41 protein-coding genes are annotated in these 46,369 nt (G+C 54.9%); 34 read left to right on the top strand and 7 right to left on the bottom strand.

Annotated elements, in window-relative coordinates:
* Nucleotides 1–536 (top strand): malic enzyme-like NAD(P)-binding protein (locus tag ACTHYN_RS10970; protein WP_441812494.1); only part of this gene is annotated, 536 nt, incomplete at its 5' end.
* A gap of 60 nt (nt 537–596) precedes the next feature.
* Here the strand turns inward: ACTHYN_RS10970 and ACTHYN_RS10965 are convergent.
* Nucleotides 597–3,110: a penicillin-binding protein 1A gene (locus ACTHYN_RS10965; protein ID WP_441812493.1), complete on the bottom strand. Its 2,514-nt coding sequence runs from the start codon at nt 3,108–3,110 to the stop codon at nt 597–599.
* A gap of 194 nt (nt 3,111–3,304) precedes the next feature.
* On the opposite strand from ACTHYN_RS10965, the gene ACTHYN_RS10960 reads away from it, so the two are divergent.
* The 12 genes from ACTHYN_RS10960 to ACTHYN_RS10905 all read left to right on the top strand — a co-directional run bounded on the left by ACTHYN_RS10960 (nt 3,305) and on the right by ACTHYN_RS10905 (nt 19,419).
* The gene (locus tag ACTHYN_RS10960; RefSeq protein WP_441812492.1) at nt 3,305–4,369 is read left to right on the top strand and encodes a pilus assembly protein PilM; all 1,065 of its coding nucleotides are present in this window, start codon (nt 3,305–3,307) and stop codon (nt 4,367–4,369) included.
* Nucleotides 4,369–4,932, top strand: coding sequence for a PilN domain-containing protein (locus tag ACTHYN_RS10955; protein ID WP_441812491.1), 564 nt, complete (start codon nt 4,369–4,371; stop codon nt 4,930–4,932). Before ACTHYN_RS10960 ends, ACTHYN_RS10955 begins: the two co-directional genes overlap by 1 nt.
* Nucleotides 4,932–5,543, top strand: a complete 612-nt coding sequence (locus ACTHYN_RS10950; RefSeq protein ID WP_441812490.1) for a type 4a pilus biogenesis protein PilO — start codon at nt 4,932–4,934, stop codon at nt 5,541–5,543. Before ACTHYN_RS10955 ends, ACTHYN_RS10950 begins: the two co-directional genes overlap by 1 nt.
* 2 nt (nt 5,544–5,545) lie before the next feature.
* Nucleotides 5,546–6,094: a pilus assembly protein PilP gene (locus ACTHYN_RS10945; RefSeq protein ID WP_441812489.1), complete on the top strand. Its 549-nt coding sequence runs from the start codon at nt 5,546–5,548 to the stop codon at nt 6,092–6,094.
* 65 nt (nt 6,095–6,159) lie between these two features.
* Nucleotides 6,160–8,223: a type IV pilus secretin PilQ gene (pilQ, locus tag ACTHYN_RS10940; RefSeq protein ID WP_441812488.1), complete on the top strand. Its 2,064-nt coding sequence runs from the start codon at nt 6,160–6,162 to the stop codon at nt 8,221–8,223.
* Between the two features lie 138 nt (nt 8,224–8,361).
* Nucleotides 8,362–8,928, top strand: a complete 567-nt coding sequence (gene aroK, locus ACTHYN_RS10935) for a shikimate kinase AroK (protein ID WP_441812487.1) — start codon at nt 8,362–8,364, stop codon at nt 8,926–8,928.
* Complete coding sequence (gene aroB / locus ACTHYN_RS10930; protein ID WP_441812486.1) at nt 8,921–10,018, top strand: 3-dehydroquinate synthase; 1,098 nt, start codon at nt 8,921–8,923, stop codon at nt 10,016–10,018. The genes aroK and aroB overlap by 8 nt, the downstream gene beginning before the upstream one ends.
* Before the next feature lie 34 nt (nt 10,019–10,052).
* The gene (locus ACTHYN_RS10925; RefSeq protein WP_441812485.1) at nt 10,053–11,411 is read left to right on the top strand and encodes an SPOR domain-containing protein; all 1,359 of its coding nucleotides are present in this window, start codon (nt 10,053–10,055) and stop codon (nt 11,409–11,411) included.
* A 221-nt stretch (nt 11,412–11,632) separates the two neighbouring features.
* Nucleotides 11,633–16,081: a glutamate synthase large subunit gene (gltB, locus tag ACTHYN_RS10920; RefSeq protein WP_441812484.1), complete on the top strand. Its 4,449-nt coding sequence runs from the start codon at nt 11,633–11,635 to the stop codon at nt 16,079–16,081.
* 90 nt (nt 16,082–16,171) lie between these two features.
* Nucleotides 16,172–17,590 (top strand): FAD-dependent oxidoreductase, encoded by a 1,419-nt coding sequence (locus ACTHYN_RS10915; protein WP_441812483.1) that lies wholly within the window; start codon nt 16,172–16,174, stop codon nt 17,588–17,590.
* Nucleotides 17,591–17,718: 128 nt separating this feature from the next.
* Complete coding sequence (gene hemE / locus ACTHYN_RS10910; protein ID WP_441812482.1) at nt 17,719–18,783, top strand: uroporphyrinogen decarboxylase; 1,065 nt, start codon at nt 17,719–17,721, stop codon at nt 18,781–18,783.
* Between the two features lie 267 nt (nt 18,784–19,050).
* Nucleotides 19,051–19,419, top strand: a complete 369-nt coding sequence (locus tag ACTHYN_RS10905) for a PilZ domain-containing protein (protein WP_441812481.1) — start codon at nt 19,051–19,053, stop codon at nt 19,417–19,419.
* 186 nt (nt 19,420–19,605) lie between these two features.
* On the opposite strand, the gene radA is transcribed toward ACTHYN_RS10905, so the two are convergent.
* On the bottom strand, nt 19,606–20,982 hold the full coding sequence (gene radA, locus ACTHYN_RS10900; protein WP_441812480.1) for a DNA repair protein RadA: 1,377 nt from the start codon (nt 20,980–20,982) through the stop codon (nt 19,606–19,608).
* A gap of 223 nt (nt 20,983–21,205) precedes the next feature.
* Nucleotides 21,206–22,867 (bottom strand): energy-dependent translational throttle protein EttA, encoded by a 1,662-nt coding sequence (gene ettA / locus ACTHYN_RS10895; protein ID WP_441812479.1) that lies wholly within the window; start codon nt 22,865–22,867, stop codon nt 21,206–21,208.
* 283 nt (nt 22,868–23,150) lie between these two features.
* Here ettA and glyA point away from each other — a divergent pair, with 283 nt between their 5' ends.
* The 8 genes from glyA to ACTHYN_RS10855 all read left to right on the top strand — a co-directional run bounded on the left by glyA (nt 23,151) and on the right by ACTHYN_RS10855 (nt 29,770).
* Complete coding sequence (gene glyA / locus ACTHYN_RS10890) at nt 23,151–24,404, top strand: serine hydroxymethyltransferase (protein ID WP_441812478.1); 1,254 nt, start codon at nt 23,151–23,153, stop codon at nt 24,402–24,404.
* 24 nt (nt 24,405–24,428) lie between these two features.
* Entirely contained in the window at nt 24,429–24,947 is a 519-nt protein-coding gene (gene nrdR, locus ACTHYN_RS10885) for a transcriptional regulator NrdR (protein ID WP_441812477.1), read from the top strand.
* Complete coding sequence (gene ribD, locus ACTHYN_RS10880) at nt 24,944–26,059, top strand: bifunctional diaminohydroxyphosphoribosylaminopyrimidine deaminase/5-amino-6-(5-phosphoribosylamino)uracil reductase RibD (RefSeq protein ID WP_441812476.1); 1,116 nt, start codon at nt 24,944–24,946, stop codon at nt 26,057–26,059. Before nrdR ends, ribD begins: the two co-directional genes overlap by 4 nt.
* Before the next feature lie 75 nt (nt 26,060–26,134).
* Complete coding sequence (ribBA, locus tag ACTHYN_RS10875; protein WP_441812475.1) at nt 26,135–27,250, top strand: bifunctional 3,4-dihydroxy-2-butanone-4-phosphate synthase/GTP cyclohydrolase II; 1,116 nt, start codon at nt 26,135–26,137, stop codon at nt 27,248–27,250.
* 47 nt (nt 27,251–27,297) lie between these two features.
* Entirely contained in the window at nt 27,298–27,774 is a 477-nt protein-coding gene (gene ribH / locus ACTHYN_RS10870; RefSeq protein ID WP_441812474.1) for a 6,7-dimethyl-8-ribityllumazine synthase, read from the top strand.
* Nucleotides 27,774–28,250 (top strand): transcription antitermination factor NusB, encoded by a 477-nt coding sequence (gene nusB, locus ACTHYN_RS10865; RefSeq protein WP_441812473.1) that lies wholly within the window; start codon nt 27,774–27,776, stop codon nt 28,248–28,250. The genes ribH and nusB overlap by 1 nt, the downstream gene beginning before the upstream one ends.
* Before the next feature lie 3 nt (nt 28,251–28,253).
* Nucleotides 28,254–29,246, top strand: coding sequence for a thiamine-phosphate kinase (gene thiL / locus ACTHYN_RS10860; protein WP_441812472.1), 993 nt, complete (start codon nt 28,254–28,256; stop codon nt 29,244–29,246).
* Nucleotides 29,243–29,770, top strand: a complete 528-nt coding sequence (locus ACTHYN_RS10855) for a phosphatidylglycerophosphatase A family protein (RefSeq protein WP_441812471.1) — start codon at nt 29,243–29,245, stop codon at nt 29,768–29,770. The genes thiL and ACTHYN_RS10855 overlap by 4 nt, the downstream gene beginning before the upstream one ends.
* Before the next feature lie 6 nt (nt 29,771–29,776).
* Here the strand turns inward: ACTHYN_RS10855 and ACTHYN_RS10850 are convergent, their stop codons facing one another.
* The gene (locus ACTHYN_RS10850) at nt 29,777–29,980 is read right to left on the bottom strand and encodes a DUF6316 family protein (RefSeq protein WP_441812470.1); all 204 of its coding nucleotides are present in this window, start codon (nt 29,978–29,980) and stop codon (nt 29,777–29,779) included.
* Nucleotides 29,981–30,232: 252 nt separating this feature from the next.
* On the opposite strand from ACTHYN_RS10850, the gene ACTHYN_RS10845 reads away from it, so the two are divergent.
* Complete coding sequence (locus tag ACTHYN_RS10845; protein ID WP_441812469.1) at nt 30,233–30,946, top strand: DUF2057 family protein; 714 nt, start codon at nt 30,233–30,235, stop codon at nt 30,944–30,946.
* A 21-nt stretch (nt 30,947–30,967) separates the two neighbouring features.
* Here ACTHYN_RS10845 and ACTHYN_RS10840 read toward each other — a convergent pair whose 3' ends face one another.
* Nucleotides 30,968–32,497 (bottom strand): wax ester/triacylglycerol synthase family O-acyltransferase, encoded by a 1,530-nt coding sequence (locus ACTHYN_RS10840; protein ID WP_441812468.1) that lies wholly within the window; start codon nt 32,495–32,497, stop codon nt 30,968–30,970.
* A gap of 82 nt (nt 32,498–32,579) precedes the next feature.
* On the bottom strand, nt 32,580–33,548 hold the full coding sequence (gene ispB / locus ACTHYN_RS10835; protein ID WP_441812495.1) for an octaprenyl diphosphate synthase: 969 nt from the start codon (nt 33,546–33,548) through the stop codon (nt 32,580–32,582).
* A gap of 240 nt (nt 33,549–33,788) precedes the next feature.
* On the opposite strand from ispB, the gene rplU reads away from it, so the two are divergent.
* From rplU to proB, 4 genes are all read left to right on the top strand, one after another.
* A complete protein-coding gene (rplU, locus tag ACTHYN_RS10830; RefSeq protein WP_441812467.1) occupies nt 33,789–34,100 on the top strand; it encodes a 50S ribosomal protein L21 in 312 nt (103 codons plus the stop codon).
* Between the two features lie 34 nt (nt 34,101–34,134).
* Nucleotides 34,135–34,398 (top strand): 50S ribosomal protein L27, encoded by a 264-nt coding sequence (gene rpmA / locus ACTHYN_RS10825; RefSeq protein WP_441812466.1) that lies wholly within the window; start codon nt 34,135–34,137, stop codon nt 34,396–34,398.
* Nucleotides 34,399–34,545: 147 nt separating this feature from the next.
* The gene (cgtA, locus tag ACTHYN_RS10820) at nt 34,546–35,742 is read left to right on the top strand and encodes an Obg family GTPase CgtA (protein WP_441812465.1); all 1,197 of its coding nucleotides are present in this window, start codon (nt 34,546–34,548) and stop codon (nt 35,740–35,742) included.
* A 14-nt stretch (nt 35,743–35,756) separates the two neighbouring features.
* The gene (gene proB / locus ACTHYN_RS10815) at nt 35,757–36,881 is read left to right on the top strand and encodes a glutamate 5-kinase (RefSeq protein ID WP_441812464.1); all 1,125 of its coding nucleotides are present in this window, start codon (nt 35,757–35,759) and stop codon (nt 36,879–36,881) included.
* An 86-nt stretch (nt 36,882–36,967) separates the two neighbouring features.
* Here the strand turns inward: proB and rpsT are convergent, their stop codons facing one another.
* Nucleotides 36,968–37,237: a 30S ribosomal protein S20 gene (gene rpsT / locus ACTHYN_RS10810; RefSeq protein ID WP_441812463.1), complete on the bottom strand. Its 270-nt coding sequence runs from the start codon at nt 37,235–37,237 to the stop codon at nt 36,968–36,970.
* A gap of 298 nt (nt 37,238–37,535) precedes the next feature.
* Between rpsT and murJ the strand changes: the two genes are divergently transcribed.
* From murJ to pilV, 8 genes are all read left to right on the top strand, one after another.
* Nucleotides 37,536–39,116 (top strand): murein biosynthesis integral membrane protein MurJ, encoded by a 1,581-nt coding sequence (murJ, locus tag ACTHYN_RS10805; protein WP_441812462.1) that lies wholly within the window; start codon nt 37,536–37,538, stop codon nt 39,114–39,116.
* Nucleotides 39,117–39,199: 83 nt separating this feature from the next.
* Nucleotides 39,200–40,198, top strand: coding sequence for a bifunctional riboflavin kinase/FAD synthetase (gene ribF, locus ACTHYN_RS10800; protein ID WP_441812461.1), 999 nt, complete (start codon nt 39,200–39,202; stop codon nt 40,196–40,198).
* 28 nt (nt 40,199–40,226) lie between these two features.
* On the top strand, nt 40,227–43,046 hold the full coding sequence (gene ileS, locus ACTHYN_RS10795; protein WP_441812460.1) for an isoleucine--tRNA ligase: 2,820 nt from the start codon (nt 40,227–40,229) through the stop codon (nt 43,044–43,046).
* A complete protein-coding gene (gene lspA, locus ACTHYN_RS10790) occupies nt 43,046–43,573 on the top strand; it encodes a signal peptidase II (protein ID WP_441812459.1) in 528 nt (175 codons plus the stop codon). Before ileS ends, lspA begins: the two co-directional genes overlap by 1 nt.
* Nucleotides 43,574–43,578: 5 nt before the next feature.
* On the top strand, nt 43,579–44,031 hold the full coding sequence (gene fkpB, locus ACTHYN_RS10785; RefSeq protein ID WP_441812458.1) for an FKBP-type peptidyl-prolyl cis-trans isomerase: 453 nt from the start codon (nt 43,579–43,581) through the stop codon (nt 44,029–44,031).
* Between the two features lie 2 nt (nt 44,032–44,033).
* Entirely contained in the window at nt 44,034–44,987 is a 954-nt protein-coding gene (gene ispH, locus ACTHYN_RS10780; RefSeq protein WP_441812457.1) for a 4-hydroxy-3-methylbut-2-enyl diphosphate reductase, read from the top strand.
* Nucleotides 44,988–45,185: 198 nt separating this feature from the next.
* The gene (locus tag ACTHYN_RS10775; protein WP_441812456.1) at nt 45,186–45,752 is read left to right on the top strand and encodes a pilus assembly FimT family protein; all 567 of its coding nucleotides are present in this window, start codon (nt 45,186–45,188) and stop codon (nt 45,750–45,752) included.
* Entirely contained in the window at nt 45,724–46,293 is a 570-nt protein-coding gene (gene pilV / locus ACTHYN_RS10770; protein ID WP_441812455.1) for a type IV pilus modification protein PilV, read from the top strand. The genes ACTHYN_RS10775 and pilV overlap by 29 nt, the downstream gene beginning before the upstream one ends.
* The last annotated feature ends 76 nt before the right edge of the window (nt 46,294–46,369 follow it).

Genomic DNA, 46,369 nt, shown 5'->3' with positions numbered 1-46,369 from the left:
ATAAGCGCACTCTGGATGAGGCAATGGACGGAGCCGATGTATTCCTCGGTTTGTCTGGGCCGGATCTGTTGAGCGGCGATCAGCTTGCGAAGATGGCGCCAAACCCGGTTGTCTTTGCGTGCTCCAACCCGGATCCGGAAATTGATCCGGCGCTGGCTCACTCAGTTCGTGATGATCTGATTATGGCGACTGGCCGTTCAGATTACCCGAACCAGGTAAACAACGTGCTTGGCTTCCCATTCATCTTCCGTGGTGCTCTCGATGTTCGCGCAAGCTGCATTAACGAAGAGATGAAAGTGGCTGCAGTAACGGCCATTCGCGAATTGGCGAAAGAGCCGGTTCCGAAGGAAATCTGTGAGGCTTACGGCGCTGACAGCTTTGAGTTTGGTAAAGATTACATCATTCCCAAGCCCATGGATGTTCGCTTGCTGGAAGTGGTTCCAGCGGCTGTGGCTCGTGCTGCTGTGGATTCTGGCGTTGCTCGTAATGAGTACCCGGCGCATTATCCGCTGAAAAGCATGGACGACATTATCTGATCGATAGTGTTGGGTTATTAAAAAAACCGGCGGTGATCCCGCCGGTTTTTTTGTGGCTGGTTAAAAGATCTGGCGTGAAAGATCGTCTCCGTTCCCGCCGTTACCCCTGGGACCTTCATCGTCTGGTGCCAGTGGGGCAGGTGCGTCTTCTTCTTTGAAAATCTCGAAGGTGCCGTCTTCGCCAGGCCTTGCGCGCTTACCCGTTTCCGGGTTGATGCGAATATTAACAATGCCGTTTGGCCGTGGCATGAATGCAGAGGGTGCTTCGTCCAGCGCTACCTTCATGTAGTCGATCCAGATGGGCAGGGCGGTGCTTGCGCCGTACTCTCTGCGGCCCAGTGGTTTCGGCTGGTCAAAGCCTACCCACACGGTTGTGGCAAGATTGTGGTTAAATCCGGCAAACCAGGTATCCCGCTGCTCGTTGGTTGTGCCTGTTTTGCCGGCTATGTCGTCGCGGCCGAGTGCCAGTGCCCGGCGTCCTGTTCCGCGCTTGACCACGTCCCGTAGCATTGAGTGCAGGATGTAAACCGAGCGCTCGTCTGCAAGTCGCCGCATAACTCGTGTTTCGGGGACGGCCTCTTCCGTCAGTGCTGGCGCATTTTCGGCGTCTGTATCCGGGGGTGCGGAGGTTGTTTCCTTTGTGTCGCAGTTTGTGTCACACAGGATGACTTCCGGAGCCTCGTATATGGCTTCGCCATTCACGTCTGTGATTCTTTGGATCAGGAAGGGCTCTACGTCGTAGCCGCCGTTGGCAATAACAGCCAGGCCTCTGGCCAGTTCCATGGGTGATAGCTGACCGCTGCCCAGGGACAGGGACAAGTTGTCGGGCATATTCTCCGTGGGAACTTTGAGCTGCTTAAGGTAGTCCAGTGTGTGCTGGATGCCAAGGTCTCTTAAAAGCCGGATGGAAACCAGATTCCGCGAGCGGTATAGGGCTTCGCGAAGCGGGGTGGGGCCGTAGAACTGCCCCGAGGAGTTCTGTGGCCGCCAGGCGGTTTCGAGCTCTGAGTCATCAAAAACAATGGGGGCGTCATTGTAGATGGTTGCGGGTGTCATGCCGCTTTCAAGCGCCGTCAGGTACAGGAATGGCTTGAAGGTAGAGCCGGGTTGCCGTTTGGCTTGCATGGCGCGGTTGTACTTGCTCTGGCCAAAGCTGTAGCCGCCGGCAAGGGCTTCAATGGCCCCGGTTTTTGCCTTCAGGGAAATAAGCGCGCCTTCAACATTAGGGATTTGCATCAGGGAGACCCTGACCGGCTCGGCAATGCCCGAGGCTGCCTTCTCTGAGTCGTTGCCTTCATCGGGAGCGGTGGGAGCTTTGGGCAGTTCATCGACCCGAACGTAAACCACATCACCGACGCTAACCACATCGGAGGGTGTTTTCGGTTCAGGGCCGGTCAGGTTTTCCGTTTTAAAGCGCTTGGCCCAGAGCATGGATTTGAATGGCATTACAGCCGGGCCAAATTGACGCACGTGTGCCCGTACTTCGTTCTTACCGTCATTAACAGCGGTAATAACAGCAGGCATCAGGGATTCAACTCTGGGGTAATTCTGCATGGCGCCTGAAAGGTCTTCACTGGCCAGGGCGTTGGCATCCAGTTGGTCGACAGGCCCCCGGTACCCGTGCCGACGGTCGTAGGCCTCAAGTCCGTTTCTGAGGGCGTCTGTTGCTGTTTGCTGTTTCTGGCTGTCTACAGTCAACGTAACCGTGTAGCCATCTGTATAAGCTTCGTCGCCAAAGCGTCTAACCATTTCTGCGCGAGCCATCTCTGCCACATAATCGGCATCTACCTCCGCCTCTGTGGCGTTGTAGGTTGCGGTAAGCGGGGCCCGGATGGCGAGCTCGTAAGCGTCGGGGCTGATGTAGTCGAGTTCTTTCATTCGGCCAAGAATCCAGTCCCTGCGCTGCATTGCGCGCTGTGGGTTGGCAAGCGGATTGTAAGCGGACGGTGCTTTGGGCAGGCCTGCCAGCATGGCCATCTGTGCAAGCGAGAGTTCGTTTACCGACATGTTGTAATAAACCCGGGCGGCAGCAGCAATACCGTAGGCCCGATTGCCGAGATAGATTTTGTTCAGGTACAGCTCAAGGATCCGGTTTTTATCGAGTTCACGCTCTATTTGAATTGCCAGAAGTATCTCGTTGAACTTCCGAATAAAGGTCCGATCACGTGACAAAAAGTAATTTTTTGCAACCTGCATGGTGATGGTACTGCCGCCAGATTGGATTGAGCCAGTAGAAACCAGTTCGATGGCAGCCCGCGCCAGCCCTTTGATGTCGACCCCGTGGTGGTCGTAAAAACGCGAGTCTTCCGCGGCCATAAAGGCTTGTAACTGAATTGTAGGGATCTGTTCGATTGTGATAGGTGCCCTTCTCTTTTCACCGAATTCTGCTATTAATCTGTTGTCTTTGCTATACACCCGCAGCGGCGTCTGGAGTTTTATATCCAGAAGTTGATCCACAGGGGGAAGGCCGGGACGAAGGTAAAGATAGAAGCCTGAGCCTACGATTATGGTGACACTCAGTCCGGTGAGAAATAACCAGGCAAAAAGGCGGGATGTACGCATCAAATGGGGCATTTTTTTCTGACAACTGTTGGATATAGGTCTATCATTTGAGAAATTGCTTTAGGTAGGGTGAGTCGCTTCACCGTCGCAAATGTTCTCAGCTAAAAAGAGCGAACAGTGTAAACGGAATAATGAAGAAATTCTCTTAAATAAAAAACACATAAGTCATATAGCCGGGTGCATCTAGCCAGGTATAGGGTGAGCGCGTGTTCGGATTGTTCGGAAAGAAATCCAGTGCAGTATTGGGTATAGATATTAGTTCAAGCTCCGTCAAGCTTATCGAGCTGTCGAAGCAAGGCGACCGTTACAAGGTCGAAAGCTACGCCGTTGAGCCGTTGCCGGCCAACGCCGTAGTCGAAAAAAACATCACAGATGTAGAAGCCGTTGGGGAGGTTCTCAAGCGAGTGGCCTCCAAGTCGCGCACCAGCGTTAAGCAGGTGGCAGTGGCTGTATCTGGCTCTGCGGTTATTACCAAGCTCATCCAGATGGATGGCGGCCTCAACGAATTTGAAATGGAAGACCAGATCGCCCTGGAGGCGGATCAGTACATCCCATACCCGCTTGATGAGGTGTCGATTGATTTTGAAGTGCAAGGCGCTTCAGAAGTCAATCCGGATCAGGTTGATGTGCTTCTGGCGGCGTGCCGAAAAGAGAATGTCGACATCCGGGAGGATGCGCTTGAAATAGCCTCCCTCAATACGAAAATCGTGGATGTGGAAGCCTACGCCCTGGAGCGTGCTTACGCCCTGATTGAGTCTCAGCTTGATTCCCAGGGCGAAGAACTTGTGGTGGCCGTTGTTGATGTGGGTGCAACCATGACAACCCTGAGTGTGTTGGCGGAAGGAAAAACCGTGTACACCCGGGAACAGATTTTCGGTGGCAAGCAGCTTACCGAAGAGATTCAGCGCCGGTATGGTCTGTCTACAGAAGAGGCAGGGCTTGCCAAGAAACAGGGTGGGCTACCTGACGATTACGATTCCGAAGTGCTTACGCCCTTCCGGGAGGCCGTTGTTCAGCAAGTTGCGCGCGCGCTTCAGTTCTTCTTCGGGGCCAGTCAGTACAACGCGGTGGACTACGTGGTGCTCGCCGGCGGAACCGCTTCGATTCAGGGGCTGACAGAAATGGTGGAAGAGAAAACAGGAACGCCGACACTGGTCGCGAATCCGTTTGCGGAAATGGCAGTCGGCTCGCGGGTTAACGCGTCCGCATTGGGCAACGATGCTCCCTCGCTAATGATCGCCTGTGGCCTGGCAATGAGGAGCTTCGACTGATGGCAATGATTAACCTCAGACCCTGGCGCGAAGAACTCCGGGCAGAGAAGCAAAAGCAGTTTATTACGATGATTCTGGGTGCCGCTATCATTGGCGCCGGTCTCACATTCCTGTGGAGTTCAGACCTGGACAGCGGCATTGCGTATCAGAAGTCCCGGAACGCATATATTGAGTCGGCTACCAAAAAACTGGATGAGCAGATTCGTGAGATCGAAAGCCTCAAGAGCAAACGCGATGAATTGCTTGCTCGCATGAAGGTGATTCAGGACTTGCAAGGCAAGCGACCTGTCATTGTTCGTGCGTTTGATGAGCTGGTTCGTACCCTGCCAGACGGTCTTTACTACACAGACCTGAAAAAGTCGGGTGACCGGGTGAGCATTGTGGGCATGGCCGAGTCGAACAGCCGTGTTTCAACATTGATGAGGCAGTTTGAGGAATCTGACTGGTTTACCAATCCGAATCTGTCAAATGTATCATCGGCCGACAGCCGAAGAGCTGGATACAGCCAGTTTACAATGACGGTTAAACAACAAACGCCTGAGCCCGAAGGGGAGGATAAGTAATGAGCCTCGCGGACTCACTAAAAAGCCTCAATGAATTCGACATCAACGATCTTGATGTAAACAATGCGGGCATCTGGCCTGCGCCCGTCAAGGGTATTGTTGTTCTGCTTATATTCGGCCTGATTATGGGCGGTGGCTATTGGTTCTTTATCAAGGATCAGTACGTTCAGCTTGATAGGGTTGAGAAGACAGAACAGGATTTGCGCACAAAGTACGAACAAAAAGCCTATCGGGTGGCGAACCTGGAGGTTTTTAAAGCGCAGATGGTAGAAATGGAAGAAACGTTCGGCGCGCTTGTGCGGCAGCTACCGAGTGAAACCGAGGTTCCGGGATTGCTTGAGGATATAACCAATACAGCTCTGGGTAGCGGTTTGTCACTTCAGGAGGTAAAACTTCAGCCTGAGCAAAAGCGCGACTTTTATTCGGAGTTGCCGATCAACATCCGGGTGTCCGGCTCGTATCATGAGCTGGCATCATTTGTAAGTAGTGTTGCAAGCCTTCCACGGATCGTAACTCTGCACGATTTAACTATTAAACCAACTGGCGGCGACGGCGAGCAACTGGATATGCAAGTTGTTGCCCGTACCTACCGCTACCGGGCTGGAGAATAAGCATGGCAGTAAAACATGCGGGAAAAGCCTGGCTGGGTATTTGTCTGGTATCACTCCTGACAGCCTGTTCCCAGGGCAGCGGTTTTTCCGATCTGGATAAGTTCATGGAAGATACCCGTGCCAAGCCACGGGGTCATGTTGAACCATTACCCGAGTTCAGCGCATACGAGGCTTTCAGCTATTCCGCGGCAGACAGACGAGCGCCGTTTGAACCGCCGATAGATGTTCAGCTGACGATGATTGATGAAAAGCCGGTCAGTGATGTTGAGCCCAATCTGGATCGACCAAAAGAGGTGCTTGAGAATTTTGATCTCAAGAATCTTGACATGGTGGGGACACTTAAGGGCGTGTCAGGCAACCTGTTTGCGCTGATCCGCGATAATACTGGCGGTATTCACCGGGTACGTTCCGGAAATTACATGGGGCAGAGCTACGGCCGGATTATCGGCGTGAGTGAAACCCGGATCGAGCTTATCGAGATCGTTCCCAATGGCCGGGGTGGTTGGGTAGAGCGTCCTCGCTCTCTGACCCTGGACGAGGACGCAGGCTAAGGAGCGGCTGGATGAAAATTGAAAGAAAAACGCATTTACAAAAAAGTTTGGGGTCGAGGCTAGCGATGTTCAGAAAACTCAATGTATACGTCAGCGTAATTGCTTTTGGGTTGTTATCCAACCTGGCCAACGCGGTCACGCTGGAAGACGTGTCGTTTTCGTCGCTACCGGGAGAGCGCCTGGAAGTGACACTTGAATTTGATGGCCAACCACCCGAGCCATCGGGTTACACCATTGAGCGCCCGGCGCGCATCGCAGTAGATCTGCGAGACACCACCAGCGGCCTTGACAGCCGAAGCATCCCGCTTGGGTCTGGCAATGCCCAGAGCATGACAGTGGTAGAAACGAAGGATCGTACACGCTTGATCTTCAACCTGATTGAGCTTGCGCCTTATGAGACGGTTCGCAATACCAACTCGTTGGTGATGACCATTGGTGGTGATTCTGGCGCTGCCCCGGTAGCAGACCGCTCATCCGGAACCGCTTCATCGGGGCAATCGTCTTCAGCAGCGGATACACTTGCAGGCGTCGATTTTCGGCGCGGTCAAAACGGCGAGGGCCGTGTGATTGTAGATTTGGGTAGCCCCAGGGCACCGGTAGACCTGTCGGAGTTGGGCGGTAAAATTCGCCTCACGATGGACGGCCTCGCGGTGCCGGCCGACCTGCGCCGTCGACTGGATGTCACCGACTTCGCAACACCGGTCACTCGTATTGACACATTTGTTGAAGATGGCAATGCGGTGGTCGAAATTCGCCCCGAGGGCAATTACGATTACATTGCTTACCAGTCTGGAAGCCAGTTCACTGTGAGCGTTGAAGAGCTTACGGAAGAGGAAGCTGAATCCCGCCGCGAAGAGAAGTTCCCGTACTCTGGCGATAAGCTATCCCTGAACTTCCAGGATATTGAAGTGCGCTCTGTGCTTCAGCTTATTGCCGATTTTACCGGGTTGAACCTTGTAGCCAGTGACACGGTAGGCGGTAGCATCACGTTGCGCTTGCAGAATGTGCCCTGGGACCAGGCTCTGGATTTGATTTTGAAAACCAAGGGGCTGGATAAGCGCCAGATTGGTAACGTGCTGCTGGTTGCGCCAGCCGATGAAATTGCCGCCCGTGAAAAGCTTGAGCTTGAAACCAGCAAGCAGATTGCTGAGTTAGCACCGGTTCGGCTGGATATCATTCAGGTGAATTACGCCAAAGCTGCCGATATTGTTGGCCTGATTAAAGAAGACAAAGAACTGATCACTGATCGCGGCTTTGTATCCTCTGATGTGCGCACCAACACCATCAGTGTTCGTGAGAGCACTGGTAAGCTGGAGGAGATTCGTCGCCTGGTGTCTACATGGGACGTACCAGTACGCCAGGTATCTATCGAAGCCCGTATTGTACGTGCACAGACTAACGTGGCAGAAAACCTCGGTGTGCGCTGGGGCGGCGCAGGCTACGATGTAAGTGGGGATAACGTGTTTACAGTAGGCGGTTCCCAAGAGGCGTCGAGTGAAGCGCGTGATGCTGCAGGTGGCAGTACGGGTGGCATTAGTTTCCCTGGCGCGCTGGGAGTTGATCTTGGCGTAACCGGTGAAGGTGCTTCTTCATTCGCCGTAGGCTGGGGCAGTGACAACTTCCTGGTAGATCTGGAGTTGTCAGCGCTTGAAACTGATGGCCAGGCAGAGGTGGTTTCTCAGCCACGAGTGGTTACTGCAGATCGCCAGACAGCCTCTATCAAGTCGGGTGAAGAGATTCCTTATCAGGAGGCCTCCTCTAGTGGTGCGACGTCTGTATCTTTCAAAGAAGCCGTATTATCGTTGGAGGTAACCCCACAAATTACCCCAGACGATAAAATCATTATGGACTTGATGGTTAATCAGGATTCCCGCGGAGAAGTAACCGGGGGCATCCCTTCTATCAACACCAACGAGGTGACTACGCAGGTATTGGTTGGCAATGGCGAAACAGTGGTTCTGGGTGGTATTTTCCAGTCCGAAGTTGCCACCCAAACCACTAAAACTCCGTTCCTGGGAGACATTCCCTACCTTGGGCGTCTGTTTAAGCGTACCGAGAAAATTAATGAGCGAAGTGAACTGCTGATCTTCATTACACCAAAAATCATCAAAAATGACCTGATTCAATAACAGGGGTCCGCAAAAAAAGCCGCCGCGTTAAACCGGCGGCTTTTTTGTGCCTGTGTGGTCTGTGCGTCAGGGCTGAAGCTTATGCAATCTTTTGCCCTGTGATATTCTCATCCGCCTGAACCTTATTGAGCGGAAGTTATGTCTTTGCCCAAACGCGTTGTCCTGGTTGGCCCTATGGGGGCCGGTAAAAGTACCATTGGCCGGATGCTTGCCCGAGAGCTGGGGTACCGTTTTCTTGATTCTGACCGGATCATTGAAGAGCGTTGTGGCGCTAATATTCCCTGGATATTTGATGTGGAAGGCGAGGCAGGCTTTCGGCAGCGTGAGACAGCCATGCTGGCCAGGTTGTCTGATGAGCCAGAGACCGTGTTAGCCACTGGCGGCGGTGCGGTAATGCGCGCTGAAAATCACCCGTTGCTGAAGAAAGATGCTGTGGTTATATACTTGCGCACATCCATAGAGCAACAGGTGGAGCGCACCCGTAAAGACCGGAATCGCCCGTTGTTGCAGAATGACGACCCTGAAGGCGTATTGCGCAAATTATTTGCGATCAGGGACCCCCTGTATACTGAGCTGGCCGATATTATTATGTTTACAGATCGCAAAAGCCCCCGGCTTGTGGTGCGTCAACTGGTGAACCGCATCAACCCCAAAACACCGCGACAACAAAGACAGGTACGAAAGGAAGGCCGTAACCATGTATAACCTGCTTCACGAGCTCCCGGTTGATCTTGGCGAGCGCAGTTACCCCATTATGATCGGTGAAGGTTTGTTAGGGGGGTATGACCTGTCAGGCTATGTTGGGGGCTCACAGGTAATGATCGTCACTAACAATGTGGTTGGGCCTTTATACCTTGAGCAAGCTAAAGCCAGCTTTCCTGGCAAGACGGTGGATACCGTTGTGTTGCCCGATGGCGAAAAAAACAAAGACTGGCAAACCCTGAATCTGATTTTTGATGCGTTGCTGGAAAAACGGCATACCCGAAAAACCACGCTGGTGGCGCTTGGTGGCGGTGTTGTTGGTGATATGACCGGGTTTGCGGCGGCGTCTTATCAACGCGGTGTGGCATTCATACAGATCCCAACCACGTTGTTGTCTCAGGTTGATTCCTCTGTGGGGGGGAAAACCGGTATTAACCACCCGCTTGGCAAAAACATGATAGGGGCTTTCCATCAGCCGGAAGCGGTAATGATTGATGCAAATACGCTCCACACACTGCCGCCGCGAGAGGTGTCGGCCGGACTTGCGGAAGTTGTCAAGTACGGTTTAATTCGGGATACAGATTTTTTGGGCTGGTTAGAAAGCAATATTGAGCCTTTAGTCGCCTGTAAAAACGAAGCGCTGGCGGAGGCGATACTGCGCTCGTGCGCCTGCAAGGCAGATGTCGTAGCCCAGGATGAGCGGGAGAGTGGGCTGCGGGCTACGCTGAACCTTGGCCACACGTTTGGTCACGCCATCGAGACTTTCGCCGGCTACGGCAATTGGTTGCACGGGGAAGCCGTAGGCACGGGCATGGTTATGGCCGCCGATCTGTCAGCCAGGGAAGGTTTTATAAGCCAGGCCGATTACGATCGTGTTGTGCATATCGTTCATAGGGCCGGCTTACCCTTGCGGCCACCAGCAGAGATGACCCCAGCGGATTTCATGAGCTTGATGGCCGTTGATAAAAAAAATGTCGACGGCAAACTGAGGCTTGTGTTGCTTCGCTCTGTGGGCGATGCGGTAGTTACATCGGCGGCGGCCCCGAAAAATCTTGCAGCAACCCTAAGGGCATTTTGCCAGCACGAAGGTTGAGCAGACGCTCTAACATTGAGTAGCAGGAATATGTGTGACTGACGACAGCTTGAACAGCCTGGACGGTGGCGGTCTGTTCCCCAGACTGCAGCAGCGATATGGTCTCAGGGATAACCCTCTGGAAATGGAAACCCCCTTCTTTGCGGATGGTATGCGCCAGCACGCCCTTGAAGCGCTGCGGCACCTTTGCGGCTTTGGTGATATGGCGCTGTTGCTCACGGGCGCCCCTGGTTCGGGTAAGAGTCGGTTGTTGGCTGAGTTGGTGCGCAGTGAGTCGTCGCGGTTAGGCTTTCACCGGCTGTCTGCCGCCGCCATGACAAGTTCTAATGCACTGGCCAGAGATCTTAAACAGGTAGCTCGTTCGGCGTCTGATCCGGATGATACCCCCCGTGAAGCCGTGTATCGCTTTTTTAAGTGGTCTGAGAGCAAAGTTGCCAAGGGCCAGCGCATGGTGTTGCTCATTGACGACGCAGATCGTGCAGCCCCCGAGCTTCTCAGGCTAATCCTGGAAGGTTTTCTGGCCGCCGATCGCACCAGAGCAGCGGTTCCGGTATTTGCCGGTGAAGATCGCCTGGTGCCGCTACTGGGACTGGACGAGTCATCGGCTTCGGTTCATCAGGTTCACTTGCGTCCACTCACCAGGGAAGAGGTGTTCTCCTACCTTGAGCCGCGAGTGCACAAGGCGGGCGGTAAGGTGAGTGAGTTGCTTAATTCTGCGCGGCTTGAGCGCATACATGGTCTCAGCCAGGGTAGTTTCTCCCGGCTTAAAAGAGTGGCGCCTGGTGTCTGGTTAGACATGGTTTCTGCTGCTTCGAAGCCAAAGCGCTCGCCGACTATAAATATGACACAGCTTCGCTTGCCTGCGCTGGCCCTTTTGCTTCTGGGTGGCTCCTGGTGGTTTGTATCCGAGCAATACGATGACACAGTTGCGCTGGAACAGAACACGTCTTTGGGAGTCGAGCCGATACGTAAGAGCATAACCATTGGTCCGGACACCCCGGAAGATGATCTGTCAGACCAAACGCCGGAGCCGTTGACAGACGCGACAACCGCGCCAGATCCTGAGCCTGAGCCTGAGCCTGAGCTTGAGCCTGGTTTCATTCCAAAAAAACCCAGCAAGTACGTGGGCGTTGAGCAACTGCGCAGTCGCAGCCAGGGCTGGACGATTCAGTTGGTTGCCGGAAATCTGGAGCAGACAGCGCTGACCGTTATTTCACGCTACCCATCTCTGGACAAGATGGTTTACACCTTGGGTGAGCGCAAAGGCAAGCCCTGGTTTATGGTGTTTTACGGGGATTATTCCTCCAGGGAAGAGGCTCAAAAAGCAGCTGCCCGCCTGCCTGATGCACTAGTTTCGCGCACGCCATGGGTGCGTAGAGCCGAAGATTTGTGATCCATCCGTAAAAGAAAAAACACGCGCTAACCCCCTGTTTTGTATCGATCAGGGCCCTTCCCAGTGGAACCTTCGCAAAAAAACATAGTCAAATATATTTGAGTACGCAATTATACGTGTGTATAGTTATTCGCCCATTTTTTTAACGTTGGTTGGTTTGTGCGCACTGTTTTGGTGCATAAGTCGCTGATAAGAGTGCATTTATATGCAAGAGGGCGCTTATGAAGTCAGGTCTGTATCACCCCGGCGAATTCAAGGATAACTGCGGGTTTGGGTTAATCGCCCACATGAAGGGCGAGGTCAGCCACAAGTTGTTAAAAACGGCTATCGAGTCGCTTACCTGCATGACTCATCGAGGCGGCATTGCTGCCGACGGCAAAACCGGTGACGGTTGTGGTCTGTTGGTTCAAAGCCCTGACGCCTTCCTGAAAAAAGCGGCAAAAGCCGCATTTGGCCAAGAGCCCGGAGAGCTGTTTGCTGTCGGCCAGGTATTCCTCAATCCTGATCCGGACAAAGCGACTGGCGGGCGAGCCGCTATTGAGAGCCGGTTGGTCGAACAGGGCCTCCATGTTTTGGGCTGGCGTGAAGTGCCGGTTGATGACAGCTGTCTGGGGCCAATCGCCCTGGACAGTGTGCCGCGGATAGAGCAGGTGTTCGTAACGCCCGCCACCAAGACCGAACAAGAGTTTGCTGTCAGTCTCTTTATTGGGCGTCGCCATGCCGAGCAGGATATGGCAGAGGACCCTGAGTTTTATATTTGCAGCCTTTCCCATCGCACCCTCGCCTATAAAGGGCTGATGATGCCGGCAGACCTGGCACATTTTTACACGGACTTGAGCGATCCGGATTTTGCCACCGCTATTTGCGTGTTCCATCAACGCTTTTCTACCAACACCATGCCGCGCTGGCCATTGGCTCAACCGTTTCGCTACCTGGCGCATAACGGCGAAATCAACACCATTGACGGCAACCGGAACTGGGCCATAGCGCGAGCGGCCAAATTCAGCTCCCCGAACCTGCCGGATCTGCAAACGCTGCAGCCTTTGGTTAATCTGGCGGGCTCCGACTCCTCCAGTATGGACAATATGCTGGAAATCCTGCTGGCAGGCGGTGTGGATCTGTTTCGTGCTGCGCGAATGATGGTTCCACCGGCTTGGCAGAATGTCGACACCATGGACTCTGACCTGCGGGCATTCTATGAATACAACTCCATGCACATGGAGCCCTGGGACGGCCCTGCAGGATTGGTTATGTCGGATGGTCGCTATGCTATGTGCATGCTGGACCGTAACGGCCTGAGACCCGCACGTTGGGTCGTTACCAGGGACGGTTTCATTACCCTGGCGTCGGAAATCGGCACATACAGTTATCAGCCAGAGGATGTGGTGGCGAAAGGCCGTGTCGGGCCCGGCCAGATGCTGGCTATTGATACCGAAACCGGCGAAGTGCTGCACACTCCGGATATCGATCAGCGGCTTAAAGCCGCGCAACCCTACAAGCGCTGGCTGCGTGAAAACGCGCTGCGGGTGGAAACAACACTGAATCAGGAAGCGCCTGAGTTCCGGCTGATGGATGCAGATGAATTGCTGGTACACCAGAAGATGTTTCTGGTGTCTTACGAAGAGCGCGACCAGATTTTGCGCCCCTTGGCAGAGAACGCTCAGGAGGCTGTCGGCTCCATGGGGGACGACACGCCCATGGCTGTACTATCCAGCAAGGTCCGCCATTTAGCGGATTATTTTCGCCAGAAATTTGCCCAGGTAACCAACCCGGCAATTGACCCTCTGCGCGAAGCGATTGTGATGTCCCTGGAAACCTGTCTGGGGGCGGAGCGTAACGTTTTTGAGGAAACGGCCGAGCACGCCAACAGGATCATTTTAACCACTCCGGTTCTGTCGCCAGCCAAGTTTCTGAGAATTGCCAACAACGAGCGTCCGGGATTCGCGGTAGCCCGGATTTCCATGAGCTATGTTCCGGAACAGGGGCTTGAGCAGGCTATTCGACGCATCTGTGACGAAGCGGAGCAAGCGGTTCACAACGGTAAAGTGCTGCTTATTCTCTCAGACAAGGATCTGAAACAGGGTGAGCTGCCAGTGAGTTCCCTGATGGCAACCGGAGCAGTACACTATCACCTGTCAGAAAGACGTTTGCGGTGTGATTCCAACATCATTGTTGAAACTGGCTGGGCCAGGGATCCGCATCATTTTGCAGTACTGTTCGGCTTCGGTGCCACCGCCGTCTATCCGTATCTGGCTTATCAGGTGCTGAACGATTTGATTCGTACCGGCGAACTGCTGATGGATCCTATTCAAGCCAAGAATAACTACCGCAAAGGCATCAACAAGGGGTTGCTGAAGATCTTGTCCAAGATGGGCATTTCCACGGTTGCGTCTTATCGCGGGGCGCAGCTATTCGAAGCAATTGGCCTGGCGGATGAGGTGGTTAATCTGTGCTTCAAGGGCGTGCCTTGTCGTGTTCAAGGGGCAGGGTTTGTGGATTTTCAGCAGGATCAGGAGCGGCTAGCGACTGTTGCGTGGAAAGCGCGTAAACCCATTGCTCTGGGTGGCCTGCTGAAATACATGCACGGGCAGGAATACCATGCGTTTAACCCTGATGTGGTGAGCAAACTGCAAGATGCCGTGACCTCGGGGGATTATGGTCAGTACAAAGAGTATGCGGCTTTGGTGAATGAGCGCCCGGTCGCTACGCTGAGGGATTTGCTCGGTTTTCGCGAGGGTATCAGCCCGATTGATGTTTCCGAGGTTGAGCCGGTGGAGCAAATTTTCCCCCGGTTTGATTCTGCTGCTATGTCGCTGGGCGCTTTGTCGCCGGAGGCACACGAGGCGCTGGCAGTTGCCATGAACACACTGGGCGGTCGCTCCAACTCTGGCGAGGGCGGTGAAGACCCGGCGCGCTATGGCACCGTAAAGCGATCCAAAATCAAACAGGTCGCCTCTGGCCGTTTTGGTGTCACCGCAGAATATCTGCGTAGCGCCGATGTCATGCAAATCAAAGTGGCCCAGGGTGCAAAGCCGGGCGAGGGCGGGCAGTTGCCCGGCAGCAAGGTGAATGCCCTGATTGCACGCCTGCGTTATTCGGTGCCTGGCGTCACGTTGATTTCTCCGCCGCCCCACCACGATATCTACTCCATTGAAGATCTGGCTCAGCTGATTTTTGATCTTAAACAGGTCAACCCGAAAGCTCTGGTATCGGTAAAGCTGGTCTCTGAGCCGGGTGTCGGCACGATTGCAGCGGGTGTGGCGAAAGCCTACGCGGATTTGATTACCATCTCCGGCTACGATGGGGGTACGGCGGCCAGCCCGCTGGCGTCCATCCGGTACGCTGGATCGCCCTGGGAGCTCGGGCTAACGGAAACCCAGCAGGCGCTGCGTGCCAATGACCTGCGCGGAAAAATACGCCTGCAAACCGATGGCGGCATTAAAACCGGCTTGGACGTGGTGAAAGCCGCCATATTGGGGGCCGAGAGCTTTGGTTTTGGCACCACACCGATGGTGTCGCTGGGTTGCAAGTTCTTGCGTATCTGCCACCTGAATAACTGTGCCACCGGTGTGGCCACCCAGAACGATCATCTTCGCAAGGAATATTTCACTGGCACGGCAGTCAAAGCCATGAACTTTTTCCGCTTTGTGGCGGAAGAAACCCGCGAGTGGATGGCGATATTGGGCGTTCGCAGCCTGGAAGAGCTGGTGGGCCGCGTGGATCTTCTTGTGCGACTGCCTGGAGATACCGAGCGCCAGAAAAAGCTGGATCTGACGCGGCTGCTATCCAATGATCATATCCCTTCAGATAAGCCACAAAGCTGTCAGGTTGAACGTAACCTGCCGTTTGATCAGGGCTCGCTGGCGGAAGACATGCTTGCGGCAATCGCCCCTGCGATTGAAGGTAAAACCGGCGGCGCCTGGAGTTACCGGATAACTAACTGCGATCGCTCAATGGGTGCCCGTCTTTCTGGCGAGATTGCCGCGCAGCACGGAAACCAGGGCATGGTGGATGCACCGGTTACGCTGGATCTGTTCGGGACTGCCGGTCAGAGCTTTGGCGTGTGGAATGTTGGCGGTCTTAACCTGATTCTCGAGGGCGACGCCAACGATTATGTCGGCAAGGGCATGACTGGCGGCAAGCTCGTGATTAAGCCGCCCCGTGGCAGCAAATTCGATACCCGGGAAACAGCAATCATGGGCAACACCTGCCTTTACGGCGCCACCGGCGGCAAGCTGTTTGCCGCAGGTACGGCCGGCGAGCGCTTTGCCGTTCGCAACTCCGGCGCCCGCTCAGTTATTGAGGGGGCGGGCGATCACTGCTGTGAGTACATGACTGGCGGGCTGGTCACCGTTCTGGGTAGTACCGGGACCAACTTTGGTGCGGGCATGACCGGGGGGTTTGCCTATGTGCTGGATCTGGACAACACGTTTGTTGATAAATACAACCACGAACTGGTGGAGATTCAGCGCATCTCTCGTGAGGAAATGGAGGCCTACCGCAACCACCTGCGCAGCATGATTCGAGAACATATTTCGGAAACCGGCAGTGCCTGGGCTGAGCATATCCTTGAAGATTTCGACGATTATATTGGTCGATTCTGGTTGGTAAAACCCAAAGCTGCGAGCTTGAGCAGCCTGTTGGCAAGTACCCGTGCGCGCCCTGAATAAGCCTGGAGTGTCGGGTTTGGTTACTTGCGAGGATTCAGGGTTGCCGCTAGGCGCAGCCCTTGTCGAAATTGAGATCATGAGAGCGTCAACATGAAAGAGCGACTTAGTAACGATTTTCAGTTTATTGAAGTCAAGCGGATAGAACCGGAGAAAGTTCCTGCGCAGACACGCAAGGAAGGGTTTGGTGAAATTTATCATTCGCATACCGCTAAAAATGCCGAGTCCCAGTCCGACCGCTGCCTGGAGTGTGGCAATCCCTATTGCGAATGGAAGTGCCCGGTACATAACTACATTCCCAATTGGCTGAAGCTGGTTGCCGAAGGCAACATCATCAAAGCCGCCGAACTGTGCCATCAGACCAACTCGCTGCCTGAGGTGTGTGGCAGGGTGTGCCCGCAGGATCGTTTATGCGAGGGTGCCTGCACGCTGGATGAGGGTTTTGGCGCTGTTACTATTGGCTCTGTGGAAAAATACATCACCGACACGGCTTTTGCCCTGGGCTGGAAGCCAGATGTATCACAGGTTAAATGGACGGATAAAAAAGTCGCGGTGATCGGCGCTGGCCCGGCTGGCCTGGGTTGTGCTGACGTGCTGGTTCGCAATGGTGTGAAACCGGTGGTATTTGATATTTATCCGGAAATTGGCGGCCTGCTTACCTTTGGCATTCCCGAATTCAAACTGGAAAAAACGGTGATGACCCGGCGGCGGGAGGTCTTTGAAGAAATGGGCGTTGAGTTCTGCCTGTCGACGGAAGTAGGTAAGGATGTCCAGCTACAGGACATGCTTGAGGAATACGATGCTGTGTTCATGGGCATGGGCACCTACACATACATGAAGGGCGGTTTTCCGGGTGAAGACCTGCCGGGTGTGTACGACGCCCTGCCGTTTCTGGTGTCTAACGTAAACCGTTGCCTTGGTTTTGAAAAGGACGCGGCTGATTTCATCAGCTTGAAAGGCAAGCGTGTTGTGGTGCTGGGTGGCGGCGATACCGCTATGGACTGTAACCGCACGTCCATTCGTCAACAGGCTAAGAGCGTGACCTGCGCTTATCGCCGCGACGAGGCCAATATGCCGGGTTCTCGCCGTGAGGTATCCAATGCAAAGGAAGAGGGCGTCACTTTCCTGTTCAATCGCCAGCCCGTTGCTATTGTGGGTGAAGGCCGGGTTGAAGGGGTGAAGGTGGTCTCGACCCAGTTGGGCGAACCTGATGAAAACGGCCGCAGCCGCCCCGAGGTAGTTCCGGGCAGCGAGGAAGTGATACCGGCCGATGCTGTGCTGGTCGCCTTCGGTTTCCGCCCGAGCCCGGCCGAGTGGTTTGACGAACTTACGATCAACACGGACGATTCTGGTCGGGTGATCGCGCCGGAGTCATCGGAATACGGTTTTCAGACCAGCAACCCCAAGATCTTTGCGGGTGGCGATATGGTGCGCGGCTCGGATCTCGTGGTTACCGCGATTTGGGAAGGCCGCCAAGCGGCTGAGGGTATTCTGGATTATCTGGATATCTGACAAACCTGTTCATTTTGGGTGTAGGGTCGGTTTGCGCGGGCTAAGCCGGCCTTTTTTATTGTGGCAAACGGGGTATCATTGGCCTCGCTTTATTAAGACCATTTGAAAGAAACAATGCTGGGATCCCTATGACCGAGTTGAAGAATGACCGCCTTTTGCGCGCCCTTGCGCGCCAGCCTGTTGATCGTACCCCGGTATGGATGATGCGCCAGGCCGGCCGTTATCTGCCGGAGTATCGCGCCACCCGTGAAAAAGCCGGCGACTTCCTCAGCTTGTGCAAGAACACGCCGCTGGCCTGTGAAGTAACCCTTCAGCCTCTTGAGCGTTTTCCGCTGGATGCCGCGATTCTGTTCTCGGATATCCTGACTATTCCGGATGCGCTGGGGCTTGGGCTTTACTTTGAAACCGGTGAAGGCCCCAAGTTCAAGCACACCATTCGCTCCAGGGCCGATGTAGACGCCCTGCCGAAGATTAAGGCAGAAGTTGATCTTGATTACGTGATGAACGCGGTTTCCACCATCCGGGGTGCGCTCAATGGCAGTGTTCCCCTGATTGGTTTCTCCGGTAGCCCCTGGACGCTGGCAACCTATATGGTTGAAGGCAGTGGCTCCAAAGACTTCCGGGAAGCCAAAAAGCTTATGTACAGCGAGCCAGAGGTGATGCACCAGCTGCTGGATCACCTTGCGGATGCAGTTATTGATTATCTCAACGGCCAGATCAAAGCAGGCGCTCAGGCGATCCAGATTTTTGATACCTGGGGCGGTGTGCTAAGTAGCTGGGCGTATGAAGAGTTTTCACTGCGTTACATGCAAAAAGTTGTGGACAATCTGATTCGCGAGAGCGACGGACGCCGCGTGCCAGTGATTCTGTTCACCAAAAACGGCGGTCAGTGGCTGGAGTCTATCGCTGATACGGGTGCAGATGCCGTTGGTCTGGACTGGACCACAGACATTGGCGATGCCCGCGCTCGAGTAGGCGATCGTGTGGCCCTGCAGGGTAACATGGACCCCACTATGCTTTACGCGCCACCGGCCCGGATTCGTGAGGAAGTGGGTGATATCTTGCGCCGTTATGGCTCAGGCCCGGGTCATATCTTCAACCTCGGCCACGGCATTACGCCTGAAGTGAAGCCGGATAACGCGAAAGCGTTCATTGAGGCGGTTGTTGAATTGAGTCCGGAGTATCACCGCTAGTATATGCCGTCCTCGTTTTCTGGTCTTCGTGTGCCGGGAAGCGGGGGCTGAGTCTTCGATTCCAAAAACCGCTACAAGCACATCCCTGTGCGCTTGTCTCCGGCCGTCCATGGCCTCCGACATTTTTGGAATCGAAGACTCAGCCCCCGCGTTTATCTTTTCAGCGCGCCCTCTCTTAAAACTCCCTTGGCAGAACTACTCTGGAACGGCAACTCCGCACAGTCTATAGTCATGTTAGATGATGCCGACGATAAAAGGAGCCGCCCCTTGTCCGCCAAAACCTCAGAAAAGCGACAGTTTCATCGTATAAGCTTCGACGCCCCATGCGAGTTGCACGCTCTTGAGCGTGTGTGGATAACTGAGGTGTTGGATATTTCCCTGAAAGGTGTTCTGGTCAAGCGACCAGAGGGGTGGGATGTGCCGTTGAGCCAGCCGTGTGAAGTGATCATTCACCTTGATGAAGGGCAGGCTGGTATTGTTATGGCTGTTGAGTTAAAGCACATAGAAGCGCGCAGGCTGGGCTTTAAATGCGAATATATCGATCTGGACAGCGCTGCACATCTTAAGCGTTTAGTGGAGTTAAACCTGGGGGATCAGGTGCTTCTTGAGAGGGAGTTCGCGCACCTAATTGGCTAGTCGGTTTGAGAGTGTCTTAGATGAGGGCAAATTGTGAACTTGCGGACAGCACTGAAAGGCGCATTCCAAAAATGTCGGAGGCCAAGGACGGCCGAAGACAAGTGCACATGGAGGTGCTCGTAGCGGTTTTTGGAATGCGCCTTTCAGTGCTGTCCATGCACAGATGCTCAAGGTGTCGGGCAGCGTCTAAAGCTCCTCCAAAGCCGTAATTGCTTCACTAAGTTTGGTAACAGGGATCACTTTCATGCCCGGAATAGCCTTGCGCGGCGCATTGGCTTTAGGAACCAGGGCCCGAGTAAACCCATGCTTCGCCGCCTCGTAAATCCGCTCCTGACCACTGGGCACCGGGCGAATCTCCCCCGATAGCCCTACCTCCCCAAAAATCACCAAATCCTGAGGCAGGGCGCGATCGCGGAACGAAGACACAATGGCAGCCAGCAATGCCAAATCCGCACTGGTCTCGTTAACCTTCACGCCGCCAACCACGTTCACAAATACATCCTGATCCGACACATGCAGGCCGCCATGGCGATGTAGCACTGCCAGCAGCATGGCCAACCGGTTCTGGTCCAGGCCAACCGCTACGCGCCTTGGGTATCCACCCTGAGCCATGTCCACCAGTGCCTGAATCTCCACGAGCATTGGCCGGGTGCCTTCCCAGACCACCATGACCACGCTGCCTGGGGCTGCATCTTCGCCACGGTTAAGGAAAATGGCGCTGGGGTTTTTTACTTCCTTCAGGCCCTGTTCCAGCATGGCGAACACGCCCAGCTCATTTACCGCGCCAAAGCGGTTTTTGATGCCCCGCAGCGTGCGATAGCGGCTGTCGCTGGAGCCTTCAAGCAGGATAGAGCAGTCGATCATGTGCTCTAGCACCTTGGGGCCGGCAAGGCTGCCGTCTTTGGTAACGTGACCAACCAGAAACAGGATAGTGCCCGTTTGCTTGGCAAAGCGGGTCAGGTAGGCCGCGCTTTCACGGACCTGGGATACAGAGCCCGGGGCAGACTCGGTGTCCGCCACGTGCATCACCTGAATACTGTCCACTACCAGAATCCGCGGTTTTTCCGCTTCTGCGACCTGCATGAGCCGTTCAACGCTGGTCTCGGAGAGCATTTTCAGGTCTTTGGTGGGCAACCCCAGGCGCTTGGCGCGCATGGCTACCTGCTGCAGAGACTCTTCACCGGTTACGTACAGCGCGGGAACGCTCGCTGCCAAGTGGCAAACGGCCTGAAGTAACAACGTACTCTTGCCGGCGCCAGGGTGGCCTCCCATAAGCACCGCAGAGCCTTCTACAAGGCCGCCGCCAAGAACTCGGTCGAATTCCTGCATGCCCGTGCCGATACGCTCTTGCTCGGCCAGGCTTACGTCGTCCAGGCTTTGCACGGCGGACAAACTGCCGGCAAAGCCTTCAAAACGCACGCCGCGGGCGCCTTTTGTGTTGCTGCTAACGCCTCTTACTTCGCTGACGGTATTCCAGCTCTGGCAGGCTGTGCACTGGCCCTGCCATTTTGAGTAATCAGCGCCGCATTCTGTGCAGACAAAGGCGGTTTTGGTTTTGGCCATGGTGATGGTCCTGATGGTGTTGTGGTGCCTGAGCCCCCTCTCCCCAACCCCTCTCCCGCGAGGGGCGAGGGGCTTTAAATGCCACTCCCTGCAGGCTTCGGGTGTGTAGCTCATCTCTCCCGCAGGAGTGAGGGGCTTTATTGCCATTACCTGCAGGTTTCGCATGTGTAACTCCCCTCGCCCCTTGTGGGAGAGGGGTTGGGGGAGAGGGGTGGTTTTAGCTTTACGCCAGCTTCTTATACTTCATGCGCTGGGGCACCATGGCAGAATCCCCTTTGCGCTTTTTGTGGTCTTCATCGTAATCGCTGAAGTTGCCTTCGTAGTAGATCACCTCGCCGTCATCTTCAAACGCCAGAATGTGAGTGGCTACACGGTCAAGAAACCAGCGGTCGTGGGAGATAACCAGAGCCGAGCCGGGGAAATTCAGCAGGGCTTCTTCCAGGGCGCGCAGGGTTTCTACGTCCAGGTCGTTGGTCGGTTCGTCGAGCAGCAATACGTTGCCGCCTTCTTTCAGCAACTTGGCCAGGTGCAGGCGGTTGCGCTCACCCCCAGACAGATCGCTCACGCGCTTTTGCTGGTCCGAGCCTTTAAAGTTGTAGCGGCCTGCATAGGCTCGTGACGGGGTTTCATAGTTGCCAACCTTAATGATGTCCTGGCCATCGCTGAGCAGTTCCCAAACGGTTTGGGAGCCGTCCAGATCGCGGCTCTGATCCACGTAGGCCAGTTTTACGGTTTCGCCAACGGTGATGGAGCCGGAGTCAGGCTGGTCCTCGCCGGCAATCATGCGGAACAGGGTAGATTTACCTGCACCGTTACCACCAATGATGCCAACAATCGCGCCCGGTGGTACGCTGAATGACACGTCCTCATAAAGCAATTGCTCGCCAAACGCTTTGCTGATGCCTTCCACTTCGATCACTTTGCTGCCTAAGCGCGGTCCGGGTGGAATGTACAGTTCGTTGGTTTCGTTGCGCTTCTGGAATTCCTGAGAGCTCATTTCCTCGAAGCGGGCGAGTCGGGCCTTGCTCTTGGATTGGCGCCCTTTGGCATTGCTGCGCACCCATTCCAGCTCTTGTTTAACCGTTTTCTGGTGTGAGGCTTCCTGTTTGGCTTCGGTAGCCAGGCGCTGTTCTTTGTTTTCCAGCCACTGACTATAGTTTCCTTCAAACGGGATGCCCTGGCCGCGGTCGAGTTCCAGAATCCAGCCGGCAACGTTGTCCAGGAAGTAGCGGTCGTGGGTGATGGCAACCACCGTGCCGCTGTAATCGTGCAGAAAACGCTCCAGCCAGGCCACAGATTCTGCGTCCAGGTGGTTGGTAGGCTCGTCGAGTAGCAGCATGTCAGGGCCGGAAAGCAGCAGGCGGCACAGGGCGACCCGGCGACGCTCACCACCAGAAAGGTTCTTTACCATCTGGTCCCAGGCGGGCAGGCGAAGTGCATCGGCCGCCACTTCCATTTTGCGCTCTATGTCGTGGCCATCGGTTGCCTGAATCAATGCTTCGAGTTCGCCCTGTTTTTTGGCCAGGGCGTCAAAATCCGCATCTGGCTCGGCGTAATCGGCATAAACCTGATCGAGTTCCGCCAAGGCGTTGTGAACATCAGCAACGGCTTCATCTACAATTTCTTTTACCGTTTTGCTGTCGTCCAGCTCTGGTTCCTGGGGAAGATAGCCTACGTTAAGCCCTGGTTGGGCCCTGGCTTCGCCAATGTAATCCTGATCTACACCCGCCATAATGCGTAGCAGGGTAGATTTACCTGAGCCATTCAGACCCAGTACGCCAATTTTGGCGCCGGGGAAGAAGCTCAGGGAAATATCCTTGAGAATTTGGCGTTTGGGCGGCACCACCTTGCCTAGGCGGTCCATGCTGTATACATACTGAGCCATAAGGATATTACCTTCTTTGAAAGCGAGATGTGATCGAGTGTGGGCGGCAGATTCTGCGGCCGCCTCGTCGAATGCTGTAATTGGATTTGTAAGGTATCGAAACCCGGAAACTATAGCAATTTCAGGAAAACGGCCGATATCGGTATGACGGTATCTGCGAACCCCATAAAGGGTGATTTTCACCCCGGTAATGGGCTAGAATGGCGGCCCGATTTTTAAGGGATCCCGAGGGCTGAGTTTCAAAGCTATTCGGGCCAGCCAAGCAAACAGAGGCAGCACACCGATGTTTAATCGTGATATGAAGATCGCCGGTTTTGATGACGAACTCTGGAACGCCATGCAGGCGGAAAGCAAGCGTCAGGAGGCTCATATTGAGCTGATTGCATCTGAGAACTACACCAGCCCCCGGGTTATGGAAGCTCAGGGCACAGATCTGACCAACAAGTATGCCGAGGGCTATCCCGGTAAGCGTTACTATGGTGGTTGTGAGTTTGTGGATATTGCCGAGCAGTTGGCTATCGATCGCGCTAAAGAGCTGTTTGGCGCGGCGTATGCCAACGTGCAGCCACATTCCGGCTCTCAGGCTAACGCGGCTGTGTTCATGGCCCTGGTTAAGCCGGGCGATACGGTTTTGGGCATGAGCCTGGCACACGGCGGCCACCTTACCCACGGTGCGGGCGTAAGCTTTTCCGGCAAGATTTATAACGCGATTCAGTATGGTATCGATACAGACACTGGTCTGATTGATTACGACGCGCTGGAAGCCCAGGCCGTTGAGCAAAAGCCGAAGATGATCATTGCCGGTTTCTCTGCCTACTCACAGGAGCTGGATTTCGCCCGCTTCCGCGCCATCGCCGATAAGGTGGGTGCTTACCTGTTTGTAGACATGGCCCACGTGGCCGGCCTGGTTGCGGCGGGCGTGTATCCTGATCCGATGCCTCACGCCCACGTGGTTACAACAACCACCCACAAAACACTGCGCGGTCCTCGGGGCGGCCTGATTCTGGCGTGCGATGATGAAGCGCTGCACAAAAAGCTGAATTCCGCTGTATTCCCCGGCAGCCAGGGCGGCCCGTTGATGCACGTGATTGCAGCCAAGGCGATTTGCTTCAAGGAGGCCATGAGCGATGAATTCAAGGCTTACCAGGCGCAGGTGGTCAAGAACGCCTCGGCCATGGCGAGCGTATTTGTAGATCGCGGCTACGATGTGGTTTCTGGTGGCACCAAAAACCACCTGTTCCTGGTTAGCCTGATCAAGCAGGACATCACTGGTAAAGATGCCGATGCGGCCCTGGGTCGTGCGCACATTACCGTGAACAAGAACGCAGTACCCAACGACCCGCGCTCGCCGTTCGTAACCTCCGGTTTGCGCCTGGGCACGCCTGCTGTTACCACCCGTGGTTTCGGCGAGGTTGAATGCCGGGAGCTGGCAGGGTGGATCTGCGATATTCTGGACAACCTGGATGACGAAGCTATTAACGACCGTGTTCGCGAGCAGGTAGCAGCCCTGTGCGCACGATTCCCGGTTTACAGCTAAGTACCCTCTTCGGAGTTCCCGATTATGCATTGCCCTTTCTGTGGTGAAGCGGATACCAAAGTTATTGACTCGCGCCTGGTGGCCGAGGGCGATCAGGTGCGTCGCCGCAGAGAGTGCCTTTCATGCCGCGAGCGCTTCACCACCTTTGAATCAGCCGAGCTGGTTATGCCAAGAGTGGTGAAGCAAGATGGGGTTCGGCAGCCTTTCGATGAAGAAAAGTTGCGGTCGGGCATTATGAAGGCTCTGGAAAAACGCCCGGTTAGCATCGAACAAATCGATGAGGCGCTGAATCGCATCAAGTACCGTCTGCGAGCTACCGGCGAGCGTGAGGTAAAATCCATGCGGCTGGGTGAGGAGGTAATGACCGAACTTCGCCAGCTCGATAAGGTTGCCTATGTTCGGTTTGCGTCGGTTTACCGCAGCTTTCAGGATATTAACGAGTTCAAGGAAGAAATCGAGCGGCTATCGGCAACGAATGGCGAAGTGGCAGTGGATGTTGCGAAGGTGCTTGCGGATAACCACTCGCCTGAAGGACAAAAATGACCGAACTCCGGGAGCGATCAATGATGGCCCGGGCCATTCAGCTTGCGTGGCGCGGCCGCTATTCAACGCACCCCAATCCCCGGGTTGGCTGTGTGATAGCCCGTGGCGACAAGATTCTGGGCGAAGGCTGGCATGAGCGTGCCGGGGAAGGTCATGCCGAAACCCATGCACTTAGCCAGGCAGGGCCGGCTGCCCGGGGTGCTACCGCCTATGTCACGCTTGAGCCGTGCAGCCATTTTGGCCGCACGCCACCCTGCGCGCGAGCGTTGATTGATGCGGGGGTATCCCGCGTGTTTGCCGCGACCAAAGACCCGAACCCATCTGTTTCCGGAAGGGGGCTGGATATGCTTCGTGAGGCCGGTATACGGGTTTACGAGGGGCTTTTGGCGGAAGAAGCAACACGTTTGAATTGCGGGTTTATGAAGCGGATGAACACGGGCCGCCCCTGGGTTCGGTTGAAAATGGCCGCCAGCCTGGATGGCCGCACTGCAATGGCGTCAGGCGAGAGTCAGTGGATTACCGGCGATGAAGCTCGCAGCGACGTCCAGCGGCTTAGAGCTGTCAGTGATGCCATTCTTACCGGTGTAGGAACGGTGCTTGCGGACGATCCCTCATTAACCGTTCGCCGCGAGGAGCTTGGGGATATAGGGGATGCCACCGAACCCTCCCGGCAACCGTTGCGCGTGATTGCCGATAGAGACGCCAGGACACCCCCGTCAGCCACTATTTTACGTGGTGGCAAGGTGCAGGTGTTTTGCGCCTCGTCCACGCTGGCAACGGCTCCCGCGCAGGATCTTGCGGCGCTGGGTATTCGCCTGAAGGGCGTGGCCTGGAAAGATAACGGCATTGATGTGGCGCAACTTCTGGATTCCCTGGGCGAGCTGGGCATTAATGAGCTGCTGGTTGAGGCTGGGCCAACACTGGCAGGAACCTTTATCAGCGAGCAGCTGGTAGATGAGCTCTGGCTGTATCAGGCTCCTGTATTTCTGGGCAGTACCGGCCGGCCAACGGCCCACCTTCCGCTGGAAACCATGGCCGATAAGATAGAATGGATCGTACAAGACAGGCGACAAGTAGGAGAAGACCAGCGTCTGATCCTGGTTCGCCGCTAAACGTATAAATTTACAGTGTTCCTCGTTAACGCCAATGAAAGCGGCAGCGGGTGCATTGAAAGGGTGCAAAACAGTATGGCACTGAACAGCGTTGAAGAAATCATCGAAGACATCCGTCAGGGCAAGATGGTTATCCTGATGGATGACGAAGACCGCGAAAACGAAGGCGACCTGGTGATGGCTGCCGAGCATTGCTCTGCCGAAGACATCAATTTTATGGCGCGCTTCGGTCGCGGTCTGATCTGCATGCCCATGACCCGCACACGCTGCGAGCAGCTGGGCCTGCCCCTGATGGTTCAGCAGAACGCCTCGGGTTTCGGTACCAAATTCACGCTGTCTATCGAAGCAACCACCGGCGTGACCACCGGAATTTCAGCCGCGGATCGTGCCCGCACTGTGCAGGCTGCGGTTGCCCGCAATGCCAGGGCGTCGGATCTGGTACAGCCGGGGCATATATTCCCTCTAATGTCTGATCCGGGCGGTGTGCTTAGCCGTGCAGGGCACACTGAAGCGTCCTGTGATCTTGCCTCGCTGGCCGGTTGCGAACCTGCAGGCGTTATTTGTGAAGTGATGAACGATGATGGCTCCATGGCGCGGCGGGAAGATCTTGAGCTTTTTGCCGTTGAGCACAATCTGAAAATTGGCACCATTGCAGACCTGATTCACTACCGCACCATGAATGAGCGCACTATCGAGTGTGTGGAAGAAAACGAGCTTGATACGGAATATGGCGTGTTCAAACTGCGCACATACCGGGACATTATTCAGGGTACGACCCATCTGGCCATGATTTATGGCGACATTTCCGCCGATGAGCCGGTGCATGTGCGTGTTCACATTACCGATACGTTGCGGGATTTGCTGGGTGCTCGCCGCAAGGACTCACGCAGCTGGCCGCTGCACCATGCATTGGAAAAGGTGGCGAAGGAAGGCCGCGGCGTGGTGGTTTTGCTAAACAGCGCTGAAGACAGCTATGACCTGGAAGACCGTATTCAGGAGTTCTTTGATCAGGGCCAAAAGCCAGCTGGCAAGGGTAGCTCCGGTGTTTACTTTACCGTGGGAACCGGCTCGCAGATTCTGCGAGATCTGGGCGTAAGCAAGATGCGCTTGCTGAGCCCGCCGGTAAAATACTCCGCCATTTCCGGGTTTGATCTGGAAGTGGTTGAATACATTCCCTATACCCCCGAATGATAAACCTGGCTGCAACACTGTTGTTGTAGCTCGTGAAGGAGCCACCGATGGCGGATATCAAAGTAATTGAAGGTGATTTTACCCAGTGCACCGGGCGCTACGCGCTGGTCGTGGGTCGTTTTAACGGATTTGTTGTGGAAAGCCTGGTAGAAGGTGCTATTGATACCCTGCGTCGTCACGGTATTGCTGAAGCCGACATCACCATTGTGCGTGTACCCGGGGCTTATGAAATGCCTCTGGCGGTCAAGCGCGTTGCAGAATCTGGTGGCTACGATGCCATCATTGCCCTTGGCGCCGTGATACGTGGTGGAACGCCGCACTTTGAATATGTTGCAGGTGAAGCATCCAGCGGTATTGGTGCGGTAAGCCTGGAAACAGACGTGCCAGTGACCTTTGGGATACTGACCGTAGATTCTATCGAGCAGGCTATTGAGCGCTCCGGTACCAAGGCCGGTAATAAAGGCGCCGAGGCAGCGATCACAGCGCTGGAAATGGTCAGCCTATTCAACAAACTGGGCGAGTAATGAGCGACACTGAAGATACAACATCCCGGCCGGCGCCGTCAGGCCAGCCAAAAGCTGGCGATCGACGCCGTGCCCGGGTTCTGGCAATGCAGGGGCTTTACCAGCGCCACTTTACCAAGAGCCCGATTTCGGATATCGAAGCCGAGTTCATGGTCGACAACGACATGGCCAAGGTAGATAGCCTGTTCTTCCGTGATGTTCTGCGCGGTGTGCACCGTGAACAGGCAGAGTTGGACAAACTGATTGAGCCGTATCTCGATCGCCCTCTGCAGGAGGTAGACCCGGTGGAGATGGCCATTGTTCGTGTGGGCGCTTATGAGTTGCGCCACCGCCTGGATGTACCCTACCGTGTGGTGATTAACGAGGGGATTGAGTTGGCAAAGCGATTCGGTGGTACCGAGGGGCATAAGTTTGTTAACAGCGTGCTCGACAAGCTGGGCCGCCGCCTGCGTATCGCCGAGACCCGCTCGCACTGACCGATGGGTGAATTTGAGCTGATTCGGCAATATTTCATGCCGTTAGCCCGTTTGCACGGTCCCCACTCTGTTGTTGTGGGGCCGGGCGACGATTGTGCTGTTCAAAGAGTTCCTTCCGGTTTTGATCTGGTTTTTTCCATCGATACGCTGGTTGAGGGTGTGCATTTTCCGCGCAACTACCGCCCCGACTATCTCGCCTGGCGAACGCTCGCCGTTGCCGCCAGCGATCTCGCTGCCATGGGCGCAGAGCCCACTTGCTTTACCCTTGCACTGACTTTGCCCGAGGTCAACGAACCCTGGTTGTGGGACTTTGCTGGCGGATTAGGTAAGGCGGCCGAATCGTTCGGCCTGGTGCTCGCCGGTGGCGACACCACTCGCGGGCCTTTGACGCTAAGCGTGCAGGTTCACGGTCTGGTAGAGCAGGGCAGTGCCATCTGTCGCTCTGGTGCTAAACCGGGTGATCTGGTGGTGGTGTCCGGCACCCTGGGTGATGCCGGTGCCGCGCTGGATTATCTATTGCCTGACGGCTCTCTGGAGGCTGGCAGCTATATCGAACCCCGTCACCCCCTCACAGATGAGCAGTATGTGCTGGAGCGCTACCATCATCCCCGGCCAAGGTTGAAGTTGGGGGAGGCTTTAAGACACCTTGCCACTGCTGCCATTGATGTATCTGACGGTTTGCTGGCAGACCTTAACCATATTCTTGAAGCTTCCTCGGTAGGCGCGAGTGTTGAGCGTGCCCACATACCTGTCTCGCCAGCACTTGCCCGGTTGAAAGGCAGTGCAGCGACAGATTATGCGCTGCACTCTGGCGACGATTACGAGTTGTGCGCCACCCTTGCAGAAGCAACGTGGGCCAACGCGCCGCCCTCGCTGAAACAACAGTTCACTGTAATTGGTGTGGTTGAGTCTACGCCCGGTTTGCGCCTTGACGGCACTACGGTAATGTCTGGTTCAGACGCTGTGGGTTTTGACCATTTTAGGGGGAAAGCATGAACCAGGAAGACCAGTGGCCAGAACCGGATTTGCCCCAGGCGATCTTGCCGCCGGGTTTTTTGAAGAATCCGGTGCATCTTTTGGCGTTCGGCTTTGGCAGTGGCGCAGTGCCGCGGGCGCCCGGAACCTGGGGTAGCCTGGCCGCGATTCCCTTCTGGTATGGGTTTGCCTGGCTGCCGCCTGTTGCTTACTGGGCAGTAGTTGCTCTGGCATTTGTGGTGGGCGTATGGCTGTGTGGAAAAACTGCGGCAGATCTCAAGGTGCACGATCATGGAGGAATTGTGTGGGACGAGTTTGTAGGGATGTGGATTGCCCTCGGGTTGTTTCCGGATCACATAACCGGCGTATTGCTCGCGTTTTTGCTTTTCCGGCTTTTTGATGTGCTCAAGCCATGGCCGATCAGCTGGCTGGATGAGCGCATGCCCGGAGGGCTTGGGATTATGATAGATGATGTGGTTGCAGGTGTAATGGCGCTTGTGTGTCTGCTTGCAATTGATGTTTGGCTTATGCCTTATATTTTTTAGCAGGCGTTAGTGCATCTTTTGCTTTTCCGGAAGCAGCTTTATCACATGCAGGAAGCGTTTCAGGCCGAGCTCAGCTCGTTCCCGGGACGCAAAGGGCCCGCTGTCAAAACCTTCTCTGGTTGTAAAGTACCAGTCGCGACCAACACAAAAATATCGGCCACTACGAAAGGGGATATGCACATCTTCTCCTGATCTGACTTGGGTATTCATGGTCGGCTCCGTGCCCTCATACTGTGTTTGCCCATCGGGGCTGTATTGTTTTACATGGCTCTGTTAAAAATTAATACAGTTTCCGGGGAATTCAACATTGTTTAACAAATATGTGACAGCGCAAACATCCTTGCCTGTTGGTGAATACTTTGTCGTTTCCAGTTGCCCTCATCGGGCGTGGTGTTCAAAATGCTGCATAGCTGGCTGTGCCCTTCCTGTCAGGCCTTTACCCCCCACTTCAAAGGAGTAAGCATGAGTATTGCTAAGGTTTTACGTGTAACCAGGTTTCAGAAGAGTGGTTCCCGCCAGTGGATGCAGAGAGCTCAAGCAACGATTTGTGCAGCGCTGCTGTTGGTTTTGACGGGTTGCTCTTCAGCGGTTACCAAGCTGGAGACCTGGGAAGGGAGCCCGGCTGCGGCGGTGAATTCATCAACACTTGAGGCGCCTGGAGTTATTCACGTTAGTGAAGTTAACGGCCGCTCAATGAAGAACTATCTGATGGACGATATGGCGCTGGATTATGCGTTGTTGCCCGGCGAAAACCAGGTGGTTTTTACCTATAAAACCATCTGGGCAAAATCCGGAGTGGTGGACAATGGTGAATCGAAAGTTCATATCATCGAAAGCGCCCCCCAGGTTGTGAGCTTTGAAGCTGCCCCGAATGAAACCTACCATTTTGAGTTTGACAAGCCGGATTCCCGTCGTCAGGCAGAGGAAATGATGCCCGGGTTTTCCGCAGCGGTTGTTGGGGTTAATGGCCAGGCCCTGGCGCAATCATCTGCCTGGTCACCCAGCGACAGCGTGGTTGCCGCTCGCACGCCTGTGTCTGACGGTGCCAGCGGTTTGGCTGACGATGGCGAGGCGGCAACCGGTAATGGCGAAAGCGCGCTTAATCGCTTGAAAGCCATCTGGAACACGGCGAGTGATGAAGAGAAAAAAACATTTCTGCGCTGGGCGTTCGAATAAGCATCGAGTGTTGCTTGGTTGTTAGCGCCTGAATCGCCCCAAAAGCTTTTTCAGGGCGTTCTCCAGGGTGCTCATGGCCTCGTCTGCCAGTGTCGGATTCGGGGCTTCTGTGAGTGGCCCATGCATTTCCTCGGGATTCAAGACGCTGGCCGCTTTCTCAATGGCGGTTAAGCTGTCAAGGACATGATTGCGAAGCGAGTCACTATGGGCCACTACGTCAGGGCAAACGGTAAAGTTGAGTGTTAGGCTGCCCTGGTAGCTCACAGCGACAACCACCAGCCCCATGCTATCGAACAGCGGCGCGGTATTGTATTGCTGCACCAGCTTCGCACCCTGTAAGTACAGAGGCACCTGGGGGCCAGGCACGTTGGTAATAGGCAGGTTGAATACTGGCTGATAACGCTGGGCAACCTGCAGTTCCGAGTACAATCGCGCAGATAATGCCAGCATGGTAGAGGGTAAAAGCTCTGTCAGTCGGTCGGCGGCAATGGCCTCACGGTATGGCTCGGAAGCTGCCGCGTTCCAGTGAATTCTGCGAATACGCCGGGCCGGGTTTTGCTCTTTGGTGGCAAGGTCCAGAAGCATGGCCGACATCTGGTTGCCGGTGCTTTTGCGCAAAGTGCTGGATCGCACTGAAATGGGCGTCATGGCGATTAGAGAGTCATCGGTGTCAGCGCCCTGGTGACACAGATATCGTCGCAGCGTTTCTGCGCAAAGCCCCAGTACCACGTCGTTAAGGGTGACGTCTCCAAGGGAGGCTTTGATAGCCTTCAGGCGGGCCAATTCCACTCTGGCTGAAACAATCTGGCGGTTGGCTGTGATCTGGCGGTTCAGCAGGCTTTGGGGTGCGGAAAACAGCGGAAATGGCAGGGGGATTTTCCGCATTTGCTTCTGGAGCAAGCCTCGGGCCGCGGCACCCGTGGCGCTGGCTGCCCGTGAGGTCACCCGCCAGGGTGTGCGCAGCATGTTTGCACCGGTTTGAATAATTATCCGTTCTTGCGATGGCTTGGGTTGTGGTTGCCAGGGGCGTGGCGGTGTTATGGGTTGTGGTTGGGGCGTGTACTCGAGAAGCTTTCCTATAATTTCCTCACCACTGAACGCATCAATGGCTGCGTGGTGCAGCTTTACGATGAGTGCGAAGCCTGCCCGGCTCTCTCTTTCGCCCCTCAGTCGAAAACCGTCCACAAAGGTTATGTGCCAAAGTGGACGATCCCGTTTTAGCGGCTCCTCTATAACCCTGGTGGCAAGGCTCATAAGATCGCTTTCCTGGCTGTTGTCACCGAGGCTTACATAGGCGAGGTGTCGTTCGATGCTGAAATTCGGGTCGTCGATCCAGTGAGGGCGGCCCAGACGCAGCGGAAACTCTTCCAGGCGCTGGCGAAAAACCGGCACTACATGGAGGCGGCTGTGCAGATAGGCAATAAAGGTGCTGAACGCCAGTGGCGTTTCCCGTTCGCTGGCATCGAAAAGGTAGATGCTGCCGATGTGCATCGGCGCGTTATCAGATTCCAGATACAGGAAAGAGGCGTCCAGTTCCGACAGTTGCTGCATCAATGGGCTCCGCTCGTGGCTTGGATGATCCCCAGTATAAACGATTCGGTTGTTGATCCCGTTGACCTGCCTGTCAAGGCACCTAACTGACTCGCGCCACGGCCACATGGGTCAGTTGTTCCAGGGCCTCTTTGTGCGGTGAGGCGGCAAGGGCGTCCAGGGTGTCTGACGCGTTGGCCGCCTCGGCTTTGGCTCTTTGCATGGTGTATTCCAGTGCGCCAGATGCCTCCACAAGCTTTAGCACCCGCGGCAAGTCATCCAGCCCGCCTTTTCGTATGGCCCGGCGAATGATCTGACGATCTTCTTCGTTGCTGTTGGCCATGGCGTGGATCAGCGGCAGGGTGGTTTTGCCTTCTGCCAGGTCATCGCCAACGTTCTTGCCCATGGCTTCTGCGTCGCCGCGATAATCCAGTACATCGTCCACAAGCTGGAAAGCCAGCCCCAAATGCTTGCCGTAGTTTTTCAGCGCCAACTCCTGTGCATCGCTGGCGTTGGCAAGCAGCGCACCGGTATGGGAGGCGGCTTCAAAAAGCATGGCTGTTTTGTTGTGGATCACCTTCATGTACTGCTCTTCGGTAAGATCCGGGTTCTTCACATTCATTAACTGCATCACTTCGCCCTGGGCGATCACCGACGTGGCGTGCGACAGTATGCTCATGATTGGCAGGCTTTTTAGCTCCACCATCATCTCGAATGCACGGGCGTAAAGGAAATCACCTACCAGCACGCTGGGGGCGTTCCCCCAATTGGCATTTGCGGTACTTCGGCCCCGGCGCATATCAGAGGTGTCTACCACATCATCATGGAGCAGGGTGGCTGTGTGCAGAAATTCGATCACCACGGCCAGCTTCAGGTGGTCGTCTTCGCGGTAGCCTGCCGCTCGGCTGGAAAGCAATACCAGCAAGGGTCTCAGGCGTTTGCCGCCGCTTTCAATAATGTGCTGGGCTATTTTTTCAACCAGTGGAACGTCTGAAGAAAGCCGCTGGGTGATCAGGTCATTAACGCGGCTGAAGTCGTCCGCCACTGTGTCGTAAATGCGCTGGGCTGTCATGCGGCTTATGGATCCCTTGCTGGTGTCGTGGGTTTGCATGTGCTGATAATTCAGGCAGGTCGCGGCAATGCTAGGTTTTGCTGCGGTTAGTGTCAACTTGGCTTGTATTGCGAAGCAGCTTTTCGTACAATCACGCGCCCAACTCATCCCAACCTGCGCTCCCTGTTATAGGGTCGCCAAAGCGCCTCCCTTAGAATCAGGCGGATAAGAGCAGGGATGGGTCAATCGCGGAGAAGGTTAATGTACGCAGTTATTGTAAGCGGTGGTAAGCAGCACCGTGTTAAAGAAGGCGAAACTCTGAAGCTGGAAAAGCTGGAAGTGGAAACCGGTGGCAACATCGATTTCGATCGCGTCCTGCTGGTCGCCGATGGCGACAACTTCAAGGTTGGTGCGCCGGTTGTTGAGGGTGCCAAAGTGACTGCGGAGGTGGTTAGCCACGGACGTCACGAGAAGATCAACATCATCAAGTTCCGTCGTCGTAAGCATTCGATGAAGCGTCAGGGCCACCGTCAGTGGTTTACTGAAGTCAAGATCACGGGTATTCAAGGCTAAGTCCTGGAAAAACCCCTTACTTAGGAGGCTTGTCATGGCTCACAAAAAAGCAGCAGGTAGTACCCGTAACGGTCGGGATTCCGAGTCGAAACGGCTTGGTGTGAAGCGATACGGCGGTGAATCAGTATCTGCGGGCAGCATTATTGTTCGTCAGCGCGGAACCCGCTTCCACGCAGGCGCTAATGTTGGCCTGGGCAAAGACCACACGCTGTTTGCGAAAGCAGGTGGCCAGGTTAAGTTCGAAGTAAAAGGTCCGCAGAACCGCAAGTTCGTAAGCATCGTTCCGGCTGCTGCGTAAGCAGCGGCGATCCGGTTCTGTCGAACCTTGGGTAGCCCTGATATTCTGCTGATACAGTAAGATGTCATAGCTGCCCGGAGCCCCGCAAAGCTTCATTGAGGCTGCGGGGCTTTTTAGTTTATGCGCCATGCGCAAAGGGTTTATTTCATGAAATTCGTAGACGAAGCCACCATTATTGTAGAGGCCGGTAACGGGGGGCACGGTTGCCTGAGTTTTCGGCGTGAAAAGTACGTTCCCAGGGGTGGCCCGGACGGCGGCGACGGTGGGGATGGTGGCTCCGTATATCTTGAGGCGGACGAGTCCCTCAATACGCTCATTGATTACCGCTTTCAGCGCAAGCACAAGGCCCAGGGTGGCGAGCAAGGTGCCGGGCGCAACTGTACCGGTACCAAGGGTGAGGATCGGGTGTTGCCTGTTCCGGTTGGTACCACCGTGGTTGATATGGATACCCATGAGGTGCTTGGTGATCTGACCCGCATTGGTCAGCGCCTGAAGGTCGCTCAGGGTGGTTTTCATGGTCTGGGTAATACTCGTTTCAAGTCGTCTGTAAATCGTGCGCCCCGCCAAACCTCAAAAGGTTCTGAAGGCGAGCTTCGGAATTTGCGTCTGGAGCTAAAGGTGCTGGCGGATGTCGGTCTTTTGGGGTTGCCCAACGCCGGTAAATCTACCTTTATTCGCTCTGTGTCTGCGGCGACGCCCAAAGTGGCCGACTATCCATTTACTACGCTGGTGCCCAATCTTGGTGTGGTGAGTGTGCAGGCGCATCAAAGTTTTGTGATTGCGGATATTCCCGGCCTGATTGAAGGTGCCGCGGAAGGTGCCGGCTTGGGTATTCGTTTTCTGAAGCACCTGGTTCGCACCCGCTTGTTGTTGCATTTGGTGGATGTAGCCCCTTACGACGGTTCTTCGCCGGCCGATGCGGCTCGCACTATTGTTCATGAGCTGGAAAAGTTTAGTGAAACTCTGGCTAATCGTGATCGCTGGCTGGTGCTTAACAAGGTCGATATGGTGCCGGAAGATGAACGAGGGGCCCACTGTCAGGCAATTATTGATGAGCTTGGCTGGGGCGGCCCGGTTTTCCACATTTCAGCGTTAAGTGGTGAAGGTACCAAGCCACTGACCCAAGCTGTTATGCGTTGGATTGAAGCGCGCGCCGAGGAAGAGGCCGAAAACCCTGAGATTGCCGAGCGCGAAGCTGAAAAACGCCAGCGTATGGATGAAGAGGCCAGGGTCGGCATAGAGGAAGAAAAGCAAGCTATCCGCGCTGCCCGCGAAGAAGCTGATGATGGTTTCGATGACGACGATGATGATTACGATGTTGAAGTGGTCTATGCACCGGACTAAATTTGGCTTTTACCATGACTGAGCGCGTCCAGCTGCACCAGGCCCGCCGCCTGGTGGTTAAAATTGGAAGTGCCTTACTGACCAATGATGGCCGTGGCCTGGATGTGGAAGCGTTGGGTCTTTGGGTTGATCAAATGGCCGCACTTGTAGCGCAGGGCGTAGAGTTGGTGGTGGTTTCATCTGGGTCTGTGGCCGAGGGTATGAGCCGCCTGGGTTGGAAAGACCGCCCGCAACAGCTGCACGAATTGCAGGCCGCTGCCGCCGTGGGACAAATGGGGCTGGTTCAAACTTGGGAGGCGCAGTTCAAGCGCCACGGTATTCATACCGCGCAGATTTTGTTAACCCACGATGATCTTTCCGACCGTAAGCGCTACCTGAATGGTCGTAGTACGCTCAGGGCGCTGCTGGATTTTGGTGTTGTGCCTATTGTGAACGAGAACGATACGGTGGTAACGGATGAGATTCGTTTTGGTGATAACGACACTCTAGGGGCGTTGGTTGCCAACGTTGTTGAGGCGGACGGGCTGATTATATTGACAGATCAGCTAGGCCTGTTTGATAAAGACCCGCGTAAACACACCGATGCCAGCCTGATTACCGAGCGGTTTGCCGGCGACAGTGCGTTGGATGCCATGGCTGGCGGTAGTGCTGGTGCGCTTGGTCGCGGCGGAATGCAAACCAAGCTTCGTGCGTCGCGTTTGGCGGCAAGATCCGGGGCCTTCACGGTTATTGTGGGTGGCCGTATTGAAGGTGTTCTTACCCGGTTGCGCCAGGGCGAGGTTGTGGGTACTTTGCTGCTTCCTGAGCAGGGTCGTATTGCCGCACGCAAGCAGTGGTTAGCTAGCCATTTACAAACCAGAGGCAAATTAACGCTGGATGATGGGGCCGTAAAGGTACTTCGTCAGGGTGGTCGCAGCCTTCTTCCGGTGGGAGTTCAGGGCGTTGTTGGGCGTTTTCGGCGTGGCGAGATGGTGTCTTGCGTAGGGTTAGATGGTAACGAAGTTGCGCGCGGGCTGGTTAATTATGATGCAGGCGACGCAAGAGCAATAGCTGGCCGTTCGAGCGTCAGTATTACCGATATTCTGGGTTATATTTCCGATGAGGAAATGATTCATCGGGACAATATGGTTATTATTTAAATCAAAAGTGACTGATTGAAGCAAAAAAAACCGGCTGAAGGCCGGTTTTTTTATTCGCAGTAAGAGCTTTCTAGCGTTGTGCGCTATCAGTCGCTCTTCAGCGCCTTGATCTTGGTGACCATGCGGCTCTTCAGGCGGGCAACCTTGTTCTTGGAGAAGACGCCTTTGTTGACCATGCTGTCCATAATTGGCTGGGCAGTCTGGAAAGCAGTCTGTGCTTCTTCGTAGTTGCCAGAATCAATTTTGGCCTGAACCTTTTTCATGTAGGTGCGGGTCATTGAGCGCAGGCTGGCGTTGTGCTTGCGGCTGTTCTCGTTCTGGCGTGCGCGTTTTTTGGCTTGCGGGGTATTTGCCACCGTAAAACTCCTGAGTACTGAAAGTTCGTTACTGAATGATTCGTACGGAAAGCTCTGAGCAAAATACCACCAGAGGCTCCCTTAAATCGCGGGCGCGCGATAATCAGCGCGTCGAAATAAATGACGCGGAACTATGCCGCTCAATCCCGTAAATGTCAATACCAAACCCCATATGGCCCCACGGCACAAAAGGCCTGTGCTAAACTCCCGGCTCGCCGGATACGGGTGCAGCAGGGAAGCTAGTAATTCCCGAGATGCCCGACCCAAAGTGTGTGCAACGCCCGGATAAAAGCCCCGCATGTCATCGCAACGTGAAACGCCCCCGCAAAAACAGCCGCCTGCCAAGGCTCCCGGCTTGCTTCGTTCTTCTGGTTTGGTCGGCATTATGACTATGCTGTCCCGGGTTTTAGGCCTGGTACGGGATATGGTGATTGCCCGCTATTTCGGCGCCGGTGCCGGGGCGGATGCTTTTTTTGTCGCCTTCAAGATTCCGAATTTTTTACGCCGGCTGTTCGCCGAAGGTGCATTTTCGCAGGCTTTTGTGCCCGTGTTGTCCTCATACCGCCAAAAACAGCAGGTTTCCGACGTAAAACGCTTGGTGGATGCGGTGGCCGGTTCTCTGGGGCTTGTTTTGCTGGGCATTACTCTGGTGGCCATGCTGGGCGCCCCCCTGCTTACCGCGGTGTTTGCCCCCGGATTTCTGGATGATGACGTTAAGTTTGCGTTGACCAGCGACATGCTGCGCATCACTTTTCCGTATTTACTGATGATCTCCCTCACGGCGTTTGCCGGCGGCATTCTCAACAGCTACGACCGCTTTGCCGTGCCGGCTTTCACGCCAGTGTTGCTCAATCTCGCGATGATCGGTGCAGCCGTTTATCTTACGCCCGTGATGAGTGAGCCTGTTATGGCGCTGGCCTGGGGGGTGTTCATCGCCGGGGCGCTGCAGTTGTTTTTTCAGCTGCCATTTTTGATGCGACTTGGGCTGATGCCCCGGCCCAAGATTGATTACCGGCACGAGGGGGTTAGCCGTATACTGAAGCTGATGGTGCCCGCGCTTTTTGGTGTGTCGGTTAGCCAGATAAACCTGTTGCTGGATACGGTTCTGGCGTCGTTCCTGCAAACCGGTAGCGTTTCCTGGTTGTATTATTCCGATCGGCTTTCCGAGCTGCCACTAGGGGTGTTCGGAATTGCTATTGCCACGGTTATTCTTCCCAGCTTGTCCCGTAAGCACGCAGCTGCCTCTAACGAGCAGTTTGCGGCTACGTTGGATTGGGCGGTGCGTGCCGTGCTGATTATAGGGGTTCCTGCTGCACTGGCCTTGGCGTTGTTGGCAGAACCACTTATAGCCACTCTGTTTCACTATGGTGAGGTTACCGATAGAGACGTCGCTATGTCGGCCCAGAGCTTGCGAGCCTATTCCGCAGGGCTGTTGGCGTTCATGGTAATCAAGGTATTGGCGCCCGGCTTTTTTGCGCGCCAGGATACTCGCACACCGGTGAAAATTGGCATCATTGCTATGGTGGCCAACATGGTGTTTAACCTGGTCCTGATTGTGCCTTTGGCCCACGCCGGTTTAGCGTTGGCAACATCGCTGTCAGCCTGGCTCAACGCGGTTCTGCTTTGGCGTGGCCTGAGGCGGCAGGGCGCCTGGCAGGGCCAGCCCGGCTGGCCAAAGTACCTCGCACAGCTTGGCCTGGCTAATGCTGCTATGGTTGCGGTTATCCTTTGGCTGAACATGCCTGCAATGCGTTGGTTGTCGGCAGACGGTATAGAGCGCTCTTTGTACATGGGCATGCTGGTGATTTTGGCTGGTGGTGCCTACTTTATTGTTCTGACGCTAGCAGGTGTGCGGATAAGACATTTTCGTCAGAGGTAAGGTATAATCGCGCATTTTCTCGCCAGCGCTTTGCACACTGAGTAAGCGCTGAAAGCTAACTGGCAAATGAAGGTTCGCATTGCATGCGTCTGATCCGGGGCCTGACCAACCTGAAAATGCTTTCCAGGCAGGTGGATTCACCACTGGCAGAAGGCTGCGTTGCCACTATTGGCAATTTTGACGGTGTTCATCTGGGCCACCAAACTATTATCGATCAGGTAAAAAGCAAGGCAGCGGCTTTGAATTTACCTTCGGTTGTTATGATTTTCGAGCCGCTGCCAAGGGAGTTTTTTCAGGGGCTGGAAGCGCCTCCCAGGCTGATGGGGTTTCGGCAAAAAATTGAAACACTGCTGGCCGCAGGCATTGATATCGTGCTTTGCCTGAAGTTTGATAAAACCTTTCGCGGTTATTCCGCTATGGGCTTTATTGAAGATGTATTGATTGACGGGCTTGCCGTGAGCCACCTCGTAGTGGGTGATGATTTCCGGTTTGGCTGTGATCGTGCTGGCGACTTTGCATTGCTGGAGAAGGTTGGCAAAACCGCAGGCTTCTCGGTTGAAAACACCCGCACAGTCACCGTTGCTGGTGAGCGCGCCAGCAGCACGCTGGTTCGCAACCTGCTACTGGACAACCGCTTAGAGCAAGCCGAGTCTCTATTGGGGCGCCCATACCGTATTCACGGCCGTGTTGTTTACGGCCGGCAATTAGGCCGCCAAATCGGGTCGCCTACTGCAAATATCCTGCTGCGGCAGATGCCGGCTTTGCGAGGTGTGTATGTGGTTGGCGTTACGCTTGAAGACCGAACCACTCACGATGGTGTTGCCAATATAGGCCTGCGACCTACCGTAGATGGCAAGCAACCAGCGCTGGAAGTGCACCTGTTCGACTTTACTGGCACACTTTACGGCCAGCGTATTAGCGTTGTATTCCGTCACGGCCTGCGGGATGAAGAAAAATTTGATTCTATCGATGCGCTCAAAGCGCAGATCACCAGGGATTTTGACGCCGCAAGAGCGTGGCTGGCGGAGCACCCGTTAAGGGCCACCGCTGAGCCAGTTTCACCAAACAAACTGACCAAATAAACTGACCAAAAGAGTACGCACACAAACCATGAGCGACTATAAGCACACTCTGAATCTGCCGGAAACCGCGTTTCCCATGCGCGGTAACCTGGCCAACCGTGAGCCTGAAAGGCTCAAGCGGTGGCAGGAGCTAAACGTATACGCCAATCTGCGCAAGCAGCGTGAAGGGCGCGAAAAGTTCATCCTTCACGATGGCCCTCCATACGCCAACGGCAGCATTCATATTGGTCATGCGGTTAACAAGATTTTGAAAGACATGATTGTTAAGTCCCGTGGGTTTATGGGCTTTGATGCGCCTTACGTGCCCGGCTGGGATTGCCACGGCCTGCCCATTGAGCACAAGGTTGAGCAAAAAATTGGTAAGGCCGGTGTGAAGGTAGATTACAAAACCTTCCGTCAGGCGTGCCGCGATTATGCCACCAAGCAGATTGCTGGCCAGAAGGCAGATTTTGTTCGTCTGGGCATTATGGGCGAGTGGGATAAGCCCTACCTCACCATGGACCCGAAAGTGGAAGCGGGCATTGTGCGGGCGCTTGGCAAAATAGTCGCCAAAGGCCATTTGGTTCGCGGCTTTAGGCCGGTTTACTGGAGCGTGGTGGGTCAGTCCGCGCTTGCAGAGGCCGAGGTGGAATATCAGGACAAAACCTCCACGCAGATTGATGTGCGCTTTACCGCCGTTGATCAAGCCAGGGCCCTGTCTGTGTTTGGCACGGAAAATGGCGAGGGCGATGTGTCTGTGGTTATCTGGACCACCACGCCCTGGACTATTCCCGCCAACCAGGCGGTATCGCTCAATGCCGATCTGGACTACGCACTGGTGCAGGTTGATGCCGGCAATGGCCCGGAGCGGATGATTCTGGCGGCAGCCATGGTCGAGGGCATTATGGCCCGCTGGGAGGTTGAAGGCTTTCATGTGCTCGGCAAGTGCCCGGGCACGGATCTTGAGCATCTTGCCTTGCACCACCCGGTTTACGACAAACAAGTGCCGGCTATCCTGGGTGACCATGTATCCCTCGACGCGGGTACGGGCGCCGTACACACAGCGCCCGACCACGGCATGGAAGACTTTGTGGTTGGCAAAGACTATGGCATAGGTACATTGAGCCTGGTCCAGGCCGATGGCACCTATACCAGCGCTGCGGGTGAGTTTGCCGGCGTTCACGTATACAAGGCTGATGGCCCGGTATGCGAGGCTCTGGACCGTGAAGGTAAGCTGGTTCGCAAAGAAACATTCCGCCACAGTTTCCCCCATTGCTGGCGCACCAAAACACCGTTGATCTACCGTGCCACGCCGCAATGGTTTATCAGTATGGAGAAGGAAAACCTCCGCGAGGACGCACTCGAAGCCATCAAAGGTGTGCGCTGGGTGCCCGGCTGGGGGCAAAACCGCATTGAGGCCATGTTTCAGACATCACCGGACTGGTGTATCTCACGCCAGCGCACCTGGGGTGTGCCGATTACCTTGTTTATTCACAAGGAGACCCAGGAGCTGCACCCGGATACCCAAAGCCTGATCGAGCAAGTGGCTCAGGTTATTGAAACCGATGGCATTGATGCCTGGTACGACATGGATACCCAGTCGCTATTGGGCGACGATGCCGACCAATATGAAAAGGTGATGGATACCCTGGATGTATGGTTCGATTCCGGTGTAACCCATGAGTCTGTGCTGCGCGTGCGCCCGGAGCTGGGGCAGTTCCCTGCAGACATGTATCTGGAAGGCTCTGACCAGCACCGGGGCTGGTTCCAGTCATCGATGAAAACATCCATTGCGATGAACGGCGTGTCGCCCTACAAGCAGGTGTTGACCCACGGCTTCACCGTGGACGGCAAAGGCCTCAAGATGTCCAAGTCACTGGGCAACGTGATTGCGCCCCAGGAAGTGATGAACGAACTGGGCGCCGATATTCTTCGCTTGTGGGTGTCTGCAACGGATTACAGTGGTGAGATGACGGTATCCAAAGGCATTCTGCGCCAGACGGCAGACGGGTACCGCCGTATTCGTAATACGTCGCGCTTTTTGCTGAGTAACCTTACCGGCTTTGACCCGAAACAACACATGGTTGCGCCGCAAGACATGATGGCGCTCGATCAGTGGATGGTCGACCGGGCGCTGCAGTTGCAGAATGAACTGCATGAAGACTATGAGAACTACGACTTCCTGCGGATTTACCAGAAAATTTACGGTTTCTGTGAGGCCACCCTGGGCGGCTTTTATCTTGATATCATCAAGGACCGTCAGTACACCACCCAGGCCGATAGCCTGGCACGCCGCTCCTGCCAGACGGCGCTCTTCCATGTGGCAGAGGCACTGGTGCGCTGGATAGCGCCAATACTAAGTTTTACCGCGGATGAAATCTGGCAGCATCTGCCGGGTGAGCACGGCGACACAGTGTTCTACGAAACCTGGTACGAAGGACTGACAGCATTGCCTGAAAACGCGGAACTGGGGCGTGATTACTGGCGCCGTATTTACAGCGTGAAAGAAGCGGTGAACAAATGCCTGGAAGAAGCCCGTGCCCGGGGCGAGGTTAAAGGGTCTTTGAGTGCCGAAGTAACGCTTTATTGTGAAGGCAATTTGGCGGCCGATCTGGAGTATCTCGGAGACGAACTGCGTTTTGTGCTGATTACATCGGAAGCCAGTGTGCGGCCAGCCTCGGAAGCGGACGCTGCAGAGTTAACGAGCTACGAAGGGTTGCGGGTAGCCGTTAGCCCAACTGCCCATAAAAAGTGCGAGCGTTGCTGGCACCACCGGGAAGACGTAGGTACCCATGCCGGGCATGGAGACCTGTGTGGCCGTTGTGTAACCAATGTGGACGGGGCGGGTGAAACCCGGTCGTTTGCCTGATGGACGCAGCAATAATGAATGAGAAGGTAACCGGAACCCAGCTGAAGTGGCTCTGGCTGGCAGCGTTGGTAGTGGCGATAGATCTTGGCACCAAAGCCATGGCCACAGCCATGCTCACCTACGCTGATCCGGTACCGGTTATTCCCATGTTTAACTTGACGCTGCTGCACAATACCGGCGCGGCGTTCAGTTTTCTTGCCGGCGCGGCTGGTTGGCAGCGCTGGTTTTTTGTAGCGCTGGCGCTGGTGGTTAGCGTGGTGCTGGTTGGCTGGCTGAGAAACCTGAAGCGTCGGGAAACCTGGACCGCTATAGCCATTGTACTGATTTTGGGCGGCGCCCTTGGTAACGTGTACGACAGGGTAGTGCACGGCTATGTGGTCGATTTCCTGCATTTCTACTGGCAGGACTGGCACTTTCCCGCATTTAATCTGGCCGACACTGCCATTACCATAGGGGCAGCCATGATGATTCTTGATATGTTCCGCAAGCCTGCCACCTCTGGCACGCCCGGCAACGGGAGCAACTAAAGCCCATGAAAGAACTGCCAATAGATAAAGACACCCGCGTAACTTTGCACTTTGCCCTGAAATTTGAGAGCGGAGAAGTGATCGACAGCACCTTTGACAAAGACGCGGCGACCCTGGAAATCGGCGACGAAAGCCTGCCGGCAAACTTTGAGGCCTACTTGCTAGGCATGAAGGCCGGCGACCAAGCCAGTTATCAGGTGTCACCTGAAAAGGCCTTTGGCCAACATAATCCCAACAATTTACAAACCTTCAAACGGCATGAATTCAGCGCCGACATGGTGCTGGAGCCAGGCGTGATGATTTCTTTTGCTGATGCACGCCAGCAAGAATTGCCAGGTGTAGTGAGCCGGGTAGAAGGGGACGAGGTAGAAGTAGACTTCAATCATCCGCTGGCTGGGCGTACACTGACCTTTGATGTGGAAATTGTTGACGTAGAACCGGCAGGACAGACGCACTGACTATGCAAATCAGACTGGCAAACCCCCGTGGATTTTGTGCAGGCGTAGATCGCGCCATCGAGATAGTAAACCGTGCGTTGGATGTATTCGGTGCGCCGATTTACGTGCGCCACGAAGTTGTGCACAACAAGTTTGTGGTAGACAACCTTCGCAATCGCGGCGCTGTTTTTGTAGACGAGCTGCACGAAGTACCAGACGACAAGCTGGTGATCTTCAGCGCCCATGGGGTATCACAGGCGGTGCAAAACGAAGCCAGCCAGCGCGGGCTGAAAGTGTTTGATGCGACCTGCCCACTGGTCACCAAGGTGCATATGGAAGTGATGCGCTACAGCCGTGACGGCCGTGAGTGCATACTGATCGGTCACCATGGCCACCCGGAAGTAGAGGGCACCATGGGGCAGTATGACTACAGCAACAGTGGTGACATCTATCTGGTTGAAAACGAAGACGACGTGTCTCGCCTGCAAGTGAAAGACCCGGCACACTTGTCTTTCGTTACTCAGACCACGCTTTCCATGGACGATACTGCCCGGGTTATTGATGCTCTGCGCGAACGCTTTCCCGAGATTGAAGGCCCGCGCAAAGACGACATTTGCTACGCCACCCAAAACCGCCAGGATGCCGTGAAACAACTGGCCGGCGACTGCGACCTGATGCTGGTTGTTGGTTCCCCCAACAGCTCCAATTCCAACCGCCTGCGCGAGTTGGCTGAACGCATGGGCACCCCTGCGTATCTGATAGACGAAGCCTCCCAGATTGATCCCCAGTGGCTGGAAGGTAAAGAATCGATTGGTGTAACCGCCGGCGCTTCCGCCCCGGAAGTACTGGTTAATGATGTCATTGCCCGCCTGCAAGACCTTGGGGGTAGCGTGCCGGAGGAAGTGTCCGGGCGTGAGGAGAATATTGTGTTCTCTATGCCTAAGGAGTTGAGGATTGATGCGGTTAGTTTGGACTGAAGCTCCCTAGCTGCTGCCGCTTCCACGTGTTTATATAACCCTACTGCTTTGTCAGGAAAACTGTGGTTGAGATCACTTTTTTCCTGACTCCCCCTCCGCTTATCTACGATTCCAGACCGCCCGTCTGTTGCCTGTGACATTTTACGCAGGCACATCTTATTCTTACCTTAAGAGGTTCTCTAATAAATGGATGGTTGGATGCGACGTCAATCTGGTATGACACTGGTGGAACTGCTGATCACGCTCGTGATTTTAGGTATTGCGGTTGGAATCGCGATTCCGTCATTTCGGGAAATGATCTTGAACAACAGAGTGACCGGCCAGGTAAATACTGTCTCCGGGATGATCGGTTATGCGCGCAGTTCGGCTTCTAGCCGGCCGGGTGTATCCGTCACTCTGTGCTCCAGCTCCGATGGGGCTACCTGCAGCGGGAGCGAACAGTGGGAAAGTGGATGGATTGTATTTACTGACGTTGACGGCGATACATCATTTGACACGGGTGATGATGAAATTCTCAAAGTTAATTCCGGGCTGTCAGGCGGGAACACGCTGCGAGTCCGTGGGTTTGGCGCTAACTCGGCAGTAAGGTTTGATGCCGAAGGTATGCCAAGGCTCCCCGCAGGTGCACCGGCAGCGGGAACGTTTATCGTGTGTGACGAGCGCGGAGTAGGTGCTGCTTCTGCAGTGGTGGTTTCTGGTGCCGGGCAGGTTCGTATTGTGAGGGATGGAAATGATCATGCAGAAAACGCCATTGGCTGCCCATGAAAATAAGGAAGCTTACATGAGCAGAGACGGGCAAAAGAGCAACACGTGTTTTGGTCTTCAATCCGGCATCACGATGATCGAAGTTTTGGTGACTATGATCATTGTTTCCGTCGGTTTGCTCGGCGCAGCAGCCATGGTGATCAATGGCTTGGAGAGTAACCGTAATGCGTACCTTCGCACCCAAGCTAGCATTCTTGCGTACGACATGGCCGATCGCATTAGAGCGAATAGCGCTGAAGCGGACAGCTATGACGGTTTCAGTTTTAAAGCGGGTGGCGCGTTGCCAGAGGTGCCAGCCTGTGTCAGCAGCAGTAGTGGCTGCAATGCCTCCAATATGGGAGCCGTTGATAGAGTCCAGTGGGCTGCCTCACTGGACAAGTCAGATGGTGGCGTTGTTCTGCTTCCTGAGGCACAAGGAACAATAACCCAAAGCGGGGATGAGTTCGTGGTAACAGTTTCGTGGGTCGAGTCTCAATGGAGTGAGGGAGATGGCGAAGTTAAGGATCAGATTCAGAGCTTTGCGCTAAGTTTCAATTTATAAGGTGGCGGATGATGAGAGTTGAAGTTAGGGAGACTCTGAATAAGTCTCAAAATCGGCGATAATACAGCCATCGTCA

The sequence above is a fragment of the Marinobacter sp. genome, assembly GCF_052091845.1.
In the GTDB taxonomy this organism is placed as follows: domain Bacteria; phylum Pseudomonadota; class Gammaproteobacteria; order Pseudomonadales; family Oleiphilaceae; genus Marinobacter.
The sequence above is the reverse complement of the archived record's forward strand: the minus strand, read 5'-3'. Positions and strand labels throughout refer to the sequence as shown.

What these genes read in the sequence shown, in the direction of transcription:
- ACTHYN_RS10965 (WP_441812493.1), bottom strand. Translation starts at nt 3,110, where the DNA reads ATGCCCCATTTGATGCGTACATCCCGCCTTTTTGCCTGGTTATTTCTC.
- ACTHYN_RS10955 (WP_441812491.1), top strand. Translation starts at nt 4,369, where the DNA reads ATGGCAATGATTAACCTCAGACCCTGGCGCGAAGAACTCCGGGCAGAG.
- ACTHYN_RS10950 (WP_441812490.1), top strand. Translation starts at nt 4,932, where the DNA reads ATGAGCCTCGCGGACTCACTAAAAAGCCTCAATGAATTCGACATCAAC.
- ACTHYN_RS10945 (WP_441812489.1), top strand. Translation starts at nt 5,546, where the DNA reads ATGGCAGTAAAACATGCGGGAAAAGCCTGGCTGGGTATTTGTCTGGTA.
- pilQ (WP_441812488.1), top strand. Translation starts at nt 6,160, where the DNA reads ATGTTCAGAAAACTCAATGTATACGTCAGCGTAATTGCTTTTGGGTTG.
- aroK (WP_441812487.1), top strand. Translation starts at nt 8,362, where the DNA reads ATGTCTTTGCCCAAACGCGTTGTCCTGGTTGGCCCTATGGGGGCCGGT.
- aroB (WP_441812486.1), top strand. Translation starts at nt 8,921, where the DNA reads ATGTATAACCTGCTTCACGAGCTCCCGGTTGATCTTGGCGAGCGCAGT.
- gltB (WP_441812484.1), top strand. Translation starts at nt 11,633, where the DNA reads ATGAAGTCAGGTCTGTATCACCCCGGCGAATTCAAGGATAACTGCGGG.
- ACTHYN_RS10915 (WP_441812483.1), top strand. Translation starts at nt 16,172, where the DNA reads ATGAAAGAGCGACTTAGTAACGATTTTCAGTTTATTGAAGTCAAGCGG.
- hemE (WP_441812482.1), top strand. Translation starts at nt 17,719, where the DNA reads ATGACCGAGTTGAAGAATGACCGCCTTTTGCGCGCCCTTGCGCGCCAG.
- radA (WP_441812480.1), bottom strand. Translation starts at nt 20,982, where the DNA reads ATGGCCAAAACCAAAACCGCCTTTGTCTGCACAGAATGCGGCGCTGAT.
- ettA (WP_441812479.1), bottom strand. Translation starts at nt 22,867, where the DNA reads ATGGCTCAGTATGTATACAGCATGGACCGCCTAGGCAAGGTGGTGCCG.
- glyA (WP_441812478.1), top strand. Translation starts at nt 23,151, where the DNA reads ATGTTTAATCGTGATATGAAGATCGCCGGTTTTGATGACGAACTCTGG.
- nrdR (WP_441812477.1), top strand. Translation starts at nt 24,429, where the DNA reads ATGCATTGCCCTTTCTGTGGTGAAGCGGATACCAAAGTTATTGACTCG.
- ribD (WP_441812476.1), top strand. Translation starts at nt 24,944, where the DNA reads ATGACCGAACTCCGGGAGCGATCAATGATGGCCCGGGCCATTCAGCTT.
- ribBA (WP_441812475.1), top strand. Translation starts at nt 26,135, where the DNA reads ATGGCACTGAACAGCGTTGAAGAAATCATCGAAGACATCCGTCAGGGC.
- ribH (WP_441812474.1), top strand. Translation starts at nt 27,298, where the DNA reads ATGGCGGATATCAAAGTAATTGAAGGTGATTTTACCCAGTGCACCGGG.
- nusB (WP_441812473.1), top strand. Translation starts at nt 27,774, where the DNA reads ATGAGCGACACTGAAGATACAACATCCCGGCCGGCGCCGTCAGGCCAG.
- thiL (WP_441812472.1), top strand. Translation starts at nt 28,254, where the DNA reads ATGGGTGAATTTGAGCTGATTCGGCAATATTTCATGCCGTTAGCCCGT.
- ACTHYN_RS10855 (WP_441812471.1), top strand. Translation starts at nt 29,243, where the DNA reads ATGAACCAGGAAGACCAGTGGCCAGAACCGGATTTGCCCCAGGCGATC.
- ACTHYN_RS10850 (WP_441812470.1), bottom strand. Translation starts at nt 29,980, where the DNA reads ATGAATACCCAAGTCAGATCAGGAGAAGATGTGCATATCCCCTTTCGT.
- ACTHYN_RS10845 (WP_441812469.1), top strand. Translation starts at nt 30,233, where the DNA reads ATGAGTATTGCTAAGGTTTTACGTGTAACCAGGTTTCAGAAGAGTGGT.
- ACTHYN_RS10840 (WP_441812468.1), bottom strand. Translation starts at nt 32,497, where the DNA reads ATGCAGCAACTGTCGGAACTGGACGCCTCTTTCCTGTATCTGGAATCT.
- ispB (WP_441812495.1), bottom strand. Translation starts at nt 33,548, where the DNA reads ATGACAGCCCAGCGCATTTACGACACAGTGGCGGACGACTTCAGCCGC.
- rplU (WP_441812467.1), top strand. Translation starts at nt 33,789, where the DNA reads ATGTACGCAGTTATTGTAAGCGGTGGTAAGCAGCACCGTGTTAAAGAA.
- rpmA (WP_441812466.1), top strand. Translation starts at nt 34,135, where the DNA reads ATGGCTCACAAAAAAGCAGCAGGTAGTACCCGTAACGGTCGGGATTCC.
- cgtA (WP_441812465.1), top strand. Translation starts at nt 34,546, where the DNA reads ATGAAATTCGTAGACGAAGCCACCATTATTGTAGAGGCCGGTAACGGG.
- proB (WP_441812464.1), top strand. Translation starts at nt 35,757, where the DNA reads ATGACTGAGCGCGTCCAGCTGCACCAGGCCCGCCGCCTGGTGGTTAAA.
- murJ (WP_441812462.1), top strand. Translation starts at nt 37,536, where the DNA reads ATGTCATCGCAACGTGAAACGCCCCCGCAAAAACAGCCGCCTGCCAAG.
- ribF (WP_441812461.1), top strand. Translation starts at nt 39,200, where the DNA reads ATGCGTCTGATCCGGGGCCTGACCAACCTGAAAATGCTTTCCAGGCAG.
- ileS (WP_441812460.1), top strand. Translation starts at nt 40,227, where the DNA reads ATGAGCGACTATAAGCACACTCTGAATCTGCCGGAAACCGCGTTTCCC.
- lspA (WP_441812459.1), top strand. Translation starts at nt 43,046, where the DNA reads ATGGACGCAGCAATAATGAATGAGAAGGTAACCGGAACCCAGCTGAAG.
- fkpB (WP_441812458.1), top strand. Translation starts at nt 43,579, where the DNA reads ATGAAAGAACTGCCAATAGATAAAGACACCCGCGTAACTTTGCACTTT.
- ispH (WP_441812457.1), top strand. Translation starts at nt 44,034, where the DNA reads ATGCAAATCAGACTGGCAAACCCCCGTGGATTTTGTGCAGGCGTAGAT.
- ACTHYN_RS10775 (WP_441812456.1), top strand. Translation starts at nt 45,186, where the DNA reads ATGCGACGTCAATCTGGTATGACACTGGTGGAACTGCTGATCACGCTC.
- pilV (WP_441812455.1), top strand. Translation starts at nt 45,724, where the DNA reads ATGCAGAAAACGCCATTGGCTGCCCATGAAAATAAGGAAGCTTACATG.